Source organism: Georgenia sp. Marseille-Q6866 (assembly GCF_965111665.1).
Map to the genome: position 1 here is coordinate 54,715 of NZ_CBCOOR010000010.1, position 55,820 is coordinate 110,534.

Below are 55,820 nucleotides of genomic sequence, written 5' to 3' on the forward strand. Positions count from 1 at the left end.
ATGCTCTCGGAGGAGAAGCTCACCGTGCGGGCCGTGCCCTACAACGCGGGCAACGGCGCCTACGTCCACGACCGCCGGGGCGGGGACCGCGCCACGCTCGCGCACATGGTCCCCCCGCAGCTGACCCGTCATGAGCTCGACGACCTCTACGGCACGGTCCTCGTCGAGGCGCTCGAGTCCGACGTCCTCGTCCTCACCGGCGCGGAGCCGGACCGGGTGCTGCCGGCGGGCTTCTTCTCCCGCCTCGTGCGGGACGTGCGCAGCGTGGACAAGCCGATCGTGGCGGACCTCTCGGGCGACGCCGCGAAGGCCGCCGCCCGCGAGGGGCCCACGGTCCTCAAGATGAGCCACGAGGAGCTGCAGGGCGCCGGCCTCACCGGCGGCGACTCCGTCGAGGAGCTCCAGGCGGCGGGCCGGCGGCTCGTCGAGCAGGGCGTCGAGGCGATGCTCATCTCCCGTGCCGGGGAGCCGACGCTCCTCGTGACGGCCGAGTCGACCCGGCTGCTCGTCGGGCCCGTCGTCACGCCGCTGGACCACCGCGGCGCCGGTGACTCGATGACGGCCGGGGTGGCGGTCGCGCTGGGGCGCGGCGCGAGCGTCGGCGAGGCCGCCCGCCTGGGAGCCGCGGCCGGCGCCCTCAACGTCACGCGCCGCGGGCTGGGCACGGGCCGGCGCGAGCAGATCGAGCGCTTCGCGGACCGCATCGGCATCGAGGTCGTCCCCCGCGACGACGGCGGGAGGGCTGGGACGTGAGGGTCCTCGTCACCAACGACGACGGCATCCGGTCACCCGGGCTCGTCGTGCTCGCACGCGTCGCGCTCGAGGCGGGCTGCGACGTCGTCGTTGCCGCCCCGCACCGCCAGTACTCGGGAGCGAGCGCCTCCCTCACCGCACAGGAGGTCGACGGGCGTCTCGCGCTCGTCGACGCCCGCCCTCCCGGCCTGCCCGACGGCGTGCCCTCCTTCGGCGTCAAGGCGGCTCCCGCCCTCATCGCCTTCGTCGCCGCCTACGGCGCCTTCGGGCAGCGGCCCGACCTCGTGCTGTCCGGGGTGAACCTCGGGGCGAACACCGGCCGTGCCACCCTCCACTCGGGGACGGTGGGGGCCGCGCTGTCCGCGGCGACCCAGGGGATCCCCGCCCTGGCGGTCTCCATCGCCTCGGCCGACCCCCAGCACTGGGACACCGCCCGCCTGGTGACCGGCCACGCCTTCGCCTGGCTCCGCGACCAGCCGAGCGACGAGGAGCGCGTGCTCAACATCAACGTGCCCGACATCCCGGCCGAGCAGCTGCGCGGCCTGCGCGCGGCCCGCCTGGCCAGCTTCGGTGCCGTCCAGGCCCGGGTCAAGGAGAAGGGCAAGAACTACGTCATGCTCACCTACTCGGGCGTGGACGCCGAGGACGAGCCGGGCTCCGACCACCACCTTCTCAGCCGCGGGTGGGCCACCGCGACGCTCCTCACCGCCCCTTACGACGATCCCGGGGACACCGAGCTGCCGACCTTCACCGGGCGCGGCGAGGCGCCGGTGGCGGTGGACGTCGGCTCGGGGACGGTGATGAGCTCCAACGACGACCTGCCGAGCGGGGAGATCAGCGAGGAGCAGGTCGAGGGCTCAGCGACGCGCTGAGCCCCCGCCCGGGGTGACCCTCAGTCCTCCTCGGGCCCCTCGTCCTCGACCGGCTCGCCGGTCCGCGCACGGCGGTTCTTCACGCCCATGGCGACGGCGCCGACGAGCAGCCCGCCGCCGCCACCGACGACACCGCCCTTGACCATCGAGCCGACCACTCCCGACTCGAGGTCGACGGCGGGCAGGTCGAGGAGACCGTGGCCCGCGAAGACCGTGTAGGCGAGCGCCCCGAGGACGACGGCGAAGCCGCCGAACACGATGGCGCCGGTGGTGCGCTTCATCGCCGGCTCGGCACGGAAGGCGAGCTCGCTGACGTCCACCCCGCGCCGGCCGGCGTACCAGATCGTCGCCCAGCTCTGCAGGCCGGCGAGGAGCAGCAGCAGCACCGGGAGCAGCAGCTGCCCGAGCAGGGCCGTGACGACCGCGATGCCGATCGAGACGTAGATCGTCAGCGTGTAGCCGAAGGTGGCGGCCTCCGTGAAGACGGCGCGCTCACGCTCGTCGCCGTAGCTCGCGCTGTCCAGCCGCATGAGGCGGTCGGCCGCCCGGTCCCGGGCTCCGTAGGTGCTCGTCATCGTCGTGCCTCTCCTGTGGTGGTGTCCTCGTCCTGGCCGAACAGCTCCTCGACGGTGGAGCCGAGCGCGCGGGCCACCCGCAGCGCGAGGTGGACCGACGGCGCGTAGTCGCCCTGCTCGACGGCGATGACCGTCTGCCGGCTGACACCGACGGCCGTGGCGAGCTCGGCCTGCGTCAGGCGCTGCTCGCGCCGGCGCCGGCGGACCGGGTTGTCCGTGGCACTCGCGGCGACTGCTCGTGGGCTCATGGCTCGATGTTAAGAGCCCTTGACATCGAACGTCAAGGGCTCTTGACATCACGTGTCAAGGGCCGTTGACACGGTCAGTCGTGGAGCCGCACCTCGGTCGCCTTGTGGCCGCGCGGCTCCAGCTGGAGCGTGGAGTGCTCGACGTCGAAGTGGCCCTCGAGGCAGTGCTGCAGCGCGTCGAGGACGACGCAGAAGCGCTCCGGGTGGAGGACCTCGTCCTCGACGACGACGTGCGCGGAGACCACCGGCACGCCGGAGGTGATCGTCCAGGCGTGGAGGTCGTGGACCGTGACGACGCCGTCCACCTCGCACATGTGCTCGCGCAGCTCGGCGAGCGACATGTCCTCCGGCGCCCCCTCGAGCAGGACGCGGGCGACGTCACGCAGGAGGAGCAGCGCGCGCGGGACGATGAACGCGCCGAGCGCCACGGAGGCGACGGCGTCGGCCTGCGTCCAGCCGGTGACCGCGATGACGGCCGCGGCGAGGAGGACCGCCACCGAGCCGAGCAGGTCCCCGAGCACCTCGAGGTAGGCGCCCCGGACGTTGAGGCTCTCCCCGCGCCCACCGCTGAGCAGCCACAGCGACACGAGGTTGGCGACCAGTCCGACCGTGCCGACGAGCACCATGAGGCCGGTGCGGATCTCAGGCTCGGTCCCGAACCGCCCCACTCCCTCGACGATGACGACCACGCCGACGACGAGGAGGATGACGCCGTTGACGAGCGCCGCGAGGATCTCCGCCCGCTGCCAGCCGAAGGTCCACCTCCCCCGCGCGGGACGGGAGGCGATCCACGTGGCCGCGAGCGCCAGGCCGAGCGCGGCCGTGTCGGAGAGCATGTGCCCGGCGTCGGCCAGCAGGGCGAGCGAGCCGGACAGCCACCCGCCGACGGCCTCGACCACCATGACGGTGGCGGTGACGAGGAAGGCCGCGAGGAGCCGCGAGCGGTGCGCCGCGGCGGCCGTGTGGTGGTGGTCGTGAGGCACGTCAGCCCCAGCCGAGCTCGTGGAGGCGCTCGTCGTCGATGCCGAAGTGGTGGGCGATCTCGTGGACGACCGTCACGGCGACCTCCTCGACCACCTCCTCGACGCTCTCGCACATGCGCAGCGTGGGACCCCGGAAGATCGTGATGCGGTCGGGCAGGGAGCCGGCCGCCCACCAGGAGTCCCGCTCGGTGAGCGGCGTGCCCTCGTACAGCCCGAGCAGGTCGGGGTCACCCGCGTCGGCCGACGGCTCGTCCTCGACGAGCACGACGACGTTGTCCATCTGCGCCGTCAGCTCGGGGGGCACGAGGTCCAGGCCGTCACTGACGGCCTCCTCGAACTCCGCGCGGGACATCTCGACCATGGCCCCATCATCACCCAGGCCACCGACGCCCCGGCAGGCGTTCCGGCGACGTGCCGCAGACCACACCCAGGCGTTTTGCTCCTACGCCGTTCTTCCCCCTATGCTTATGGAGGTCTTGGGGCGCCTCGGCGTCACGGGCGTCCTGAACGGGCCCCCATCGTCTAGCGGCCTAGGACCCCGCCCTTTCACGGCGGTAGCACGGGTTCGAATCCCGTTGGGGGTACGAACCAGCACGACAAGTAGTACAGCAGGAAGCCTTACCACAAGGCCCCGTAGCGCAGTTGGTTAGCGCGCCGCCCTGTCACGGCGGAGGTCGCGGGTTCAAGTCCCGTCGGGGTCGCGGCGGAAGGCCCGGTCAGAGATCTGACCGGGCCTTCGCTCACCAGGCTCTGTAGCTCAGTTGGTAGAGCGTTCGACTGAAAATCGAAAGGTCACCGGATCGACGCCGGTCGGAGCCACACCGAAGAACCCCCGCCTCGTGCGGGGGTTCTTCCTTTTCCGCCCCCGGCGCAGTGGCCGGGACGGGCGAGGGCCCCGCACCTGGTCGGTGCGAGGCCCTCGCTCGTGCGCTACCCGGTCAGGAGGCCGGGGGACGACGCACGCCCAGCGTGTCCTTCCCGTCGCCGTTCCAGTCACCGACGTACACCTCGTCACCGGAGCGGCCGTAGACGATGGCGAAGTCGGCCGGACCGCCACGCAGGGAGTTCTTCACGTGGAACTCCCGGTCGCGCCGGATCGCGAAGGTGTCCGTGCCGTTGCCGTCCCAGTCACCGGCGAGGGTGACGTCGTCCGGGCGGCCGTAGGTGAACACGACGTCGGCGTCGCCGCCGGCGATGCGGTTCTTCACGTGGTACGTCGCACCGCGACGCACCGCGAAGGTGTCCGAGCCGTTGCCGTCCCAGTCGCCCACCATGACCTCGTCGTTCGCGCGGCCGTAGGTGATGACGTGGTCGGCGTCGCCGCCCCGCAGCGAGTTCTTCACGTGGTACTCCGCGCCGCGGCGGACCGCCAGCGTGTCGACACCGTCGCGGTCCCAGTCACCCACGAGCACGACGTCGTCCGCACGCCCGTAGGTGAACACGGTGCTCGCCGGCCCGCCCTGCGGCGCGTCGTTGACGAAGTACTGCTTCCCGCGGCGCACGGTGATGGTGTCCGTGCCGTTCCCGTCCCAGTCGCCGATGAGCACCTCGTCGGTGCGCCGGCCGTACTGGAAGGCGTAGTGCGCGGTGCCCGACCAGTCGTTGGACAGGAAGAAGCCGAACCGCTGCGCCGGGGGCTGCGGCTCGTCCGCACCCTCGACCGTCACCGGCACCCGGATGGTCGTGCCGCTGGGGGCGGCCTCCATCTCGAGGGTGTACTCGCCGTCCAGGTCGGCCGGCACGGTGAAGGTGACCGTGGCCGCGCCGTCGGTGACGGGGGCGGTGTGCACGGCCTCGCCGCGCTCGCCGTCCTCGCCGACGAGGTAGACGGCCAGCTCGGTGTTGTCCGGGCTGCCGAGCGAGGTGAGGTCGAGCCTGCTGACCTCGAAGGAGACCGCCTCACCGGCGACGAGCTCGCTCGGCAGCGGCGTGACCACCGTGGACCGACGCGCGAAGTCCGGCGACAGCGGGGAGCTCTCCCCGATGTACTCGATCCACGCGTCGCGGTCGACCAGGCCGGTGTCCTGGACGTCCGTGGCGCCGCGGAAGACCGAGAAGTTGTCACCGCCCTGGGCCAGGAAGGAGAAGGTCCCGATCCGGTACTCGGCGGCCGGGTCGATCGGGGCGCCGTCGACCGTCACCGAGGTGATCCGCTCCCCGCTCTCGGCCTCCGGGTCCAGCGTGTAGGACACGTTGTCCGACAGACCCAGGTGCAGGAAGGGGTTGGAGGCGGTCGAGGGCTGCCACTGCTGCTCGAGCATCGTGACGAACTGTTCGCCCGTGAGGGTCACCGTCCACAGGTTGTTGACGAAGGGCAGCACGGCGTTGGCCTCGGCGAAGGTGATCTCACCGTTCTCGCCCCGCAGCAGCTCGGCGCGCAGCCCACCGGGGTTGACCACGCCGATCTCCGCGGCGCCCAGGCGCTCCTCGCTCAGCTTGTCGCGCAGGACGTTGGCGACGAGGTTGCCCAGCGTGGACTCCCTCGTGCGGTCGTCCCGCACGAGGTCACCGGCGGCGTTGGTCGTGTGCGCCGTCGTGATGTCGGCGCTCACCTCGCCGACGACGACGCTGCCGATCTCGCGGGCCTCGGCGAGCGCGGCGTCGAGGATCGTCCTGACCTCCGCGACGCGCGGGTAGGTCTCGACGAGCTCCTCGAAGGGCGCCGTCGTCATGGGCACGTTCCGCTGCTCGTAGTCCACGACCTCGCTGCTCTCGCGGTCGACGGTGAGGACGACCTGCGAGACGTAGGTGCCGTAGCTCTCGCCCTGGATGACGGGCCGCAGGGCGGCGCCGCCGGTCCCGGGGACCGGGCCGTCCCAGGCGTAGACCTCGTGCGTGTGGCCGTTGAAGATCGCGTCCACGTCCGCGCTGGTGTCGTTGACGATCCCGGCGAAGACCTCGCTCGTGGCGATCTGCTCCTCGAGCGTCGAGCCCGAGCCGGCCGGTGCCCCCTCGTGGAAGGACGCGACGATGACGTCGGCCGCGCCGCTGTCGCTCAGCTCGTCGGCGACGCGGTTGACCGCCTCGACCGGGTTGCCGAACGTGAGGCCCTCGATGCCGCCGGGGGTGACGAGGGTCGGGGTCTCCTGGGTGACGACGCCGATGACCGCCACGGTCACGCCGTCGACCTCGAAGGTGTCGTACTCCGGCAGGGCCGGCTCACCGTCCGCGCCGTAGACGTTGGCCCCGAGGTGCTCGAAGTCGGCCCAGTCGGTGACCTGGCCGGTGAGGTTGTCGAAGCCGGCGTCGAACTCGTGGTTCCCGACGTTCGACACCGCGACGTCCAGGGCGTTGAGGACGTCGATGGTGGGCTTGTCCTCCTGCACGGAGGAGGTGAACAGCGAGGCGCCGATGTTGTCGCCGGAGGACAGGAGGAGCGTGTTGTCCTCCCCGCCCTCGGCGCGCAGCTCCTCGATCGTGCCCGCGAAGGAGAGGGTCGCGTTGGTGACGACGCCGGTCTGCCGGTTGGTGACGTAATCGTTCAGCCGGCCGTGGAAGTCGTTGAAGGCCAGCAGGTTGATGTCGACCGTGGGCTCGGGCTCGTCCGCGACGAGGTCGAGCCCGACGATGATCGGGTCGTGGTCGCTGGACCGGTACGGCGACGCGTCGTGGAAGTCGGTGACGTTGTAGTTGTACCGGCTGTACTCGAAGGCGATGGACTCGTAGGCGTTGATGTTCCAGATGTCGGCGCCGGTCACCGCTGCGGTGGCCGCCTCGCTCGCAAGGACGTGGTCGAGCGAGCCGACCATCGAGCCGAAGGAGTACGTCGACTTCTCGGTGAGCTCGTCGCCGAGGTCCGTGTAGCCGTTCTCGTAGAAGACCTGCATCGGGTCTTCCTGCGTGTAGGAGTTGAAGTCACCGGCGAGGAGCACCAGCTCCGTGCCGGCGTCGGCCGCGACCTCGTCGGCGAAGGCGACGAGCGCCTCGGCCTGGCGGACGCGGTCGGGGTTCGAGGCCCCCTGGCCGTCGCCCTGGTCGGCGTTCTCCCCTGAGCCGGAGCCCTTGGACTTGAAGTGGTTGTTGATGACGACGAAGGAGTCGGCGTCCGCGAGGATGTCGCCGTTCTCGTCGACCGGCGCGAACTCCTGGGCCATCGGCTCGCGGGCGTTGCCGAACGCGGCGCTGTCGAGCAGGATCTCGGTGCCGCCGACAGGGGTGACGGCGTCGACCTGGTAGATGAACGCGTTGCGGATGACGTCCTCGGCCGCGGGGAACTGCTCGGCGGACACGACGTACTCCCACCGCTCCTCGCCCGCGCCCGCGTTGAGGGCGTCGACGAGGTCGGACAGGGCGTGGTCACGGTCGGCGGCGGTGTTGCCCGGGACGAAGGGCAGCGAGTTCTCGATCTCCTGGAGGGCGACGACGTCGGCGTCCAGGGCGTTGATCGCGCTGACGATCTTCTCGGTCTGACGGGCGAGGTTCGCCGCGTCGTAGGCACCGCGGACGTCGCAGTTGCGGGCCGTCGTCGGGCCTCCCAGGCGGTCACCGAAGAAGCCGCAGCCGGCCTCCTCGTCGCCGAGGCTGGTGAAGTAGTTGAGGACGTTGAAGGTGGCGACCCTGACGTCGCCGCCGACCTCCTCGGGGGCCTCCGGACGGGTGTTCTCCCAGCTGATGGGCTGGACCTCGGCGGCGTTGGCGCCGGTGAGACGGCTCTGCGGCTGGAAGTTCCAGGTGGCGTCCTCGCCTGCGATGGTGCGCCGGAAGTCGAGGATGACGGGGCCCTCGAACTCGACCGGCGCGCCGACCCGGACCGGGTTGTCCGGCGTGAGGTAGGCGACCGGGGTCTCGTGGTCGTCGAAGGAGAAGTTGGTCCAGTCGTGGCTGGAGCCGTCGTCCATCCGGATCTCGCGGTCGGCGTTCGCGGCGACGAGGTCGGTGTAGGCCTCGGTGCCGGGGCGCACGACGTCGGTCGGCTGGCGCAGGGGCTCGTCGCCGGCGGCCAGGCCCACCCAGCCGAAGCGGTTGGTGTGGTACGTGTCGGTCACCGTGAAGTCGCCCTGCGGGGCGAGCAGCATGCCCTCGAGGGCCTCGCGCTCGTCGACCGCGGGCAGGGGGACCTGCGCCGCGACGATGTCGGCGGCGGGCTCGTCGAGGACGCTGTGGCTCGCTGCGGCGATCTGGGTGAGGCCGAAGTACTCGCCGGCGGTGCCAGTCACCTCGACGAGGTCGCCGACCTCGACGTCACTGGCGAGCTGCGTGCCACCGCCGAAGACGAAGATGCCGTGCGAGGCGTCGTGGCCCTCGAGGTCCGCGCCCGTGCCGGGCGTCTGGATGAAGGCGCCGTTGAAGCCGCCGTCGGCGTAGACGCCGGTGACGATGCCCCGGGTCGTGACGGTCTGGTCCAGCAGCGGGGTCGCGTCGCCGGTGCCCTGGATCTCGGCGATCGGCGTCACCTCACCCGGCTCGGGGTCCGGGTCCGGGTCGGGCTCCTCGGCGGCGCTGTTGAGGGCGCCGAAGCTGCTCGCGACCGGACCGGTCCACTCGCCGTCGACGCGCTGGAGGGACTGCCCCGCCGGCGTGTCGCCCGGCTGGGAGACGCCGATGTCGGTGCTCTCCACACCGTCGGCGGCGCCGCCCGATGCGGTCATCACGCCCTCGTAGGAGAGGAACTCGACGACGGTGCCCTCGGCGTCGACCAGGGCCACGCCGTCGGGGGCGCCGTTCTGGACGCCGTTGGCCGGGTAGTCGAGGACGACGACGCCGGCCTCGGGCACCGTCTCCTCGATCTCCGTCGTGCTGTACGCGGTGTTGGTGCTGCCGTTGTAGAGGACCACCTGCCACCCGGCGAGGTCGGTGCCGACCGGGGCCTGGATCTCGATCGCCTCACCGACGTCGGCGCCGTCGTTGTCGTAGTGGATCTCGCTGATGAACACGGGTCCCGTGCTCATGAGCGCGGCCGCGGGGGCGACGGCGACGAGCGGGGTGAGGATGAGGGAGGCGACTCCGACCGCGGCCACACCCCCTCTGCCACGAGTGGTGGACCTACGGGGAACTCGGCTCACGGGTGCTCCTTCTCCGGCCGCCCGGCCGGGTGCTTCGTGCGCGCGACGACGCGCGCAGTGGAGGGGTAGGCCCGCTCATCATGTGGCACGGGCCACGTCCTCGTCAACGTCTCACTCTGCGAGACACCGGCCGTTCACCGCCCCGTCACCGCCGAGTCACCGCCCCGTGGCGCGCCCGTCCGCGCCGCGCCGTGAGCGGCTCGCGGCGCAAGGACGTGCACGGCGCGCCGATCCCCGCGATCATGGGGCAGCAACGACGACTGCACGACGACGGCGCTTCGGCGCGGAGAAGAGGGAGACGCGTGAGTACTGCCGCACCGCAGCACCTCGGGACCGGCCAGCAGCCGCCCGGACGCCCGTCCATCGGCGAGCTGGTGGCGAGGATCTCCGACCAGTTCTCGCGCATCCTGCGCGGCGAGCTCGAGCTCATCCAGGTCAAGGCGGCGGCCAAGGCGAAGAAGGTGGGCGCGGGCGCCGCGATGTTCGCCGTCGCCGGCCTCCTCGGCTTCTTCGCCCTCGCCCTCCTCATCACCACCGCGGTGCTGGGCCTGGCCGAGGCGCTCCCGGCGTGGCTGTCCGCCCTCATCGTCGCCGTCGTCCTGCTCGTCATCGCTGGCATCATCGCCCTCGTCGGCAAGAAGATGCTGCAGTCGGGCGAGGCGCCCTCCGCGGAGGAGACCAAGGCCAACCTCAAGGCCGACCTCGACGCCGTCAAGAAGGGCCTCAGCTCATGAGCGACGACAAGCGCACCCCCGAGCAGATCCAGGCCGACCTCGCCCGCACGCGGCAGGAGCTGGCCGGCTCGGTCGACGAGCTGAGCACGATGCTCGACCCGCGCGAGCAGATCAAGGAGGCGAGGTCGAGCCTCAAGGCCGCCCTCGGCCGCACGGGCGAGTCCGCCCGGCACGCGGCGAAGGGCGCCGAGGCGAAGGCCCAGTCCCTCCTGGACGACGCCAAGGGCGGGGACCCCAAGGCCATCGGCATCGTCGGTGCGGGCGCGGCCGCGCTCGCCCTCGTCGTCACGGTGGTCGCACGCCGCTCCCGCTGAGCCACGCACACGACGCGCGCAGGGCCCTGGAGGCCCTGCGCGCGTTCTGCTCAGCCCGTGGGGCGCTGCGCGCCCATCCCGTTCGCGACGAGCAGCTCGTCGACCTCGCTACGGCGGTAGCGGCGGTGCCCGCCCAGGGTGCGGACCGCGGTGAGCTTGCCGGCGTTCGCCCACCGGGTCACCGTCTTGGGGTCCACCCGGAACCGGGCAGCCACCTCACCGGGGGTCAGCAGTGTCTCCTCGCGATGATTCTCGTCCATGGTGCACCTCAGTTCCGTCACGGCCCGGGCCGGCTCACCCGCCAGATGACTCACGCTAACTCGCCCGATTCGGGCGAAAAGCGGACGAAGGTCCCATGGCCCCCACGGCGCTCGGGTCCCCGCCGGGCCGGCAGAGTGAGCGGCCGCACGTGCGCTGGATGGTCGAACCCACGCTCGACCATGTACCGTGGGCACCACGAACCATGACCACATAAATGGGGCCGCACTGACACCGTCGGTGCCTGCCCCTCTTCTACGTTGGAGGGGGTCGACGCCATGGGGCGCGGCCGTCAGAAGGCCAAGCAGACGAAGGTCGCTCGCCGGCTGAAGTACTACAGCCCGGAGACCGACTACCAGGCTCTCGAGAGAGAGCTGGCGTCTCAGAGCCATGACCGGGACATGCACGACTTCGAGATCCCCTCCGCAGAGGATGACGACGACTGGCGTCTCCGCTCGGACTAGGTTCACCGTCGCCCACGGCGACGGCGTGACAGCGATCCTCAGGTCGCCGCTCCCCCACGGGGACGCGGCGACCTGAGCTGATCGCGGCTCTCAGCTGCGGTAGCTGCCGTGCATGCGCACGGCTCCCCCACGCATGCCCTTGGTGCCGGTGACGACGTCGCCGTCGCTGTCGGTGAGGCGCTCCACCGTGCCCAGCTGCCACGCGTCGATGCCGGCCGCGCACGCCGTCCGGACCGCCTGCTCCGCCGCGGACGGGGCGAGCACCGCCACCATGCCGACGCCGAGGTTGAGCGTCTGCTCGAGGTCGGCCCACTCGACCGGACCGAGGCGACGCACGACGTCGAAGACCGCCGGCACCTGCCAGGAGCCACGCTCGACGTGGCCGACGAGCCCGGCGGGCAGCACGCGGGCGAGGTTCGCCGCGAGCCCGCCACCGGTGACGTGCGAGAGGGCGTGCAGCCCGTCGTCCTCCGCGAGCTCCAGGCACAGCCGCGTGTACAGGCGGGTGGGCTCGAGGAGCTCTTCCCCGACGGTGCGCCCCAGCTCGGCGACGTCCCGCTCCAGCGACCAGCCGCTCACCTCGAGGACCCGGCGGACGAGGGAGTAGCCGTTGGCGTGCAGCCCGGAGGAGGCGAGCGCGACGAGGACGTCGCCCTCGGCCACCCGCTCGGGGCCGAGCACGCGGTCGGCCTCGACGACGCCCGTGGCGGCGCCCGCGACGTCGTACTCGTCGGGGCCCAGGAGGCCGGGGTGCTCGGCCGTCTCCCCGCCCACGAGGGCGGTGCCGGTGAGGGCGCAGGCCTCGGCGATGCCGCGGACGATGTCGGCGATCCGCTCGGGCACGACCCGCCCGCAGGCGATGTAGTCCGTCATGACGAGCGGCCGCGCCCCCACGACGACGATGTCGTCGACGACCATGCCGACGAGGTCGTGGCCGATGGTGTCGTGGACGTCCATCGCCTGGGCGATGGCGACCTTGGTGCCGACGCCGTCGGTGGAGGTGGCGAGGAGTGGACGGCGGTACTCGCGCAGCGCGGAGGCGTCGTAGAGACCGGCGAAACCGCCGGCGCCGCCGACGACCTCGGGCCCGTGGGTGGCGCGCAGCGCACCCTTCATGAGCTCGACGGCGCGGTCACCCGCCTCCGTGTCGACGCCGGCCGCGGCGTAGCTGATGGGGGTGCGGTTCTCGGTGCTCACTACGCTCCAGCGATCGTCAGGGACCCCGGGTGCCGGGGCGGGAGGACCTGGTAGTCACGCCGCTCGGCCGAGGCCTCGGCGTCCTCGACGGGCACGGGGTACTCGCCGGTGAAGCACGCGGTGCACAGCCGCGTGCGGGGCACGGCGGTGGCCTCGATCATCCCGTCGGTGGAGATGTACCCGAGGCTGTCGGCGCCGAGGGAGGCGCGGATCTCCTCGATGCTCATGCCGTTGGCGATGAGCTCGGCCCGGGTGGCGAAGTCGATGCCGTAGAAGCACGGCCACTTGACCGGCGGGGAGGAGATGCGGACGTGGATCTCCGCGGCACCGGCCTCACGCAGCATGCGGACGAGAGCGCGCTGGGTGTTGCCGCGGACGATGGAGTCGTCCACGACGACGAGCCGCTTGCCGGCGATGACCTCGCGCAGCGGGTTGAGCTTGAGCTTGATGCCGAGCTGGCGGATCGTGTCGGTCGGCTGGATGAAGGTACGCCCGACGTAGGCGTTCTTCACCAGCCCCTGCGCGAAGGGGATCCCGGACTCCTGGGCGTACCCGATCGCGGCGGGCGTCCCGGAGTCGGGCGTGGGGATGACGAGGTCGGCGTCGACGGGGTGCTCGCGCGCCAGCACGCGGCCCATCTCGCTGCGCGCCGCGTTGACCGAGCGGCCCGCGATCTGCGTGTCCGGCCGGGCGAGGTAGACGTACTCGAAGACGCAGCCGCGCGGGCTGGGCTCGGCGAAGTGCTGCGAGCGCAGCCCGTCCTCGTCGACGACGACGAGCTCGCCGGGCTCGATCTCCCGGACGAAGGTGGCGCCGACGATGTCGAGGGCCGCGGTCTCCGAGGCGATGGCCCAGCCGCGCTGCAGCCGGCCGAGGACGAGGGGCCGGAAGCCGTGGGGGTCGCGGGCGGCGTAGAGGGAGTGCTCGTCCATGAAGACGAGCGAGAAGGCGCCCTCCAGGAGCGGCAGCACGCTCATCGCCGTCGCCTCGAGGGACCCGGTGCCCTCACCGGCGGTCCCGGACAGCAGGGCGGTGATGACGGCGGTGTCGGTGGAGCTGCCCCGCCCGAGCTCGCCGGACAGGTCCGTGCCCGACTGCTCGCGCACGAGCTCCATGAGCCGGCGCGTGTTGGTGAGGTTGCCGTTGTGGCCGAGGGCGACCGTGCCGCTGCCCGCCGGGCCGAGGGTGGGCTGGGCGTTCTCCCACGCGCTGGCGCCCGTCGTCGCGTAGCGCACGTGCCCGACGGCGATGTGCCCCTGCAGCGCGGACAGCGTCCGGTCGTCGAAGACCTGGGAGACCAGGCCCATGTCCTTGTAGACGAGGAGCTGCTCGCCGTTGCTCGTGGCGATGCCGGCCGACTCCTGGCCGCGGTGCTGCAGCGCGTAGATGCCGAAGTAGGTGAGGCGGGAGACCTCCTCACCGGGCGCCCACACGCCGAAGACCCCGCACTCGTCCTGGGGAGGGGCTTCCCCCGGGAGCAGGTCGTGACTCAGCCGTCCGTCTCCGCGTCGCACGTGTGCATGGTCCCACACCCGCGCGCGGGGCGGCGGGTGCAGTCAGACAGGTGAGAAGCGCACCGTCCGCCCGGGGACGTCCACCTCGTCCAGCCGCACGGTCACCTGCTCGCCGAGCGGCAGCTCCGGCGCCCGGACGGACGCCTCCACGGCGGGCTCGGCGATGACGACGGTGCCGCGCACGCCGTCGTCGTCCTCGTCGACCTCGACGACGACGCCACGGAACTCCTCCCCGACCCTGCCCTCGAGGACGAGCGCCTCGACGGCGTCGACGGCGCCGCGCTCGTAGCGCCCGGCCCGCTGGGTGGTGCGGGCCATGACGCGGGGCAGCTCGGGCAGCGCGTCGTGCACCCACCCGGGGACGGGCTCCCCGGCGCAGACGGCCCGGCAGACCTCGAGGCCGGCGCGGTCGACGAGGCGGCGCAGCGGTGCGGTGACGTGCGCGTAGTGGGCGGCGATAGCGGCGTGGCGGGTGTCGCCGTCGTCGTCCTGGCCGAGCACGGCGTATCCGGCGCCGCGGAAGAGGGTGGTCGCCTCGGTGAGGAAGGCGGCGTGGGCGGGGACGGCGGAGTCGAGGGTGGGGAGGAGGTCCTGGTAGGAGACGTCCTCGGGCCACGGGATGCCGAGGCCGCGCGCGGTGCGGCGGAGGCGGGCGAGGTCGCGCGGGTCGGCGGGCGGCAGGGTGCGCAGGATGCCCACGCCGGCGCCGCGCATGAGCTCGGCGGCGCCGATGCCGGTGAGGAGGAGATCTGGGCGTTCCACTCCTCCACGGGCAGGGTGGCGCGGAAGGCGAGGGCGTAGCCGCCGTCGCGGGCCACCACCTCCTGCTCGGGGATCTCGAGGGAGACGCCGCCGCGGGCCCGCTCCTGGGCGAGGCGCAGCTCGCCGACCCGGCGCAGCAGCCCGGGCAGGGTGGGCGGGACGTCCGGGTCGCTGCCGCCGTCGACGGCGTCCTGGACCTGCCCGTAGGTGAGCTGCGCGCGGCTGCGGACCAGGGCCCGGCGGACGGAGGCCTCGCGCACCGCGCCGTCGGCGTCGAGCGCGATGCGCCACAGGTAGGCGGGGCGGTCCTGGCCGGGCAGGAGGCTGGCGGCGCCGGCGCTGAGGACCTCGGGGTGCAGCGGTGTGGAGCCGGTGGGGCCGTAGACGGTGACGCCCCGCTCGTGGACGGCGGTGTCGAGGGCGCCGCCGGGGGTGACGAAGGAGGCGAGGTCGGCGATGGCGTAGTGGACGAGGAAGCCCTCGCCGTCCTCCTCGAGGTGGACGGCCTGGTCGAGGTCGCGGGAGCCGGGCGGGTCGACGGTGACGAGGGGCAAGTCGCGCGCGTCCGGCAGGGCCGGCAGCGGGCGCCGGGCGGCCTCCTGCGCCTCGGCCAGCGCCGCGGGCGGGAGGTCGACGGGGATCTCGAGCTCGGCGCGGAGCTGGTCGAGGGACTGCGCGACGCGCGCGGGCGGGGCCGGCAGGTGGAGCTGGCGGGTGCGCACGCCGCGCTCAGTCCCGGCCACGGCGGCGCAGGGATCGGCGGTCGGCGACGAGCGCACAGGTGAGGCCGGCGAAGACGCCCGCGGTACCGAGGGCCAGGAGCAGGAGAAGGAAGAGGGTGCCCCGCGAGAGACCCGACCCGCCCACCGGGAGGAAGGTGAGGGCGAAGGAGAGGAGCGCACCGAGGACGAAGCCGAGGAAGCCGAACCGTCCGTAGCGGGGGGCGCGCCGCACCCGGCTCGGGTCGGCGACGTCGACCGCCCGGGCAACGGGAGCGTCCTCGGCCGGCGGTCCGGCGGGCGGGGCGGTGTCCGCGGCGTCGGCCGGAGGCGCGGCGTCCGCGGGAGGCGCGACGTCGTCGGGAGGCGCGGCGTCCGCGGGAGGCGCGGCGTCGTCGGGAGGCGCGGCGTCCGCGGGAGGTGCGGCGTCGGCGGGCGGTGCTGCGGGGTCGGGCGTGCTCACGCGGTCAAACGTACCCCGCAGCCCGCGCGCGCTCTCCCGCGCGCTACCGAGTGATGAGCGGGAGCACGCCGGAGAGGTCGGCGCGGATCCCGGAGGCCGTCACGGCGCCGGACCTGCGCGCCTCGTCCCAGGAGAGGCGGCCGGTCGCCATGCGCAACCACGTCTGCATGTCGGTCTCCACGACGTTGGGCGGGGTGCCGCGGGTGTGCCGCGGTCCGGCGATGGCCTGGACGGCCGCGGCGGGCGGCACCCGCACCTCGACGGAGTTGCCGGGCGAGCCCACCGCGAGCTCCTCGAGGGTGAAGCGGACGGCCGTGCGGACGACGGCGGCCGGCACCTGCTCCCCGGCGTCCTCGGCGGCGCGCCACTGCCGCAGTGCCGCCATCCCCTCGCCGGGGTCGATGCGTCGTCGTGCCACCGGGACACCGTAACCGGGGATCAGCGGCCGGCGAGCGCAACCCTGACGGCCTCGAGGGTGTCCCGGTCGGTGACGTCGTACCCGGGGTGCCCGCCTCCCGGGCCGGAGGGGCCGCCGTCGGGGACGTGCCGCCGTGCCGAGAGGTGGACCGCGTCGATCGCGGCGTCCGCGAGCGCGGGCACGTCCTCGGGTCGCAGGCCACCGCCCGCCATCACCTGCACGCGCCCGCCGGCCGCCTCGACCATCCGGCGCAGCGTGGGGACGCCGTCGGCCACGGTCGGCGCGCCACCGGAGGTGAGCACGCGCGTGAACCCGAGCCGGGCGAGGTCGTCGAGGGCGGCGACCGGGTCGGCGAGCACGTCGACGCAGCGGTGGGCGGTCACCTCGAGACCCTCGGCGGCGTACTGGAGCGCCTCGAGGGCGTGCCGGTCGAGCGTGTCCCTGGCTGTGAGGGCGCCGACGACGACGCCCGCGGCACCGGCGTCGACGAGGGCCTCGATGTCCCGCACCATGAGGGAGACCTCGGTCGCCGAGTACCGGAAGCCCCCGGGGCGGGGGCGGACGAGGACGTGCACGGGGACGCCGGTGGCGACCACCGCCTCGACCATGGCGATGCTGGGGGTGAGCCCACCGACGTCGAGCGCCGAGCACAGCTCGACGCGGTCCGCGCCCGTGTCCCGCGCCAGCGCGGCCCCGCTCGCGTCCTGGACCGCGACCTCCAGCTGCAGCTCACCCATGCGTCAACGATCCCGCATGCGGCGGGCGGGCGCCGCACGCGTCCGGCGTGACGGCGGCCTCAGCGCGGGCTCACGCGCCGGCCGGCTCGACGCGGAGCGTGGCGGCGCGGGCCTCCTCGCTGCGCGTGGGGTCGATCGAGGAGCGCGGCTCGTGGGCGTACTTGCGCTCGAGCTCCTCGTCGACGCGGTCCTGGACCGGGTCGTCCGCCGGGACGTGGGTGACGCGGACCGTCTCGCGCGGCAGGGCCAGCGCGGCGTCCCGGTCGCGCTCCGCGACGGCGCCGTCACCCAGGGCGATCGCCACGGGGCGGCCGGACACCGCGTGCCGGTACCACCACGAGCCGGCGCCGAAGGCCGACCGCAGGTACGGCACGCCGTCGACGACCATCGCCCAGATCGGCGTCGCGACCTGCTGACCACCGGCCCTCGTCGTCACCACGGCCACGACCTCGGTGCGGTCGAGGTGGTCCCTCACGTCGTCGAAGCTCATGACAGACCGAACCGCGGGAACCCCGAAGGTGTTCCCGCGGTCCGGTGACGGGCTGGGTCAGATGACGCCCTGGGCGAGCATGGCGTCGGCGACCTTGATGAAGCCGGCGATGTTCGCGCCGACGACGTAGTCACCGGGGCGGCCGTACTCGTCGGCGGTGGCGGCGCAGCGCGCGTGGACGTCACGCATGATGTCGGCGAGCCGCTCCTCGGTGTACTCGAAGGTCCACGAGTCCCGGCTGGCGTTCTGCTGCATCTCGAGCGCGGACGTCGCGACGCCGCCCGCGTTGGCCGCCTTGCCCGGCGCGAAGAGCGTGCCGGCTTCCTGGAAGAGCCGCAGCGCCTCGGGGGTGGTGGGCATGTTCGCGCCCTCGGCGACGGCGACGACGCCGTTCTTCAGCAGCGTGCGCGCGTCGTTCTCGTCGAGCTCGTTCTGGGTGGCGCAGGGCAGCGCGACATCGGCGGGGACGTCCCAGATGGAGCCGTCGGTGACGAGGCGGGCGCCGGGGCGGCGGTCGACGTAGTCCTTGGCGCGGCCGCGGTCGACGAGCTTGACCTCCTTGAGGAGCTCGAGGTCGATGCCCGCCTCGTCGACGACGTAGCCGGAGGAGTCGGAGAAGGCGATCGCCGTGGCGCCGAGCTGGGTGGCCTTCTCGATGGCGAAGATCGCGACGTTGCCGGAGCCGGAGACGGTGACCTTGCGGCCGTCGAGGCTCTGGCCCTTCGTCGCGAGCATCTCGTTGGCGAACAGGACGGTGCCGTAGCCGGTGGCCTCGGTCCGCACGAGGGACCCGCCCCAGCTGATGCCCTTGCCGGTGAGGACGCCGGACTCGTAGCGGTTGGTGATCCGCTTGTACTGGCCGAAGAGGTAGCCGATCTCGCGCTGGCCCACACCGATGTCACCCGCGGGGACGTCGGTGTACTCCCCCAGGTGGCGGTAGAGCTCGGTCATGAACGACTGGCAGAAGCGCATGATCTCGTGCTGGCTGCGGCCACGGGGGTCGAAGTCCGAACCACCCTTGCCGCCGCCGATCGGCATGCCGGACAGGGCGTTCTTGAAGATCTGCTCGAAACCGAGGAACTTGACGATGCCGAGGTACACCGAGGGGTGGAAGCGCAGGCCGCCCTTGTACGGGCCGAGGGCGGAGTTGTACTCCACGCGGAAGCCGCGGTTGATGCGCACGCGGCCGGCGTCGTCGACCCACGGGACGCGGAAGATGATCTGCCGCTCGGGCTCGCACAGACGCTCGAGCACGGCCGCGTCGACGTAGCGCGGGTTCTTGCGGAGGACCGGACCCAGGGAGTCGAAGACCTCGCGGACGGCCTGGTGGAACTCGGCCTCGCCGGGGTTGCGGCGAAGCACCTCCTCGTAGGCGTGCTCGAGCTGCTGTTCCATGGACCACTCCTTCATCTGGACGTACAGGGCCCGGCGGGGGCGCCGGGGGTGGTGCTCAGCCGAAGTAGGCGGGCAGGGTGGCCGTGGCGGCCTCCCGCAGCTCGTTGAGCGGCAGCGTGCCGACACCCTCGATGTCGAGCACGGGACGGCCCTCGTGGGACTCGGGGCCGGTGTCGTCGGTGGTGCCGATGCGCAGGAGCGCGACGCCGCGGGCGGTGCACAGGTCCTGGAGGTGGACCTCCTGGCTGCGCGGGACGGAGACGACGGCGCGTGCCCCGCTCTCGGAGAACAGGGCGGTGGCGAGGTCGACGCCGTCGCGCTCGCACAGCGCGGTGAGGTCGACACGGGCGCCGACGTCGAAGCGCAGGCACGAGTCGACGAGCGCCTGGAGCAGGCCACCGGCCGAAAGGTCGTGCGCGGACTCGACGATGCGGTCGCGGGAGGCGTTGACGAGCACCTCCGCGAGCCGGCGCTCGGCCGCGAGGTCGACGGCGGGGGGCCGCCCACCGAGGTGGCCGTGGACGACGTCGGCCCACGCGGAGCCGGACAGCTCCTCGGCCGTGGCTCCGAGCACGTAGACGGCGCGCCCGGGCGCCGTCCAGCCGGAGCGGGTGGCGCGGGTGACGTCGTCGATCACGCCGAGGACCCCGACGACGGGGGTCGGGTTGATCGAGGAGTCGACGAGTCCGGGCTCGCCCGTGCCGTTGTAGAGGGAGACGTTGCCGCCGGTGACGGGCACGCCGAGCTCCCGGCAGGCGTCGGCCAGGCCGGTGATGGCCTGGACGAGCTGCCACATGGCGTCCGGGTCCTCGGGGGAGCCGAAGTTGAGGCAGTCGGTGACGGCGGTGGGCTGGGCGCCCACGGTCGCGACGTTTCGGTAGGCCTCGGCGAGCGCCTGCTGGGCCCCGGTGTAGGGGTCGAGCTTGGTGAAGCGGCCGTTGGCGTCGGTGCTGATCGCCACGCCCAGGCCGGTGGCCTCGTCGACGCGGACCACGCCGGCGTCGTCGGGCTGGGCCAGGGCGGTGTTGCCCTGGACGTAGCGGTCGTACTGGTCGGTGACCCACGACTTGCTCGCGAGGTTCGGGGAGGCGACCAGGCGCAGGGCCTGCTCGCGCAGCTCCTCGGGCGTGCCGGGGCGGGGCAGCCGCTCGGCGTCGTCGGCGTTGAGCGCGTCCTGCCAGGAGGGGCGCGCGTACGGGCGGTCGTAGACGGGGCCCTCGTGAGCGACGGTGCGCGGGTCGACGTCGACGATCCGCTCGCCGTGGTGGTCGATGACGAGGCGGCCGGTGTCCGTCACCTCGCCGATGACCGAGGCCTCGACGTTCCAGCGGCCGGTGATCGCGAGGAACTCCTCGAGGCGGTCGGGCCGCACGACGGCCATCATCCGCTCCTGGGACTCCGACATGAGGATCTCCCCGGCCGTCAGCTCCTCGCGGAGCAGGACGTTCTCGAGGTGGACGTGCATGCCGCCCTCGCCGTTGGAGGCGAGCTCGGAGGTGGCGCAGGAGATGCCGGCCGCGCCGAGGTCCTGGATGCCCTCGACGACGCCGGCCGCGAAGAGCTCGAGGCAGCACTCGATGAGGACCTTCTCCATGAAGGGGTCCCCGACCTGGACGGCGGGCCGCTTCGTGGGGCCCTCGCCGGTGAAGGTCTCGCTCGCGAGGATCGAGGCGCCGCCGATGCCGTCGCCGCCGGTGCGGGCGCCGAAGAGGATCACCTGGTTGCCGACGCCGGAGGCGTTGGCGAGGTGGATGTCCTCGTGGCGCAGCACGCCCACGGCCAGGGCGTTGACGAGCGGGTTGGTCTGGTAGGAGGCGTCGAACTCGGTCTCGCCGCCGATGTTGGGCAGGCCCAGGCAGTTGCCGTAGAAGCTGATGCCGGAGACGACGCCGTGGACGACGCGCGCGGTGTCGGGGTGGTCGACCGCCCCGAAGCGCAGCTGGTCCATGACGGCCACGGGCCGCGCCCCCATCGAGATGATGTCGCGGACGATGCCGCCGACGCCGGTCGCGGCGCCCTGGTGCGGCTCGACGAAGCTCGGGTGGTTGTGCGACTCGACCTTGAAGGTCACCGCCCAGCCGTCGCCGATGTCGACGACGCCGGCGTTCTCGCCGATCCCGACGAGCAGGTGCTCGCGCATCGCCTCGGTGGTCTTCTCACCGAACTGGCGCAGGTGGGTCTTGGAGGACTTGTACGAGCAGTGCTCGGACCACATGACCGAGTACATCGCGAGCTCGGCTGCCGTGGGACGACGACCGAGGATCTCGACGATCCCCGCGTACTCGTCGTCCTTCAGGCCCAGGTCCCGGTAGGGAAGGGTGACGTCCGGCGTGGCCGCGGCGTGCGCGACGGTGTCGGACCGCTGCTCGTCAGACATCGGTGCCCCGTAATAGGACGGTAAAGGCATGCACGGCGGACAATCTACAGCCCCTCCGGGTGCGCGGCTCAGGTGGCCACCAGGCGGACCTGTCGGTGTGGACGGGGGACGGGTTGGTCCACAGGCTTGACTCGAGGTCGTCCCGTCCACAGTTTGAGGGGCACTTTTCGCTGCTATGTCGCGGGAATGTCGGTGGTCGCACCTAGCCTGGAACCATGTCCAGCACCGACCCGTCCGGCCCCGGCGCACCGCCCGCGGTGGCGCTGAGCGCGGCCGACGTCGGCGCGATGAGGCGCCTGCTCGAGCGGCTGGACCCTGGGCTGCGCGTGCCGGAGGAGGCCGACGGCGGGCGCCCGGGTCTCGGTGAGGCGCACGGCCGGCGCCCCGGCACCACCGAGGCCGACGGCCGGTGCTCCGGCACCGCTGCGGCGGACGGCCGGCGCCCCGGCACCGCCCAGGCCGGCGGCCGGCGGCCCGGCCTCACCGAGGCCGAGTGCATCGACCTCCTGCGCGAGCTGGAGGACCTCAAGGCCGCGGCAGCCGGGGCACAGGCGGCGGTCACGGCCCACCTGTCGCGGCTGCGGCTGGACGCTGAGCAGGCCGCCGGGGTCCCGGCCGAGCGGCGGGGCCGGGGCCTGGGCAGCGAGGTCGCCCTCGCCCGCCGCCTCTCCCCGCACCAGGGCGGCCGGCACCTCGGCATGGCGCGGGCGCTGCGGGAGGACATGCCCTGCACCCTCGCGGCGCTGCGCCGGGGCGAGCTCAGTGAGTGGCGGGCCACCCTCCTCGTGCGGGAGACCATCTGCCTCGGGGTCGAGGAGCGCCGCGCGCTGGACGCCGAGCTGTGGCGGGACCCGGACCGCGTCGCCGGCATGGGCGACCGCCAGCTCGTCGCCGCGGCCAAGCGCGTCGCCTACCGGCTCGACCCGCACAGCGTCGTCGACCGCGCGGCCCGGGCCGAGCGCGAACGCTTCGTCGGCATCCGTCCCGCCCCGGACACGATGGCCTACCTCACGGCGCTCCTGCCGGTCGCCCAGGCGGTCGCCGCCCACGCGTCCCTGCGCGCGGCGGCGGACTCGGCGCGGGCCGCCGGGGACGAGCGCAGTCGGGGGCAGGTCATGGCCGACACCCTCGTCGCGCGGCTCACCGGCAGCGACGCCGAGGTGCCCGCTCAGGTGCAGCTCCAGCTCGTCATGACGGACGAGTCGCTGGCGGGCGGCGACGTGCCCGCCTCCGTGCCCGAGCACGGCACCGTCCCCGCCGGCTGGGCCCGGGAGCTCCTGCGCCGGGCGCTGGCCGACGAGGGCGGCTGCGGGGTGTGGGTTCGTCGCCTCTTCACCGACCCGGCCGGCCACCTCGTCGCCATGGAGTCCCGCGGCCGGCACGCACCGCCCGGGCTGGCGCACTACATCGCCACCCGGGACGCCGGCCGGTGCCGCACCCCGCACTGCGACGCGCCGGTGCGCCACATCGACCACGTCGTCGACCACTCCAAGGGAGGGGCCACGGACGAGGAGAACCTCGGCGGCCGGTGCGAGCGGTGCAACCAGGACAAGGCGGCGCCGGGCTGGAGCTCGGTCCCCCTCGGCCGAGGCAGTCCGGGCGCTCCGCGGGCCGGGCCGGTCATCCGCACCCGCACGCCCACCGGTCACGTCTACGACTCACGCCCGCCGCAGCTCCCGCACGCGGGGTGAGGGCCGTGCCCCGCGCTGCCCGGCCGTCCGCGCCCTCCGTCACCGGCGGTCCGCTGCGCGCCCGGTCGGGGGCGCGCAGCGAACCACGGTGCGGGCGCGGGCGGCCAGCCTCAGCCGAGCCGCTCCGGGAGGGCCCGGCGGCGGCGCTGGAGCACCTCGGCCTCCTCCTGGCGGGCACGCTCGACGCCCGAGGCGATCGGGGCGCGCAGGTGCTCGGGGGTGTAGCCGAAGGCGTCGACGAGGTCGACGGCGTGGGGCCGCAGCCGGGTGAGCAGCCGGTTGATGTAGCCGGTCACCACCCGGGCGCGCTGGGCGGTGATCCGCCCGTTGACGAGGTACCAGGCGAGGTTCCGCTCGATGCGCTCCAGGCCGTAGAGGTCCCGCAGCCAGGTGAGCACCTGACGCGTGGTGCCGGCGGGCACCTGCTCGAGCGCCGCGGTGAAGGCCTCCCACTGGAGCAGCTCCGCGTGGGCGCGGGCCGCGCCGATGAGGGCGTCCTGGTGCTCGTTGAAGACGACGGCGGCCTTCTCCGGGGGCGCGTCCTTGACCTCGCGCAGCGCGCCGGCGATCTCGGCGATCATCGTCTCGACGCGGTCCTCGAGCAGCTCGCGCTGCGCCTCCGGGTCACGCAGCTGGCCGGCGGACCGGGCCTTGGAGCCCGAGTCGAGCACCGACTGCGCGGCCCGCCGCAGCGGGGTGCGGTGCAGGGCCATGTCACCCGCCCGGGCGGCGACGAAGCGGGCGGCCCCCGCGATGTCGATCTTCGCCATCGACCGGCCGTAGTCGGTGAGGAGCCGCTTGCCCACGAGCTGGAGCAGGACGTTGTTGTCCCCCTCGAAGGTCGCGTAGACGTCGAAGTCCTGCCGCCAGGTGACGAGCCGGTTCTCGGCCATGTACCCGGCGCCTCCGCAGGCCTCCCGGGACTCCTGGATCGCCTCGAGCGCCAGCCACGTCGACGTCGGCTTGAAGGCGGCGGCGAGCGTCTCGAGGTCCTGGCGCGACTCGTCGTCGTCGTGCTCGCCGTTGAAGACCTGGTGGAAGCGCTCGAGGAGGACGCCCTGGGAGAAGGCTGCGGCGTAGGTGCGCGCGAGGAGCGGGAGGAGACGGCGCTGGTGGCGCTGGTAGTCGAGGAGGGTGACCTCGCGGTGCTCGTCGGCGCCGGTGAACTGGCGCCGCTCGTCGCCGTAGCGGACCGCGATCGACAGCGCCGCCTTGCTCACGCCCACGGCGGCCCCGCCGAGGGAGACGCGCCCCTGGACGAGGGTCCCGAGCATCGTGAAGAAGCGGCGCCCCTTGCTCTCGATCGGCGAGGAGTAGGTGCCGTCCGCGGCGACGTCGCCGTAGCGGCGCAGGAGGTTGTCGCGGGGGACGCGGACGTGCTCGAACCACAGCTGGCCGTTGTCGACACCGTTGAGCCCGCCCTTGGGGCCGTCGTCCTTGCCACCGATCCCCGGCAGGAAGCGCAGCTCGCCGTCCTCGTCGCGCTCGCGGAGGGGCACGTAGAAGGCGTGGACGCCGTGGTTGCGGCCCTGCGTGTAGAGCTGGGCGAAGACGACGGCGGCGACGCCGTGCACCGCGGCGTTGCCGATGTACTCCTTGCGCGCCGAGGGGAACGGCGTGTGGAGGACGAACTCCTCGCTGGCGGGGTCGTAGGTGGCCGTCGTGGCGATCGAGGCGACGTCCGAGCCGTGCCCCACCTCGGTCATCGCGAAGCAGCCGGGCACCTCGAGCTGCATGATCGGCGGCAGCAGCCGCGCGTGCTGCTCGGGCACGCCGAGGTGCTGGACGGCCGAGCCGAACAGCCCCCACTGCACGCCGCCCTTGATCTGGAGGGAGGGGTCGGACAGGAAGAGCTCCTCGAAGCCGGCGAGGTTGCCGCCCGGGTCTCCCCCGCCCCCGAGCTCCTCCGGGAAGCCGCGCAGCACCTCGCTGCGGCCCACGAGCTCGCGCAGCTGCCACATCACCCGCTCGCGGTGCTCGGCGACCGTCTGGTCGGGCAGGCGCTGGAAGTCCGCATCGAGGGCGAGGTCGCGCGAGGCGCGGCGCTGCTCGCGCCAGCGGCCGTCGAGCGCGTCGGCGACCGCTCGCCGGTCGAAGGCCTCGCCGGGGGCGACGGCGGTGTCCGGGCTCATCGCCGACGTCGCGGTGGCGACGGACACCGGCTGGGCGGCGTCGGACTCGTCGGGCAGGTCGGGTGCCACCGGGCGGGCGGAGCGCTCGCGGTGGGCGGCGTCGTCCTCGCGGTGGGTGGTCGTGGTGGTCATGACGGGTCTCCGATCGCGTCGTCGGTCTCGGTGCGGGTGCTGGCGTTGCGGGAGCGCCGGGCGACGCCCATCGCCCCCGTCCACAGCCAGTCGGTGATGTGGGCCGCGAGCGCCGCGCGGTCCAGGGTGGCGATGCCGCCCTCGACGGCGGGGGCGCCGTCGTCGGCAACGGCCCGGGAGTCGGGGCTCTCGGGGGTGAGGCCGCGGGCGGCGATCCAGCGTTCGGCAACGCTGCGGACGTGGCCGACGACGCCCGCTCCCCACAGGGCGGCAAGCGCGTGGTCCTCCGGCGCCGCCCCGCCGCCGTGCCGGAGCACGGGCAGCAGCGCCTCGGCGACGATGTCCTCGATCTCCGCGACGAAGCCGCGCAGGGCGCCCGCGGTGGCTGTGGCCTCCGCCTGGGTGACGAAGGCGTAGACGCCGGCGGAGGACTCGACGATGCCGAGGTAGACGTCGACCATCGCGGCGATGCGGTCCCGCGGGCGGGTCACCCGCTCGCTCACCTCACCCAGCGCGCCGCGGAGGTCCTCGATGACGGCGGCACCCACGGCGCCCTGCAGGCCGGACTTGTCGCTGAAGTAGCGGTAGATGATCGACTTCGAGGTGCCGATCTCCGCGGCGAGGTCGTCCATCGACAGGTCCGGGCCGCGGTGGTGGACCGCCCGGCGGGCGGCGCGCACGAGCTCGGCGCGCCGCGAGGTGCGGTGCTCGGCCCAGCGGGCGTCACGACCGTCCACGCGGTCCTCGGCAGGTGTGCTCGGCATCACGAAACCGAGAGTATCAGGTACTCTGAGTTTCACGATGGCCAGGGACCTTCGTCCCCAATCGATCCGAAGGAACAACGCCGTGACCTCATCCATCCGCCCGGCAGTCGTCGTCGGGGCGAACCGCATCCCCTTCGCCCGCGCCGGTGGCCGCTACGCCGCGTCGTCCAACAAGGACATGCTCACCGCCGCCCTCGAGGGCCTCGTCGCGCGCTTCGGCCTCGCCGGTGAGCGCCTCGACGAGGTGAGCGCGGGCGCCGTCCTCAAGCACTCGCGCGACTTCAACCTCGCCCGCGAGGTCGTGCTCGGCTCCTCCCTCGACCCCCACACCCCCGCCTACGACGTCCAGCGCGCCTGCGCCACGGGCCTGGAGGCGATCGTCGGGGTGAGCAACAAGATCGCCCTCGGCCAGGTCGAGGTGGGTGTCGGCGGTGGCGTCGACTCCGCCTCCGACGCCCCGATCGTCGTCTCCGACCGCCTGCGCCGCACCATCCTGCGCGCCTCCCGCGCCAAGAGCCTGCCCGAGCGCCTCAAGGTCCTCGCCGGGATCCGGCCGGGTGACCTCGCGCCGGTGGCCCCCGACACCGCCGAGCCGCGCACCGGCCTGAGCATGGGCCAGCACCAGGCCATCACCACCGAGCGCTGGGGCATCACCCGCGAGCAGCAGGACGAGCTCGCGCTGCGCTCCCACCAGAACCTCGCCGCCGCCTACGACCGCGGCTTCTTCGACGACCTCCTCACCCCCTACCGCGGCGTCACCCGCGACGAGTTCCTCCGCGCCGACACCTCGATGGAGAAGCTCGGCAAGCTCCGCACCGCCTTCACCGCCCCGGGCAGCGACAACCCGACGATGACGGCGGGCAACTCCACGCCGCTGTCCGACGGCGCCTCCGCCGTGCTGCTCGCCACAGAGGAGTGGGCCGCCGAGCGCGGCCTGCCCGCCCTGGCCCGCGTCGTCGACGCCCAGACGGCGGCGGTCGACTTCACCAGCGGCGCCGAGGGCCTCCTCATGGGCGGCTGCTACGCCGTGCCGCGCCTGCTCGAGCGCCACGGCCTCACGCTCGAGGACTTCGACGTCGTCGAGATCCACGAGGCCTTCGCCAGTACCGTGCTCTCCACGCTCGCCGCGTGGAACGACGCCGAGTTCTGCCGCGAGCGCCTCGGCCGCGGGCCGCTCGGCACCGTCGCACCGGACCGCCTCAACGTCACCGGCTCCTCCCTCGCCGCCGGGCACCCCTTCGGCGCCACGGGCGGGCGGATCGTCGGCACGCTGGCCAAGCTCCTCGCGGAGAGGAAGGCCGCGACCGGCGCCCCCGTCCGCGGCCTCATCTCCGTCTGCGCCGCCGGCGGGCAGGCCACCGCGATGATCCTGGAGGCGTGATGAGCGACCGCTACCTCGACCTCGTCTCCGGCGGCCCTGGCAAGTCCGCGGCCAAGAAGCTCGGGCTGCCCCAGCCCGTCCGCCTGCGCCGCACCGACCCCGGCAGCGTCGACCAGCCGCTCGTGCCGGGCCCCGTGCTCGTCCTCGACGACGGCGCCTCGCTGCCCGCCGCCGACGAGCTCGCCGAGACCCTTCTCGGCTGGGACCTCGACGTCCGGCGCGACCCGCAGGAGCTGGCCAAGGGCCGGCGCTGGGGCGCCGTCGTCCTCGTCCTCACCGAGGCGGCCTCGCCGGCGGCGCTCGCCGGCCCCGTCCTCGCGCTCGGCGGCGTGCTGCGCCGCCTCGCCCCCGGGGGCCGGGCCGTCACCGTGTCCCGCCGCGCCGACGACGCGAGCGAGCCCGCCGTCGTCGCCGTCCGGCAGGGCGTGGACGGCTTCCTGCGCTCCCTCGCCAAGGAGCTGCGCGCCGGGGCGACCGCCAACGGTGTCGTCCTGGGCCAGGACGTGCCGGTGGGCGCGCCGTCGGCCGTCGGTGCCGTGCGCTTCCTCCTCTCCGCCCGCTCGGCCTTCGTCGACGGGCAGCTGCTCCACGTCTCCTCCGCCGACGGCGTCGCCCCGGCCGACTGGACCCGTCCCCTCGAGGGGATGGTCGCCGTCGTCACCGGCGCCGCCCGCGGCATCGGCGCGGCGATCGTCTCGGTCCTCGCCCGGGACGGCGCCCGCGTCGTCGGCGTGGACGTGCCGGCCGCCGGCGAGGCGCTGAGCCGGGTGATGAACGAGGTCCGCGGCAGTGCGCTGCAGCTCGACATCACCGCGGAGGACGCCGCCGAGCGGATCCTCGCGCACGTGCGGGAGCGCTACGGACGCCTCGACGTCGTCGTCCACAACGCCGGCATCCTGCGCGACAAGCTGCTCGCCAACATGACCGACGACCGCTGGAACGACCTCCTCACTGTCAACGTCCTCGCCCCGCTGCGGATGAACGAGACCTTTGCCGGGGAGCTCGGCGCGGGCGGGCGGATCATCTCCCTCGCCTCGACCTCCGGGATCGCCGGCAACCGCGGGCAGACGAACTACGCGGCGGCCAAGGCCGGGATCATCGGGATGACGCGGGCGCTCGCGCCGGTCGTCGCCGCGAGCGGCGCCACGGCCAACGCCGTCGCTCCCGGGTTCATCGAGACCGACATGACGGCGAAGATCCCGCCGGTCCCCCGACAGGTGGCCCGCCGGGCGAACTCGCTCCAGCAGGGCGGCCAGCCGGTGGACGTCGCCGAGGCCATCGCCTTCCTCGCCTCCCCGCAGGCCGGCGGGGTCAACGGGCAGACGCTGCGGGTGTGCGGCCAGAACCTGGTGGGGCAGTGATGCGCGAGCAGCGCCTCGAGCCGGTCCCCAGCCTCGGCTCGCTGTACTCGCGGGCGCTGGCGGCCACGGCGCGCACGACGATGCGCCGCGGCCCGGTGGCCGACCGCCTCCCCGACGTCGCCTACGTCGCCGGCGGCCTGCGCGCCGACCCCGCCACCCTCTCGGCCTACCAGGAGCTCCTCGGGGAGCCGGGCACCGACGAGCTGCCCGCGGGCTACGTCCACGTGCTCGCCTTCCCGCTCGCCATGGCGCTCATGGTCCGGCCCGACTTCCCGCTGCCCGTGCTCGGCATGGTCCACACGGCCAACCGGGTGGTCCAGCACCGGCCGGTGCTGCTCGGCGAGCAGCTGAGCGCACGGGCCGAGGCGCGCTCCCCGCGGGCGCACCGCAAGGGCACGCTCGTCGACCTCGCCGTCACGGTCGAGGCCGGCGGGGAGATGGTGTGGGAGGGCGTGTCGACCTACCTGGCCCGCGGCACCCGGCTGCCGGGAGCGGTGGAAGAGGCGCCGTCGTCGTCCTCGGCGGACGAGGAGCCGGGAGGTGACGTCGTCGCGGTGTGGTCGCTGGGGGCGGACACCCGCAGGCGCTACGCCGAGGTGTCCGGCGACCGCAACCCCATCCACGTGTCCCGGCTCGGGGCGAGGGCCTTCGGCTTCCCGCGGCCCATCGCGCACGGGATGTACACCGCCTCCCGGGCGCTGGCCCAGCTCGCCCGCTTCCGCGGGGACGCCTTCACCTGGGAGGTCGAGTTCGCGGGGCCGGTACTGCTGCCGGGGAAGGTCGCGCTGAGCGTCGACCCGGCGGGTGACGGCGTGCGCTACGCCGGTCACCACCCGAAATCAGGCCGCCTCCACCTCAGCGGGACGGTCACCCCGCGCACCTGACGGTGCGGCGCCGGTCCCTGCCGGCCGGCGCCGCCCGAGCGCGACGACCATCGCGACGAGGATGAAGCCCGCGCCGGCCCACGCGACCGGTGAGACCGCCTCGCCGTAGACCGCGGCCCCCAGGAGCATGGCGACGACGACCTCCCAGTAGGACAGCGCCGAGAGCTCCACCGAGCGCAGGTGCATGCCCGCGACGACGAGCAGCCCGAGCGCGAGGAAGCCGCACACGACGAAGAAGATGCCGGCCCAGACCCAGTTCTCCGCCGTCATCCCCGACATGTCCGGGCGCGTGACGGCGACCATCCCGGCGGCGCCGAGGGCGCCGAAGGTGAAGTTCCAGAAGTTGCGCACGTCCGCCGGCATGTCCGCCCGGTAGCGGTAGCACAGCAGCGCGGCGCCGTAGAGCACGCCGGAGACGGCGGCGAGGACGTCGCCGAGGAGCTGGTCGCCCGTGGGGGCGGCGGGGGCGTCGACCAGGCCGGTGGCGAGCATCATCCCGGCGAAGCTGAGGCCCAGGGAGGCGAGCTCGACGCCCCGCGCCCGCTCCTTGAGGATGACGCGCGCGAGGACGGTCGCGATGACCGGGCCCAGGTAGTGGAGGGCGACGGCGCGGGAGAGCACGGTGAGGACCGTCGCCGACAGGTAGGTGGCCAGGGACAGGCCGAGGAAGACGCCGCCGAGGACCACCGACCACGAGACGCGGGTGCGGCGCAGCACCGACAGGCGGCGGCCCGCGGCGAGGATGACGACCATCCCCAGGGCGCCCACGGCCATCCGCCCGAGCGTGAGCGTCTCGCCGATGACCGCCCCGGGCGGGGAGGAGAGCCGCCCGAAGACGCCGGCCAGACCCATGGCGGTGGCCGAGGCGATGATCGCGATGATGCCGAGCCGGCGGCGCATCCGCGGGACGGCGGGGCGGGGCGCGGGTGCGGGGGCGCGCCGGGGGTGTCGACAGCCAGGGCCAACGGGACTCCTCGGGATGACGGGCGCGCGTGGGCGCGCGTGAGCAGGGACCGTTCCCCGCTCTGTCATCGGACCTGAGAGTTTTCTGCGGGCGTGGTGCCCGCACTTCCCCGTCGGTGAGCCCCTGAGGGCTGCTTTCCAGAGGTGCCTCGCCGTGGCGGTATGGGGGCCTGAGAGTTTCCGGGGAGGTTGCTCCTTCGGCGCCCGCTTGCGCGGGTCTCTCCCGCCGCGAGTCGAAGGCTGTGAAGTTGTCGGGACAAGTCTCTCACACGGCGCGGCCCGCCCTCGAAGGAGCCTCCACAGCTCCGTCCACAGGCCGCGGGCGCTCCCTGTGTGTATGTGCACAACCCTGTGGACACAACCTGTGGACAGATGGCCGCCGGATGACCGCGGGGTGAACAGGCGCCCGTCCGCGGCGGACCTGCGAGGATGCCCGTATGAGGATCGCAGTGCCGCGAGAGGTCATGGACTCCGAGGGCCGCGTGGCCATCACCCCCTCGGGGGTGCACGAGCTGGTCCGTCACGGCCACGAGGTGGGCGTGGAGACAGGCGCCGGGACGTCCGCGTCCATCGCCGACGCCGACTTCACCGCGGCGGGCGCCACGGTGCTCCCCGACGCCGCCGCCACGTGGGACTTCGGCGAGCTCGTGCTCAAGGTCAAGGAGCCGGTCCCCGAGGAGTACCCGCTGCTCCGCGAGGGGCAGACGCTGTTCACCTACCTCCACCTCGCGGCCGACCGGCCGCTCACCGAGGAGCTCGTGCGCCGCCGAGTCACGTCCGTCGCCTACGAGACCGTCGAGCTGCCCGACCGCTCCCTGCCCCTCCTCGCGCCGATGAGCGAGATCGCCGGCCGGCTCGCGCCGCAGGTGGGCGCCCACAGCCTGATGAGCGCCCAGGGCGGCCGCGGGGTGCTGTTGGGCGGGGTGTCAGGGGTGTACTCGGCGCGGGTCGTCGTCATCGGCGCCGGCGTGGCCGGGATGAACGCCGCCGCGATGGCGGTGGGGATGCACGCGGACGTCGTCCTCATGGACCGCGACGTGAGCCGGCTGCGGCAGGCCGACGCCCTGTACCGGGGCCGCTGCCAGACCGTGATGTCCAACGCCTACGAGATCGAGCGGGCCATCACCGAGGCGGACCTCGTCATCGGCGCCGTGCTGCTCCCCGGGGCGCGCACGCCCCGCCTCGTGACGAACGAGCAGATCGCGCTGATGAAGCCGGGCTCCGTCGTCGTCGACATCTCCGTGGACCAGGGCGGCTGCTTCGCCGACTCCCGGCCCACCACCCACTCCGACCCGACCTACCGGGTGCACGACACGCTGTTCTACTGCGTGAGCAACATGCCCGGCGCCGTGTCCCACACCTCCACCTACGCGCTGACCAACGTCACCGTCCCCTACGCGCTCGCGCTGGCGAACAGCGGCTGGCGCGAGGCGATGCGGGCCGACCCGGCGCTGGCCCTGGGCCTGGCCACCCACGACGGCGCGCTCGTCTCCGCCCCGGTGGCCGAGGCGCACGGGATGGAGCACACCCCGCTGGAGGCGGTCCTCGCCTGACTCAGGCGCTGACGAGGACCCCGAGGACGGAGGCGAAGATCGCCAGGCCGTCGGTGCCACCGCCGGAGTCGGGGCCGAAGCCCGGCTCGACGGCGTGCTCCGGGTGCGGCATGAGGCCCACGACGTTGCCCGCCGCGTTGCTGATGCCGGCGATGTCGTGGAGCGAGCCGTTGGGGTTGTGGCCCTCGTAGCGGAAGACCACGCGCCCCTCCCCCTCGAGCTCGGCGAGGGTGCGCTCGTCCGCGACGAAGCCACCCTCCCCGTTCTTCAGCGGGATGGTGATCGTCTGCCCCACGGAGTAACCGGTGGTCCAGGCGGTGTCGTTGTTCTCCACGCGCAGCTGCTGGTCGCGGCACACGAAGCGCTGGGCCTCGTTGCGGATGAGCGCGCCGGGCAGCAGGTGCGCCTCGCAGAGGATCTGGAAGCCGTTGCAGATGCCGAGCACCGGCAGGCCGCGGCCGGCCGCCTCGACGACGGCCGTCATGACCGGCGCGAAGCTCGCGATCGCGCCGCAGCGCAGGTAGTCGCCGTAGGAGAAGCCACCGGGCAGGACGACGGCGTCGACCCCGCGGAGGTCCTCGTCGGCGTGCCACAGCGCCACCGGCTCACCACCGGCCAGGCGCACCGCCCGCTGGGCGTCGCGCTCGTCGAGGGAGCCGGGGAAGGTGACGACGCCGACGCGCGCACCCTCGGCCCGCGGCTGGGGCTCGGGGACGTCGAGGCGGTGCATCACACGCTCCGGGCGTCGTCGGCCGCGGCGACGCGGACGACGTCCTCGATGACCGGGTTGGACAGCAGCAGCTCGGCGGCACGGCGGGCCTGGTCGAGCGCGGCGTCGTCGACCTCGCCCTCGACCTCCAGCTCGAAGCGCTTGCCCTGCCGGACCGCGACGAAACCGTCCAGTCCGAGCCGGGGCAGCGCGCCGGCTACCGCCTTGCCCTGCGGGTCGAGAATCTCGGGCTTGGGCATGACCTCGACGACGATGCGTCCCATGGTGACTCCTGCTCGGGGTTTTCGGGCCGCCGTCGAGTCTACCCGGGTGCCGGGGTCAGACCCGGTACTGCGCAGCCAGTGGACAGGCCCACACGTCCAGGCCGCCGCGTCCCACCGTGTTGAGGTAGTTGTAGACGGCCCGGTAGGACTGCACGAGGGAAGTCTCGGTGTACCGGACGCCGAGGTCCTGGCAGTACTCCCTGACCATCGGCGCGACCTTGCGCAGGTTCGGCCGGGCCATCGACGGGAACAGGTGGTGCTCCACCTGGAAGTTGAGCCCGCCCATGAAGGTGTCCATGGCGCGCCCGCCGGAGATGTTGCGGCTCATGAGGACCTGGCGGCGCAGGAAGTCGATCTTGACGTCCGACGGCACGACCGGCATGCCGATGTGGTTGGGCGCGAAGGACAGGCCCATGTAGAGGCCGAAGACTGCGAGCTGGACGCCGATGAAGGCGAACGCCTTGCCCGGGGACAGGACGAGGAAGACGAGGGCGACGAAGCTGACGAGCCGGACGAGGATGAAGCCGAGCTCCACCCAGCGGCGCTTGAGGCGCTCGCGGCTCACCGCGCGCTTGATGCCGTGGACGTGGAGGTTGATGCCCTCGAGCAGGAGCAGCGGGTAGAAGAAGAAGCCCTGCTTGGTGGCGAGCCACTTCGTGAGGCGGGTCTTGCGCTGCTCGACCGCGTACTGGCTGAAGGCGAGCACGCCCGGGTCGATGTCCGGGTCCTTGTGGAGCGTGTTCGGGGCGGCGTGGTGCTTGGTGTGCTTGCGCTGCCACCAGGCCTGGCCCATGCCCACGAAGAGGTTGATGACGATGAGGGAGACCCACTCGTTCCACTTGCCCGACACGAAGATCTGCCGGTGCGCGGCGTCGTGGCCGAGGAAGGCGATCTGCGTCATGAGCAGGGCGAGGGCCACGGCCGTCACCATCTGCCACCAGGTGTCCCCGATGAGGACGAAGGCCACGGCCAGGCCGACGCCCAGCACCAGTGAGCCGATGAGCTTGGTCCAGTAGTAGCCGTAGGCGCGCCGCATGAGGCCCGCCTCCTGGACCCGCTTCGTCAGGGCGGTGAAATCACTGACCTGACGCTCTCGGGCGGTTCCCCGCGCCGTCGTGGGGACACTGGTGTCTGCTGCCATACGTTCGCGCCTTCGGTACTAATTCGCGAGCTGTCGTCGCGGAGGAGGTGTTACTGCTCTCACAGTCTTGCACGGATCATCCACGTCGGCAGGGTTCGCGTCGAACGTCACCCGACGAGGCGGTCGGCGGCCTCGAGGTAACGCTCGCGGGTGCGCTCGACGACGTCGTCGGGAAGCGGCGGCGGGGGCGAGACGCGGTCCCAGCCGGACTCCGGGGAGGTGAGCCAGTCCCGGACGAACTGCTTGTCGAAGCTCGGCTGCACCCGCCCGGGCGCGTAGCCGTCCGCCGGCCAGAAGCGCGAGGAGTCCGGCGTGAGGACCTCGTCCCCGAGGACGACCTCCCCGCCCGGGCCGAGCCCGAACTCGAGCTTGGTGTCAGCGACGATGATCCCACTGCGGGCGGCGACGTCCGCGGCGCGGGAGTAGATCCGCAGCGTGAGGTCGCGCAGCTCCTCCGCGCGCTCCCCTCCGAGGAGGGCGGCGACGGCCTCGAAGCTGATGTTCTCGTCGTGGTCACCGAGCTCGGCCTTGCGGGCGGGGGTGAAGATCGGCTCGGGCAGGCGGGAGGCCTCGCCCAGGCCCGCGGGCAGCGGCACCCCGCACACGGCCTGGCCCTCGCGGTACTCGACGAGGCCGGAGCCGGTGAGGTACCCGCGCACCACGCACTCGACGGGGAACATCTCCAGCCGCCGGCACACCATCGCCCGGCCGGCGACGGCCTCGGGGACGTCGAGCGAGACGACGTGGTTGGGGACGATGTCGGCGAGCTGCTCGAACCACCACAGGCTGAGGCGGGTGAGCACCTCCCCCTTCCCAGGGATGGGCGTCGGCAGGACGTGGTCGTAGGCGCTGATGCGGTCGGAGGCGACGACGAGCACGACGTCACCCGCCGGGTGCGGCTCGGCCGGCCGGTACAGGTCGCGGACCTTGCCGGAGTAGGTGTGCTCCCAGCCGGGCAGCACGGGCGCGGTCACGAGCGGGCCCGCGCGATGTCGGTGCGGTGCTGGGAGCCGTCGAGGGTGATGCGCTCGACGCCCGCGTAGGCGCGGGCGCGCGCCTCCTCCTGGTCGGCCCCGACCCCGACGACGGAAAGCACCCGGCCGCCGGCACTGACGAGGGCGCCGTCCTCGGACGTCGCACAGCCGGCCTGGAGGACGTGGACGCCGGGCAGCTCCTCGGCCGCGGCGACGCCCTCGACGACGTCGCCGGTGCGGGACACCCCGGGGTAGCCGTGGGAGGCGAGGACGACGGTGACGGCCGACGCGTCGCGCCACGTGGGGCTGGGCGCCTCGGCGAGGGTGCCGGTGGCGGCCGCGTGGAGCAGCTGGGCCAGGGAGGAGTTGAGACGCGCGAGGACGACCTGCGTCTCGGGGTCCCCGAAGCGGGCGTTGAACTCGATGACCCGCACGCCGCGGGAGGTGAGGGCCAGGCCGACGTAGAGGACGCCGGTGAAGGGGGTGCCGCGGCGGGCCATCTCGTGCACGACCGGCCGCGCGACGCGTTCCATCACCTCGTCGACGAGGCCCTCCGGCGCCCACGGCAGCGGGCTGTAGGCGCCCATCCCGCCGGTGTTGGGACCGGCGTCGCCGTCGCCGAGGCGCTTGAAGTCCTGGGCGGGGGCGAGCGGGACGGCGTCCGTGCCGTCGCAGACGCAGAAGAGGGAGACCTCGGGGCCGTCGAGGTACTCCTCGACGACGACGGCGGGACGCTCCCCGCCGGGGGTGACCGTGCGCGCGAGGCAGGCGCGGGCGTGGGCGAGGGCGGCGTCCCGGTCCTCGGTGACGACGACGCCCTTTCCGGCGGCGAGGCCGTCGTCCTTGACGACGTAGGGGGCGCCGAAGGCGTCGAGCGCCTCCTCGACCTCCTCGGGGGTCGTGCAGACGTAGGCCATCGCCGTGGGGACCTCTGCGGCGGCCATGACCTCCTTGGCGAAGGCTTTGGAGCCCTCGAGGCGGGCCGCGGCGGCGTCGGGGCCGAAGCACGGGACCCCGGCGGCACGGACGGCGTCCGCGACGCCGGCGACGAGCGGCGCCTCGGGGCCGACGACGACGAGGTCGACACCGCGCTCGACGGCGAGGGCCGCCACCGCCTGCGGGTCGAGCGGGTCGACCGGCACGTTGGTCGCGACCTGCGCCGTTCCCGGGTTCCCGGGGGCGACGAGGACCTCGTGGGGCGTGGACTCGGTGGTCAGGGCGCGGGTGATGGCGTGCTCGCGCGCACCGGACCCGACGACGAGGATCTTCACGTGCCAGGAGCCTACCGACCCCGGCGGCCCGAAGCGCCAGGCGTCCACCGACCAGACCCGGCCGGGGAGTTGTCCCCATCGGCGGTGCCCGGCTCGGACACCTCACCGTGACGCGTCACCGGTAGGGTTCGCGGCATGACATCACACCGCACCACGTCACGGGCCCGCCGCGGCCTGTCGGCGCTCCTCCTCCTCCCCCTCCTGCTCGTCCTGGCCGGCTGCTTCCGCCTGGACATGGGGCTGACGATCAACGAGGACGACACCCTCGACGTCGCCATGGAGGTCGGCGACCTCACCGGCATGGCCACCCGCGAGGACATGGACTGCTCCGAGCTGGAGTCCGAGATGGGCGACGCCCCCGAGGAGGCCGAGTTCGCCGTCGAGGACATCGAGGACGAGGACGGCAACATCGGCTGCCGCATCTCCGCCACCGGCGCCCCGATCGACTCGATGACCGGTGAGGGCATGACCATCGAGAAGGTCGACGACACCTACGTCTTCTCCTTCGACGGTGACGAGACCGGCATGGGTGACACGAGCAGCCTCGAGGACATGCCGGCCGGCATGGAGCCCCAGGTCGCCATCTCCGTCACCTTCCCCGGTGAGGTCATCGAGGCCGACGGCGAGATCGACGGCAACACCGTGACGTGGAGCGGCATCGAGGCCTTCGCCGCCGGCGGCAGCGCCACCGGCGAGGCCGCCGGCAACGGCGGTGGCAGCGCGGGTGGCGTGTCCACCGCGGTGTGGATCGTCCTCGCCGTCGTCGCGCTCCTCGCGATCGCCGCGCTCATCTTCCTCATCTCACGCAAGAAGGGCGGCAAGTCCGGCAACGCCGGGGACCCCGCCTTCGGTGGCCCCGCCGGCCCCGCGCCCTACGGCCAGGGCGGCCAGCCCGGCCAGGTCGCCAACGAGCCCGGCCCCGGCTTCCCCGCGCAGCCCGGTGCGGGCCAGCCGGTCGGCGGCTCGGCCCGACCGACCAGGTCCCGGCCGACCCCGGCCCCGGCTACCCCGGCCAGCAGCCCCGGCCGCGCCGGCCCCGTTCACGACGGCCGCCGCGGACACGCCGGTCGACCGCCCGGAGGGCTCGCCCTTCGCGCCGTCGCCCGAGCCGCCCAGCCAGTCCGACGAGGACCAGCAGCGCTAGCACCCCACTACCAGCGCGAGAACCCCACAACCCGCCGACAGCTGAGTTACTACCGGTAACAACTCAGCTGTCGGCGGGTTGTGGCATGTCAGGGCTGCTGGCGGGTGAGCCGCACCGTCCAGTCCTCGGGGCCCTCGACGAGGTAGGTGACCGCGAAGGCACCGGGCTGGCGCTCCTCGATCTGCGCGAGCAGCGGCACCGGGTTGTGCGGGGCGACGAGGTCCAGGGCGAAACCCGGGGCGATCGCGGTCAGCGCACCGAAGACCGTCGCGTGGCGGATGGCGTGCGGGACCTGGCGGACGTCGAGCACCGGGGTGGCGTCGTCGTGACCGCCGCAGGCGCAGCCCCCGCCCGTCCCCGGCCGGCTCGTGATCGTGATGTCGTCGACAGCCATGGCCGTCCCCTCTCGTTGGCGAGAGGCCAGGTTATGCACGGACATCTCCGTGCCTACGGGACCATCGGCCCACGCCCCCGCCCGTTCGTGGGCGGGGGCACCGGCGCGGTCAGTCGAGCAGGGAGTGGCGCACGATCGTCGCGGCCCGGTCGGGGCCGACGCCGATCGAGGAGATCCGCGCCCCGGACATCTCCTCCAGCGCGAGGACGTAGCGCTGGGCGGCGTCCGGCAGGTCGGAGAACTCACGGGCGTCGCTGATGTCCTCGCTCCAGCCGTCGAGCTCCTCGTACACCGGGCGGGCGTGGTGGAAGTCGGTCTGGTTGGGCGGCATGTCGTCCACCCGGCGGCCGTCGACCTCGTAGGCCACGCAGACCGGGATCTTCTCCAGGCCGGTGAGGACGTCGAGCTTGGTGAGGACGAGGTCGGTGAGCCCGTTGACCCGGCTGGCGAAGCGGGCGACGACGGCGTCGTACCAGCCGCAGCGGCGGGGGCGTCCCGTCGTCGTGCCGTACTCCCCGCCCACGCTGCGCAGGCGCTCGCCGGCGGCGTCGTGGAGCTCGGTGGGGAACGGTCCCTCACCGACGCGGGTCGTGTAGGCCTTGACGACGCCGACGACGCGGTCGATGCGCGTGGGGCCCACGCCGCTGCCGGTGCAGGCGCCACCGGCGGTGGCGGAGGAGGAGGTGACGAAGGGGTAGGTGCCGTGGTCGACGTCGAGCATCGCGGCCTGGCCGGCCTCGAAGACCACCGTGCGGCCCTCGTCGAGGGCCTGGTTGAGGACGAGGGAGGTGTCGGCGACCATCGGGCGTAGCCGCTCGGCGTAGGCGAGCAGCTCGTCGGTGACCTCGTCGACGTCCACGGCGCGGCGGTTGTAGACCTTGAGGAGCAGCTGGTTCTTCTGGACCAGCGCGCCCTCGACCTTCTGCCGCAGGATCTTCTCGTCGAAGATGTCCTGGACCCGGATGCCCACGCGCGCCATCTTGTCGGCGTAGGTGGGGCCGATGCCGCGGCCGGTGGTGCCGATCTGGCGCTTGCCGAGGAAGCGCTCGGTCACCTTGTCCAGCGTCCGGTTGTAGGACGGGATGAGGTGGGCGCTGGAGGAGACGAGGAGCCTGGAGACGTCCACGCCACGGGCGCTGAGCCCCTCGAGCTCGGCAAAGAGCACCTCGAGGTCGACGACCACGCCGTTGCCGATGACCGGCGTGCACCCCGGGCTGAGGATGCCGGAGGGCAGCAGGTGGAGGGCGTACTTCTCCTCGCCGACGACGACCGTGTGCCCCGCGTTGTTGCCCCCGTTGAACTTGACGACGTAGTCGACCTGGGAGCTGAGCTGGTCGGTGGCCTTCCCCTTGCCCTCGTCGCCCCACTGGGCTCCGACGACGACGACCGCTGGCATGGTGATCCCTTTCGCTGGAGGCGGGCGCCGATCGGCTCCCGGGACAGGTTACCCAACCCGCCCCTCCGGCGGTTCGGGGTGCACCCGGCGGCTCACCCGCCTAGGCTCGACGAGGAAACGGACCGGGCACCGCCGCACGCGCACGAGCGGCGGCCAGAGGGAGCAGCATGATCGAGATCGCGGCGTCATCGACCACGACGACGGTGACGATCAGCGGGGATCTCGACCTTGCCGAACGCGGCCAGTTCCCCGAGGCCACGGCCCGGGTGAGCGGGCTGCGCCGCCAGCTCCTCGTCATCGACATGTGCGACGTCACCTTCATGGACTCCACCGGCGCGGCGTTCCTCATCGCGCTCGCCGACGCCGCGGGCAAGCGCGGCGGCGCGGCCGTGCTGCGCGGCTGCGACGACCGCGAGCTCTTCGTCCTCGAGATCTGCGGCGCGCTGGGCAGCTTCCGGATCGACACCGAGCACCGCTGCGAGCGCCGGGCCTCCTAGCCCTCCTGCTCCTCGGCGCGCTGCGCCCAGGGCTCCTTGGCGCGCACGCGCGCCCACACGACCTTGCCGGCCGGGGTCGGGCGCCAGCCCCACTCGGCGAGCCGGGAGATGATGTGGAGCCCGAAGCCGCCCACCCGGCCCACGCGGCCCTCGCGGACCACCGGCGGGCTGGGGTTGGCGTCCTCGACCTCGATGCGCAGGCCGTCGCCGGTGTCGCGCAGGCGCAGGTCCACCCGGCCCCACCCGTGCATGACGGCGTTGGCGACGAGCTCGGAGGCGACGAGCTCCGCGGCGGCGGTGTCCTCGATGTCCCAGGCCTCGCAGGCGCGGAGCACGGCGTGCCGGGCCCGCGCGATCGTCTTGGGGTCCATCGGCATCTGCCAGCGCCGCTCCCGGGGCCCGGACCACGTGTGGGTGGGGTCGGAGGCGGGGTCGGGCACGCGGAGGACGACGACGGCGATGTCGTCCTCGGGCGCGTCGGCGAGCTCCTGGAGCAGCTCCTCCCCGATCCCGGCGGCGTCGGGCGCGTCGATCTTCCCGGCGGCCGCGACGAGCGCGGCGACACCGTCGCGCATGGAGCGGTCACGGCGCTCGACGAGGCCGTCGGCGTAGAAGACGAGGACGTCCCCGGGGCGGGCGACCGCGTGCCCGGTGTGCCGCGGACGGCGGCCGAAGCCGACGAGGGGGCCGTGGGCGCCCTCGAGCGGGGTGGCCCGCCCGCCGCTCACCTGGACGATCGGCAGGTGCCCGGCGCGGGAGTAGGCCACGTCCCAGGTCTCCCCGCCGGGCCGGGGGTGGAGGGTGGCGTAGACGAAGGAGGCGGGACGGGCGATCCGCATGCTCGCCACCAGCCGGTCGACGCGGCCCAGGACCTTGCCCGGCTCGACGAACTCGGCGGCGTAGGCGCGCACGACGGACCGGAGCTGGCCCATCGCCGCCGCCGCCTCGACGTCGTGCCCGACGACGTCGCCCACGACGACACCGACACGCCCCTCGCCCATGTCGAGGACGTCGTACCAGTCCCCGCCCACCTGGGCGTGCTCGGAGCTCGGCGCGTAGTAGCTCCACACGTCCACGCCCTCGACGTGGCTCTGCTCGGGGAGCATGGCGCGCTGGAGCGTCTCGGCGAGGCGGTGCTCGCGGTCGTAGAGCTGGAGGTTGTCCATCGCCATGCCCACGCGGCGGGCGACGAGCTCGAGGACGGTCGTCAGCTCCCCGGTCGGCAGCGCCTGCTCGTCGGTCTCCCGGTCCGGCGGGCGGACGGCGAGGACGGCGAGGACGGCCTTGCGGCCGAGGACGGGCAGCAGCCACAGCGGCCCGTCGTCGGGCGCGGTGTCGTCCTGGGCGACGAGCGCGAGGAGCTCCCCGGTGAGGGTGCCCTCCTCGGCCGGCTCGCGCGGGTCGACGACGACCGTCTGCATGCGGGTGTCGAGGAAGAGCCCGACGACGGGGTCTGGGATGTCCCCGCGCAGCCGGGCCTGGCGGCGCAGGTCGCGGCGGTGGTAGGAGATGCCGGCGAGGTCGGTGACCTTCTGCAGCTGCGTGCCGTCGGCGTAGAAGGCGGCCCACGGGACGATGCGCCGCACGAGCAGGGCACCGATCTCGGTGAGCGCGGTCGTGGAGTCGACGTCGGCGAGGATGTCGGAGACCCGTGCGACGAGGCTCAGGCCACGCTGAGCGCGCTCCTCGGCGGCGGCGCGCTCCTCGGCGAGGACGGCGGAGGCGAGCTCCTCGGTGGCGTCGCGCACCGTGACCAGCCAGCGGTGCCAGCCGCCGGCGCCTGCCCCGAGCGGGCTGAAGGACACGGTGGCGCGGTAGGAGGTGCCGTCACTGCGCGGCACGGACCGCACGACGGAGACGGGCAGCCCCGCCGCGAGCGCCTCCAGCAGCGCGCTCGTGTCCCGCCCGTGGGTGGCGACGAGCCGGGGGGCGGACTCGCGCAGCTCGGCGACCGAGTAGCCGGTCATCTCCGCGAGCGAGGAGCTCACCCACACGACGCGGGAGCCGGCAGGGCGCGTGGACAGGTCGATGTCGACGACGTAGGTCGGGTCGGGCAGCGCCTCGAGCAGGTGCTCGGAGCGGACGGCGAGCGCCTCGGGCAGCTCGCGCGGGGGCTCGGCGGACCGGGCCGGGCGCATGCGGACGGTGCCGTGAGGAGGGGTCGGGGAGCCCACCGGTGCGGGCACGCCGCTGTCCGGTCCGGTCATGTTGGCTCTCCGATCGTCCTGAGTCTCCTAGGATGCCGTGGAGGACGTTCCGGCGCGAACCGCCGGACCAGCAGAAGGAGAGCCTGTGCGCGACGACAGTTCGACAAGCGGCCGCGGCCCCGAGACCGGCACGGCGTCGCTCATGGTGGCACAGGGGCGCACCCGGCTCGTCCTGTCCGGTGAGATCGACGTTGCTCTCAGCAGCGAGCTCACCGAGGCGGTCTCCGAGGCCGAGTCCTCCCGCAACCCCGTGGAGATCGACGCCCGCCACGTCACCTTCATGGACTCCTCGGGCGTCGCGCTCCTCGCGCGGCTCGCCCACCGCACGCCCGGCCCGCTCACGATGATCAAGCCTCCGGACGTCGTCCGGTTCCTGCTCGACATCACGCGCCTGGGCGACGTCGTGACGATCGTCGAGGAGGACCCCGGCTTCCCCGAGCCGGCCGACCCTCCTCCGGGCGACGACGCCGCGTAGCGGCCCACCCTCACATACGCCGAGAGCCGGACCCCTCCGTGGAGGAGTCCGGCTCTCGGCGTACTACGGGGGGTGGTGCGTCAGGCCATCTTCGTCCCGGCCGAGCGCAGCTGCTGGCAGGCCTCGACGATGCGGGCGGCCATGCCGGCCTCGGCGGCCTTGCCCCAGGCGCGGGGGTCGTAGGCCTTCTTGTTGCCGACGTCGCCGTCGATCTTGAGCACGCCGTCGTAGTTCTTGAACATGTGCTCGACGACGGGGCGGGTGAACGCGTACTGGGTGTCGGTGTCGACGTTCATCTTGATGACACCGTTGTCGACGGCGAGGGCGATCTCCTCGGCCGTGGAGCCGGACCCGCCGTGGAAGACGAGGTCGAAGGGCGACTCCTTGCCGATCTCCTGGCCGACGACACGCTGGATCTCACCGAGGATCTCCGGGCGCAGCTTGACCGCACCCGGCTTGTACACGCCGTGGACGTTGCCGAAGGTCAGCGCCGTGAGGTACCGGCCCTTCTCGCCCGCGCCGAGCGCCCGCACGGTGGCCAGGCCGTCCTCGGGGGTGGTGTAGAGCTTCTCGTTGATCTCGGCCTCGTGGCCGTCCTCCTCGCCACCGACGACGCCGACCTCGATCTCGAGGATCGTGCGCGCCTTCTGGGAGAGCTCGAGGAGCTCCTCGGCGATGACGAGGTTCTCGTCCAGCGGGACGGTGGAGCCGTCGAACATGTGCGACTGGAACATCGGGTTCTTGCCGGCGGCGACCTCCTCGGCCTCCATGGCGAGCAGCGGCCGGACCCAGGAGTCGAGGTTCTCCTTGACGCAGTGGTCGGTGTGCAGCGCGATGGTGACGCCGTAGTTCTTGGCGACCTCGTGCGCGTAGGCGGCCAGGGCGCGGGTGCCGGTGACGCGGTCCTTGATCGTCGAGCCGGAGGCGTACTCGCCACCGCCGACGGAGACCTGGATGATGCCGTCGCTCTCGGCCTCGGCGAAGCCGCGGATCGCCGCGGTCACGGTCTGGGACGAGGTGATGTTGATGGCCGGGTAGGCGAACTTGCCCGCCTTCGCCCTGTCGAGCATCTCGTTGTAGGACTCGGGGGTTGCGATGGGCACTGAATGCCTCCTGTGGATAGACGCAGCGATACGCCTAGATTGTGTCACGCCCGGGCTCGGCCGGGTCGGGACGTCCGGCCTGCGGCCCGTGCTGCAGGATCCACGCGTACATCGCCACCGCGGCCGCGGCCCCGACGTTGAGGGACCGGGTGGAGCCGTACTGGGTGATGTGGAGGATCTCGGTGCAGGCGGCCCGCGCCTCGGCGGACAGCCCGCCGGACTCCTGGCCGAAGAGCAGCACGGCGCGCTCGGGCAGCGGCCGGTGCTCGAGCGGCAGTGAGCCCGGGACGTTGTCGACGCCGATGACCGCCAGCCCCTGGTCCTGCGCCCACGCGAGGAGGCCGGCGACGTCGTCGTGGTGGTGCAGGTGCTGGTAGCGGTCGGTGACCATCGCCCCGCGCCGGTTCCACCGCCGTCGCCCGACGATGTGGACGGCGGCGACGGCGAAGGCGTTGGCCGTGCGGACGACCGAGCCGATGTTGAAGTCGTGCCCGAGGTTCTCGATCGCGACGTGGAGGGGGTGGCGGCGGGCGTCGATGTCCTCGACGATCGCCTCCAGCCGCCAGTAGCGGTACTCGTCGACGACGTTGCGCCGGTCCCCCTCGGCGAGCAGCTCGGGGTCGAGCCGGGGGTCGCGGGGCCAGGCCTCCGGCCCACCGGGCCAGGGCCCGACGCCGACCTCTTCCTCGCGCACCTCAGGCGTCGCGGCGAGGGTCGTAGCCCCCGCGCTGACCACCGAAGGAGGGGCCGCCGTCGACGGGCGCGGCGGAGCCGGGCGCCTCCCCGGCCGTGAAGTGGACCGAGGGGACGGCGCGGACGGCGGGGTCGTTGGCCTCGAAGTACTCCGCCCGCCGGAAGGAGAACATGTTCGCAATGATGTTCGGCGGGAAGGTCTCGATCTTCGTGTTGAGCTGGCGCACGTTGGCGTTGTAGAAGCGGCGGCCCGCGGCGATGCGGTCCTCGGTGTTGGTGAGCTCGGCCTGGAGGTCGGCGAAGTTCTCCGAGGAGCGCAGCTCCGGGTAGGCCTCGGCGACGGCGAAGAGCCGGCTCAGCGCGCCACTGAGGGCGTTCTCGCTGACCGCCTGCTTGGCAGGCCCGAGCCCGCCGCCGGCCGCGGCCGCGCGGGCGCGGGTGACCTCGTCGAAGACCTCGCGCTCCTGGGCGGCGTAGCCCTTGACCGTCTCGACGAGGTTGGGCACGAGGGAGTGGCGGCGGTGGAGCTCGACGTCGATCTGCCGCCAGGCCTCCTGGACGAGGTTCCGCAGGCGGACCAGGCCGTTGTAGGTCGCGATCGCCCAGACGGCGACGACGACGAGCACGGCCAGGACGACGAGCACGACGAGCATCTCCACGTGCTCAGCCTGTCACAGCGCGCCCGGGTTGCCTCGCCGACCGCCGGATCTCTTGGACGACGGCTCGCGGCTCCGACCGGCGAGAACGATCGCGACGCCGTAGGGCACCACGCAGACGAGCGCGAGCTGCCACCAGGGCCAGGCCACGACGAAGCTCAGCGCGCCGATGATCGCGAAGCCGATGATGGTGACGAGCGTCTGCCGCTGTCGCGTCCTCACGATGTGCCCTTCCGTCGCTGGCCCACCCTGTCGTGGGTGCACGGAACGTAGCGCGGGGCGAGCGCCGGACGGGATAGACCAAGGGCTACGGTTCGCGGGACGGAGCGCCTGCCAAGGAGGGCTCAGCCGGCGGAGGGGAGCCCGAGGTCCTCACGGCCGAGGGCGGCCAGGTACCGGACCCCCGCCGCCTCGACGCGCTCGCGTGCCCCGGTGTCCCGGTCGACGACGACGGCGGCCCCGACGACCTCGGCGCCCGCCTCGCGCAGCGCCTCGATGGCGGTGAGCAGGCTGCCCCCGGTGGTCGAGGTGTCCTCGACGGCGACGACGCGGCGGCCGGCGACGTCCGGTCCCTCGACGCGGCGCTGCAGGCCGTGGGCCTTGGCCTCCTTGCGGACGACGAAGGCGTCGAGGGCGAGGCCGCGGGAGGCGGCGGCGTGGAGGACCGCGGTGGCGACCGGGTCGGCGCCCATGGTGAGCCCGCCGACGGCGTCGACCTCGTCGGGGCCCAGGCCGGCCTCCTCGAGGAGGTCGAGCACGACGTGCCCCACGAGCGGCGCGGCCGCGTGGTGGAGGGTGACGCGCCGCATGTCGACGTAGTGGTCGGAGGTGCGGCCGCTGGCGAGCGTCACCTCGCCGCGGATGACGGCGAGGTCGCGGACGTACTGGGCGAGCCGGCTGCGCAGGGAGTCGTTGGGGGAGGTCACGGCTGCAGGGTACCGGCCGGCCGGTAGCCTCGAGCGCATGCGTCTGGCCACGTGGAACGTCAACTCCGTCCGCACCCGGGTCGACCGGGTCCTCGCCTTCCTCGAGCGGTCGGGGACGGACGTGCTGGCCCTCCAGGAGACCAAGTGCCGCGACGAGCAGTTCCCGCTCCTGCCCTTCGAGGCCGCCGGCTACCACGTCGCCCACCACGGCCTGAGCCAGTGGAACGGCGTCGCCGTCGTCTCACGGCTGCCCGTGGAGGACGTCGAGCCCGGCTTCCCGGGCATGCCGACCTGGGGTGAGCCCGCCGCCGCGGAGGCCCGCGCGCTGGGCGCCACCGTTGACGGCGTGCGGGTGTGGAGCCTGTACGTGCCCAACGGCCGCACCCTGGACGACCCGCACTACCAGTACAAGCTCGACTGGCTCGCGGCCCTGCGCGACGCCGCCCACGGCTGGCTCACGGCAGACCCCGCCGCCCAGGTCGCGCTCGTCGGGGACTGGAACGTCGCCCCGCGCGACGAGGACGTGTGGGACCCGGCGGCCTTCGTCGGTGCCACCCACGTCTCCCCGCCCGAGCGCGCGGCGCTCGCCGCCCTGGGCGAGGCGGGTTTCGCCGAGGTGACGCGCGAGCACACCCCCGGCGCCTACACCTACTGGGACTACCAGCGCCTGCGCTTCCCCCGCAACGAGGGCATGCGCATCGACCTCGTCCACGCCTCCCCGGCGCTCGCGGCCCGGGTGACGGGCGCCCACGTCGACCGCAACGAGCGCAAGGGCAAGGGCGCCAGCGACCACGTGCCCGTCGTCGTCGACCTCGACTGAGCGCGGTCAGGCGGGCGGCGGCACCCAGCTGGGCGCGACGGTGATCTCGGTCCGGTGGTGCTCCCAGGTGCGCCACCACTCCTCGGCGCCCTCGGGCAGGCGCTCGGCGGGCACGCGGCGCAGCAGGTCGCGCAGCGTGTACTTGAGGCCGGCGATCTCGGCGACCCTCTCCAGGCGGGCCGACTCCTCCGTGTCCTCGCCGAAGGCGTCCTCCTCGGCGTGCCAGATGCGCCGGCGGAGGAGGACGAGCTCGCGGGTGACGGCCTGCTCCTCGTCGCTAGCGCCGAGGACCGCCTCCGCGGCGCGGAGGTAGCCGTAGTCCATGGCGATCGCGACGAGCCCGGGCTCGATGGTGAGGGTGTCGTGGACGTCGAACTCCGGCTCGATGACGACGGCGCCCGCCGCCCGGGCCTGGACCACCTCGTCGCGCTGCACCTCGTCGGTCATGATCGCCGTCGTCGTGCGCATGAGGATGCCGAGCATGTCCCGGTCGTCGTAGGACTCCTCGCGGCGCAGCCCGGACGGGCCGGCGACGACGGCGTAGCAGGTGCCGACGCCCAGGTGCCGGATCGCGATGTCCGCGGGCAGGGACTCCCGCACCCCGCCGTCGACGTAGTTCTCCTCCCCGAGCCGCACCGGCGCGAAGACCATGGGGATGGCGCAGGACGCGCGGATCGCCTCGACGAGGTCGACGGGACCGTCGCCGAGGGGACGGTTGTCGCGGTCGACGAGGGTGCCGTCCTCGGTGACGTAGCGCAGCTCGCCGCTCTCCAGGCCGACGACGGCGACGCGCAGGGTGACGCCGGACGCCGCGACGGCGTCGGGCCGGAAGACCTCCGGGTCGACGAGGTGGTCGACGATGGGGCCCGGGCGGTACATCGAGCGCTCGCGGCGGGCGCCCTCGACGATCGTCTCGAGGTCACCGCTCGCACGCCCCATGGTCCGGAGCATGTCGATCGACTCGAGGAAGCGGCCCGGCCCGGGGACGGGCGCGTCCGTCGGGTGCCGGTCGGTGCTCGCGGCCTGCTCCTCGGCGGGCTCGCCGCCCGGGGTGAGGCGGCTCGGCGGGGTCGGGACGGGCGGGTGCTCCACCGGCGGGTGGTCCGCGTGCTCCGGCTCCTGGGCTGCTCCGCCTGCCGCCCCTCGCCGTTGGCCGTGCGGACGACCCGCTCGGCCGCGGTGGAGATCTCGTCGCGCAGGACGGCCACCCGCTTGAAGGAGCGGCCGAGCGCGCCCTGGCGCCGCTTGCGCCGCTCGAGGGCCTCGGCCCACACCGGGCCGCGCTCGCGCAGCCGGCTGAACCACGGCAGCTCCTCGAACATGTCCGAGGAGTCGCTCATCCCCCGCCACAGCTCCTCGAGGCGGGCGAGGGCGGCGCGCTGGCCGTCCTGCTCGGCCGACTGCGCGAGCACGGCCGCGAGGATCGAGCCCGCCGAGGTGCCGGTGATGACCGAGGGGCAGATCCCCGCCCGGTCGTAGAGGTAGCGGAGCGCGCCGAGCTGGAAGCTGGCCCGTGCCCCGCCACCGCTCAGGACGAGGCCGACGACGTCAGGAGCGTCTGGCATGGCAGCAGGTTAACGTCAGCGCAGGTCGGTGAGAACGGCGTCGGACAGGCCGGGCCACAGCCCCGCCGCCCACTCCCCGAAGCGCTCGGCGCCGAGGAAGGCCGTGGCCAGGCCGGCCCGCGGGTCGACCCACAGGAAGCTGCCGGACTGGCCGAAGTGCCCGAAGGTCTCCGGTGCGTTGCCGCTGCCGGTCCAGTGCGGTGACTTGGTCCCGCGGATCTCGAAGCCCAGGCCCCAGTCGTTCGGGTCCTGGCGCCCGAACCCGGGCAGCACGCCGGGCAGGCCCGGCAGCTGGACGGTGGTGGCCTCGGCGAGGAGCTCGGGGTCCAGGACCTGGGGGGCGAGGAGCTCACGGCCGAAGGCGGCGAGGTCCTCGGCGCTGCCGCGAGCGCCGTGGGCCGGGGAGCCCTCGAGCACGACGGTGCTCAGGCCCAGCGGGACGAGCACCGTGTCCTCCAGCCAGTCGGCGAAGTCGGTGCCCGTCGCCTCGGCGACGTGGTCCGCGACGATCTCCATGCCGCGGTTGCTGTAGATCCGCCGGCGGCCGGGGGCGCTGAGGGTGTCGTCGGAGTCCATCGCCACGCCCGAGGCGTGGGCGAGCAGGTGACGCACGGTCGCCCCCTCCGGGCCGGCGGGCTCCTCGAGGTCGACGAGGTGGCGGGAGACGGCGACGAGCGTGGCCGCCGTCGTCAGCAGCTTGGTCACCGACGCCCAGGGGAAGGACTGTCCGGCCTCCCCGTGGGTCAGTCGCGTCCCGCTCGCGTCGGTGACGACGACGGCGTGCGGGAAGTCCGGCAGCTGCACCTGGTCGAGAGCGCTCATGCCTTCCAGGGTGCCACCTGTGGACGGACCGGGTGTCCCCAGCCCCTGGAAGAACTCAGCTCTCGCCGCGAGGGGGGGGTTCCTCGGCGAGAGCTGAGCTGTTCCGTCAGACGGGGGCGACGGCGGTGGTGTCGGCCTCCACGGTGAGGGTGAGGCCGCCCTCGGGGCCGCGGTCGACGGACACGGTCGCGCCGTCGGCCACCTGCCCGCCGAGCATGAGGCGGGCGAGCTGGTCGCCGATCTCACGCTGGACGAGCCGGCGCAGCGGACGCGCGCCGTAGGCCGGGTCGTACCCCTCGAAGGCGAGCCACTCGGCGGCCGCCGCAGACACCTCCAGGGTGACGCGGCGCTCGGCGAGCCGGTCACGCAGCCGCGCGACCTGGAGCTCGACGATGGAGCCGAGCTCCTCGAGGGTGAGCGCGTCGAAGAGCACGACGTCGTCGAGCCGGTTGAGGAACTCGGGCTTGAAGGCCGCCCGCACTGCGCTCATCACCGCCTCGCGCTTGGCCTCCTCGGGCATCGTCTGGTCGACGAGGAACTGCGAGCCGAGGTTGGAGGTGAGGACGAGGATGACGTTGCGGAAGTCCACCGTGCGGCCCTGGCCGTCGGTGAGCCGACCGTCGTCGAGCACCTGGAGGAGGATGTCGAAGACCTCCGGGTGGGCCTTCTCGACCTCGTCGAGGAGGACGACGGAGTAGGGCCGGCGGCGCACCGCCTCGGTGAGCTGGCCGCCCTCCTCGTAGCCGACGTACCCCGGAGGGGCGCCGACGAGCCGCGAGACGGAGTGCTTCTCGGAGTACTCGCTCATGTCGATGCGGACGATGGCGCGCTCGTCGTCGAAGAGGAAGTCCGCGAGGGACTTGGCCAGCTCGGTCTTGCCGACGCCGGTGGGACCGAGGAAGAGGAAGGAGCCGGTGGGCCGGTCGGGGTCCGACAAGCCCGCCCGGGAGCGCCGCACGGCGTCGGACACCGCCTGGACGGCGGTGCGCTGACCGATGAGCCGCTGCCCGAGGACGTCCTCCATGCGCAGCAGCTTCTCGGTCTCCCCCTCGAGGAGCCGGCCGACGGGGATGCCGGTCCAGGCGGCGACGACCTCGGCGACCTCGTCCGCGGAGACCCGGTCGGCGATCATCGGGGTCTCGGCGGTCTGGGTCGCCTCGGCGGCCTCCGCCTCGCGGATCTCCCGCTCCACGGCCGGGATGTCGCCGTAGCGCAGGCGTCCGGCGTCCTCGTAGCGGCCCTCGCGCTCGGCGCGGTCGGCCTCCGTACGCAGGGAGTCCAGGCGCTGCTTGAGGTCACCGACGCGGTTGTGGCCGGCCTTCTCCGCCTCCCACCGGGCGGTGAGGGCGGCGAGCTCCTCGGAGCGGTCGGCGAGCTCGGCGCGCAGCCGCTCGAGGCGGTCCCGGGAGGCCGGGTCGTCGGCGTCGGCGGACTCGACGAGGTAGGCCTCCTCCATCCGCAGCCGCTCGACGGCGCGGCGCAGCGCGTCGACCTCCTCGGGGGAGGAGTCGAGCTCCATACGCAGGCGGGAGGCGGCCTCGTCGACGAGGTCGATGGCCTTGTCGGGCAGCTGGCGGCCGCTGATGTAGCGGTCGGAGAGGGTCGCGGCGGCGACGAGCGCGCCGTCGGAGATCGTCACCTGGTGGTGCGCCTCATACTTCGGCGCGATGCCGCGCAGGATCGCGACGGTGTCCTCGACGGACGGCTCGCCGACGAAGACCTGCTGGAAGCGGCGCTCGAGGGCGGGGTCCTTCTCGATGTGCTCGCGGAACTCGTCGAGGGTCGTGGCGCCGACCATCCGCAGCTCGCCGCGGGCCAGCATGGGCTTGAGCATGTTCCCGGCGTCCATCGCGCCCTCGGCGGCACCGGCGCCGACGACCGTGTGGAGCTCGTCGATGAAGGTGACGACCTCGCCGTCGGAGTCCTTGATCTCCTGGAGGACCGCCTTGAGGCGCTCCTCGAACTCGCCGCGGTACTTCGCGCCGGCGACCATCGAGCCGAGGTCCAGGGCGATGAGGCGCTTGTCGCGCAGCGACTCCGGGACGTCCCCGTTGACCATGCGCTGGGCCAGCCCCTCGACGACGGCGGTCTTGCCGACGCCGGGCTCGCCGATGAGGACGGGGTTGTTCTTCGTGCGGCGGGAGAGGACCTGGACGACGCGGCGGATCTCGGCGTCGCGGCCGATGACCGGGTCGAGGCGACCGTCGCGGGCGGCGGCGGTGAGGTCCTGGCCGTACTTCTCCAGGGCCTTGTAGGTGCCCTCGGGGTCGGCGCTCGTGACGCGGCCGGAGCCGCGGACCGTGGGCAGCGCGTCGAGGAGCGCGTCCCGGTCGGCGCCGAGGTCGCGCAGGACCTGCCCGGCGGGGCTCTCGCTGCGGGCGAGCGCGAGGAGGAGGTGCTCGGTGGAGACGAACTCGTCCCCGAGGGCGGTCGCCTCCTCACCGGCCTGGGTGATGACGGTCATCATCGGGCGCGACGGGGAGGGCTGGGCCACGGAGGACCCGGAGGCACCGGGCAGGGCGGCGGCCGCGGCCGTGGCGCGCTCGACGATGGCGGCGCGGTTGGCGCCGACGGCGTCGACGAGAGCGGGCGCGACCCCGCCGGGCTGCTCGAGGAGCGCGACGAGCACGTGGACGGGCTCGAGCTGGGGGTTGCCGGCCGTCGCGGCCGAGCGCATGGCGGAGGCGATCGCCTCCTGCGACTTGGTGGTCAGCTTGTCCATCGAATCCTCCGGGTGAGTTCAGGTTCCACTGAGGTCAACGCCGCAGGGTTGAGTCTATTCCGCTCAAGTCTGTTCCGCACCGCGTCACGGTCGTGACGAGATGCGGTGGGCCGCTGCCGGGCGCACGCTCGGACGCACGAGCACCGACCGAAGGAGCCACGATCATGTCGACACTCCCTCCCCGGGCCCCGGTCCCGGCGGGCCTGCCGTCCCGCCCGGTGAGCCCCTGCCCCAGGAGCCGGCAGCGCCGCTCGCGGACCCGCCACCTCCCGGGCAGCCGCCCACCGCGCCGCCGAGCTCACCGTCCGTCGAGCCGCCCAGCGAGTCCCCCGGCCCGCCCCCGGTGGAGCCGCCGGACTGACGCGTCAGGCCGGCTCGACCGGGATCGTGGGCCACGGGTCGGCCTCCTCGAGCGCCGCGGCCAGGCCGAGGAGCAGCTCCTCGTCGCCGAGCCGGGTGGCCCCGAGCTGGACGCCGACCGGCAGCGTGACGCCGTCGACCTCGGCGCGGTGCAGCGGGATGGTGATCGCCGGGGCACCGAGCATGTTCCACGGGCTCGTCCACGGCGTGAAGGCCTTCTGCGCCTCGAAGTCCGCCGCCGGGTCGGCGTCGTCGCGCATGCCCCCGATGAACGGGGCAGGGGTCGCGAGCGCCGGGGTGAGGACGACGTCGAGGTCGCGCCACACCTCGGCCGCCGAGCGGGCCAGGCGCTGGACCGCGGCGACGGCGGCCGCGTAGTCGACCCCGGAGTACTGCCGGCCCTGCTCGCGCATCCACCGGGTGAGGGGCACGAGGAGCTCCTCGGCCTCGGGCGGGACGGGGGCGGACAGCGCCCCGACGGCCCAGAGCGGGTTGAAGTGCTCCCACTCCTCGGGGCTGAAGGGCACCTGGGTGGTGGTCACCGCGTGCCCCATCTCCTCGAGCAGCCGCACGGCACGGTCGACGGCGGCGAGGGACGTCTCGTGCACCGGTGCCTCGTGGACGTTGATCGGCCGGGTGAGGACGCCGATGCGCAGCTCGCGCGGCCGGTGGCCGCAGGCCGCGAGGAAGGACGAGCGCGGCCCGGGGAGGAGGTAGTGGTCCCCCGGCCACGGCTCGGAGAGGACGTCGAGGAAGGCGGCGGTGTCCCGCACCGTGCGGGTGACGACGCCGTCGACGGTGAGGCCGGCGCCGTCGACCCCGAACGGCCCCTTCGACACCCGCCCGCGGCTCGCCTTGAGCCCGACGAGCCCGCACGCCGCGGCCGGGATGCGGATCGAGCCGCCGCCGTCGCTCGCGTGCGCGGCGGGGACGATGCCGGCGGCGACGGCGGCGGCAGCCCCGCCGGAGGAGCCGCCCGCGCTGCGGCGCGGGTCCCACGGGCTGCGGGCGGGGGCTGCGACGTCGGGCTCGGTGTAGGACGGCAGCCCGAGCTCCGGCGTCGTCGTCTTGCCGACCATGAGGGTGCCGGCCTCGCGCAGGCGCACCGCCACGCCGTCGTCGGCGGGGGCGACGTAGCCGCGCAGGGCCGCGCTGCCGGCCTCGAAGGGCTGGCCGGCGACCATGGCGAGGTCCTTGACCGGGACAGGGACGCCGAGGAAGGGCGGCAGCTCTCCCCCGTCGCTCAGCCGGCGGGTGGCCGCGGCGGCCTGCTCGCGGGCGAGCTCGGGGGTGAGGTGGGCGAAGGCACCGACGGCCGGGCCCAGCCGTTCGGCCCGCTCGAGGGTGTGCTCGACGACGTCGCGCGGGTCGAGCTCGCCGCAGCGGACGGCGGCGGCGAGGTCGAGGGCGCTGAGCTCGTGGATGTCACTCATCACCCGAGGCTATCGACACGGCCGAACTCCAGCCGCTCTCCCGTTGCGGGCAGCGGCGGGCGGGCGCACTGTGGAGCACCAGCCGCACCCGGCGGCGCAGACGAGAGGGGACTGAGCATGGGTATCGGTGACAAGGCCAAGGACGCCCTGGGCGACGAGCAGAAGAGCGACGCCGCGCTCGACAAGGCCGGCGACGCCGCCGACGCCAAGACGGGCGGCAAGCACGGCGACAAGATCGACAGCGCGCAGGACGCCGCGGACAAGAAGATCGGCAACGAGTGACCCGTGGACGGCCGGGCTCCCTCGCGGAGCCCGGCCGTCGGCGCGCGTGATGGGATGTGCCCATGACTGCAGACTCCCCCACCGACCCCCATGCCTGGCTCGAGGACGTCGAGGGCGACGCCGCGCTCGACTGGGTCCGCGCCCACAACGAGCGGGCCGTCAGCGCCCTGGAGACCGAGCGCTTCGCGCAGCTGCGTGAGGAGATCCTCGAGGTCCTCGACTCGACGGACAAGATCCCCGCCGTCGTCCAGCGCGGCGAGCACCTGTACAACTTCTGGACCGACGCCGAGCACGAGCGCGGGCTGTGGCGGCGCACCACCTGGGAGTCCTACCGCACCGCGGAGCCGGAGTGGGAGGTGCTCCTCGACGTCGACGCGCTCGCCGCCGAGGAGGGCGTCAGCTGGGTGTGGCACGGCGCGCAGGTGCTGCGCCCGGCCTACGAGCGGGCGCTCGTCGCGCTGTCCCGCGGTGGCGCCGACGCCGACGTCACTCGCGAGTTCGACCTCGTGACCAAGAGCTTCGTCGAGGACGGCTTCGTCCGCGAGGAGTCGAAGGGCGCGCTGAGCTGGGCCGACAGCTCCGGGGACGTCGTCTACGCGTACACGGACTTCGGGGAGGGCTCGATGACGCCCTCGGGCTATCCGCGCACCGTGCGCCGGTGGGAGCGGGGCACCGCGCTGGCGGACGCCCCGGAGATCTTCGCCGGCGAGCACACCGACATGTCGATCGGCGCCGGCCACGACTTCACGCCGGGCTTCGAGCGGGACATCGTGTGGCGGGCGCGCGCCTTCTACGACTCCGACATGTACCTCCTCGACGGCGCCGAGCTCACCCGCATCGACGTCCCGCGCTCCGCGGAGCCCGACCTCCACCGCGAGTGGCTCACCGTCGAGCTGCGCGACGACTGGGAGGTCGAGGGCCGCGTCCTGCCCGGGGGCGGGCTCCTCGCCATCCGCCTGGACGACTTCCTCGCCGGCGGCCGCGACTTCGCGGTGCTCTACGAGCCCACCGAGTCGACGGCGCTCGTCGGGGCGAGCTGGACCCGCCACCACCTCGTCCTCAACGTCCTCGACGACGTGACGAACCGCCTCGAGGTGCTCACCCCCACCGACGGCACCTGGCAGCGGCGCCCGCTCGACCTCGCCTCCGCGGGGACCGGCTGGGAGGCGCCGCGGCTGGCGACGATCGGCGTCGGCGCAGTGGACGCGGACGAGTCGGACGCCCTGTGGCTCACCGTCACCGGCTTCCTCACCCCGACGACGCTCGCCCGGCTGGACCTCGACGCGGACGGCGGCGTCGTCGGCCTCGAGCCGCTCAAGGCGCTGCCGGCCTTCTTCGGCACCGAGGGCCTGCACGTCGAGCAGCACTTCGCCGTGTCCGACGACGGCACCCGGGTGCCGTACTTCCAGGTGTCCCCCACCCCCGTGGCCGACAACGAGGTGGTGCGCCCGCTGCCGACGCTCCTGTCCGGGTACGGCGGCTTCGAGATCCCCCGGCTGCCCGCGTACTCGGCCACCGTGGGCCGTGCCTGGCTCGCGCGGGGCGGGGCCTACGTCGTCGCCAACATCCGCGGCGGCGGGGAGTACGGGCCGCGCTGGCACCAGGCCGCGCTCAAGGAGAAGCGCCACCGCGCCTACGAGGACTTCGCCGCCGTCGCGCGCGACCTCGTGGCCCGCGGCGTCACCGACCCCGCGCACCTCGGCGCGCAGGGCGGCTCCAACGGCGGGCTGCTCATGGGCAACATGATCACCGGCTACCCCGAGCTCTTCGGGGCGATCGTCTGCCAGGTGCCGCTGCTCGACATGAAGCG

The 55,820-nt window shown here is 73.5% G+C and carries 50 protein-coding genes, 3 tRNA genes, 2 pseudogenes and 1 riboswitch (2 of these 56 only partly in view); of the genes and pseudogenes, 19 read left to right on the forward strand and 36 right to left on the reverse strand.

All coding sequences use genetic code 11. The annotated features are described in order from the left end of the window. Nucleotides 1-753, forward strand: partial view of a 1-phosphofructokinase family hexose kinase gene (locus ACWPXV_RS10060; protein WP_454085109.1) — the 3' portion only. The gene continues 228 nt to the left of window position 1, outside the view; the window shows 753 of its 981 coding nt (coding positions 229-981); its start codon lies off the left edge, out of view; it ends in the stop codon at nt 751-753. After that, entirely contained in the window at nt 750-1,625 is an 876-nt protein-coding gene (surE, locus tag ACWPXV_RS10065; RefSeq protein ID WP_454085110.1) for a 5'/3'-nucleotidase SurE, read from the forward strand. The genes ACWPXV_RS10060 and surE overlap by 4 nt, the downstream gene beginning before the upstream one ends. A 20-nt stretch (nt 1,626-1,645) precedes the next feature. Here the strand turns inward: surE and ACWPXV_RS10070 are convergent, their stop codons facing one another. From ACWPXV_RS10070 to ACWPXV_RS10085, 4 genes are all read right to left on the reverse strand, one after another. Further along, complete coding sequence (locus ACWPXV_RS10070; protein WP_454085111.1) at nt 1,646-2,200, reverse strand: hypothetical protein; 555 nt, start codon at nt 2,198-2,200, stop codon at nt 1,646-1,648. Then, entirely contained in the window at nt 2,197-2,448 is a 252-nt protein-coding gene (locus ACWPXV_RS10075; RefSeq protein WP_454085112.1) for a helix-turn-helix transcriptional regulator, read from the reverse strand. The genes ACWPXV_RS10070 and ACWPXV_RS10075 overlap by 4 nt, the downstream gene beginning before the upstream one ends. Before the next feature lie 74 nt (nt 2,449-2,522). Beyond that, a complete protein-coding gene (locus ACWPXV_RS10080) occupies nt 2,523-3,431 on the reverse strand; it encodes a cation diffusion facilitator family transporter (RefSeq protein WP_454085113.1) in 909 nt (302 codons plus the stop codon). A gap of 1 nt (nt 3,432) precedes the next feature. Then, a complete protein-coding gene (locus ACWPXV_RS10085) occupies nt 3,433-3,792 on the reverse strand; it encodes a metallopeptidase family protein (protein ID WP_454085114.1) in 360 nt (119 codons plus the stop codon). Between the two features lie 150 nt (nt 3,793-3,942). Between ACWPXV_RS10085 and ACWPXV_RS10090 the strand changes: the two genes are divergently transcribed. The 3 genes from ACWPXV_RS10090 (at nt 3,943) to ACWPXV_RS10100 (ending at nt 4,250) form a co-directional block, all read left to right on the forward strand. Then, nucleotides 3,943-4,015 (forward strand) — tRNA-Glu (locus tag ACWPXV_RS10090). A gap of 43 nt (nt 4,016-4,058) precedes the next feature. Continuing rightward, nucleotides 4,059-4,132, forward strand: a tRNA-Asp gene (locus ACWPXV_RS10095). A 45-nt stretch (nt 4,133-4,177) separates the two neighbouring features. After that, a tRNA-Phe gene (locus ACWPXV_RS10100) sits at nt 4,178-4,250 on the forward strand. A gap of 119 nt (nt 4,251-4,369) precedes the next feature. On the opposite strand, the gene ACWPXV_RS10105 is transcribed toward ACWPXV_RS10100, so the two are convergent. Continuing rightward, entirely contained in the window at nt 4,370-9,388 is a 5,019-nt protein-coding gene (locus tag ACWPXV_RS10105) for an ExeM/NucH family extracellular endonuclease (protein WP_454085115.1), read from the reverse strand. Nucleotides 9,389-9,735: 347 nt separating this feature from the next. Here ACWPXV_RS10105 and ACWPXV_RS10110 point away from each other — a divergent pair, with 347 nt between their 5' ends. After that, nucleotides 9,736-10,167, forward strand: a complete 432-nt coding sequence (locus tag ACWPXV_RS10110; protein ID WP_454085116.1) for a phage holin family protein — start codon at nt 9,736-9,738, stop codon at nt 10,165-10,167. Beyond that, nucleotides 10,164-10,481, forward strand: coding sequence for a DUF3618 domain-containing protein (locus ACWPXV_RS10115; protein WP_454085117.1), 318 nt, complete (start codon nt 10,164-10,166; stop codon nt 10,479-10,481). Before ACWPXV_RS10110 ends, ACWPXV_RS10115 begins: the two co-directional genes overlap by 4 nt. Before the next feature lie 50 nt (nt 10,482-10,531). Here the strand turns inward: ACWPXV_RS10115 and ACWPXV_RS10120 are convergent, their stop codons facing one another. Further along, the gene (locus ACWPXV_RS10120) at nt 10,532-10,741 is read right to left on the reverse strand and encodes a BldC family transcriptional regulator (protein ID WP_251303561.1); all 210 of its coding nucleotides are present in this window, start codon (nt 10,739-10,741) and stop codon (nt 10,532-10,534) included. 276 nt (nt 10,742-11,017) lie between these two features. Between ACWPXV_RS10120 and ACWPXV_RS10125 the strand changes: the two genes are divergently transcribed. Then, the gene (locus tag ACWPXV_RS10125; RefSeq protein WP_110853207.1) at nt 11,018-11,203 is read left to right on the forward strand and encodes a DUF3073 domain-containing protein; all 186 of its coding nucleotides are present in this window, start codon (nt 11,018-11,020) and stop codon (nt 11,201-11,203) included. A gap of 90 nt (nt 11,204-11,293) precedes the next feature. Here the strand turns inward: ACWPXV_RS10125 and purM are convergent, their stop codons facing one another. The 9 genes and pseudogenes from purM to purL form a co-directional block, all read right to left on the reverse strand. Next, nucleotides 11,294-12,400, reverse strand: coding sequence for a phosphoribosylformylglycinamidine cyclo-ligase (gene purM / locus ACWPXV_RS10130; protein ID WP_454085118.1), 1,107 nt, complete (start codon nt 12,398-12,400; stop codon nt 11,294-11,296). Then, a complete protein-coding gene (gene purF, locus ACWPXV_RS10135) occupies nt 12,400-13,914 on the reverse strand; it encodes an amidophosphoribosyltransferase (protein ID WP_454085119.1) in 1,515 nt (504 codons plus the stop codon). The genes purM and purF overlap by 1 nt, the downstream gene beginning before the upstream one ends. A 42-nt stretch (nt 13,915-13,956) precedes the next feature. Continuing rightward, nucleotides 13,957-15,398, reverse strand: a pseudogene (locus tag ACWPXV_RS10140) (RNB domain-containing ribonuclease). A gap of 7 nt (nt 15,399-15,405) precedes the next feature. After that, nucleotides 15,406-15,858: a hypothetical protein gene (locus tag ACWPXV_RS10145; protein WP_454085120.1), complete on the reverse strand. Its 453-nt coding sequence runs from the start codon at nt 15,856-15,858 to the stop codon at nt 15,406-15,408. A 43-nt stretch (nt 15,859-15,901) separates the two neighbouring features. Continuing rightward, nucleotides 15,902-16,276: a sterol carrier family protein gene (locus ACWPXV_RS10150; RefSeq protein WP_454085121.1), complete on the reverse strand. Its 375-nt coding sequence runs from the start codon at nt 16,274-16,276 to the stop codon at nt 15,902-15,904. Nucleotides 16,277-16,296: 20 nt separating this feature from the next. Further along, the gene (locus ACWPXV_RS10155; RefSeq protein WP_454085122.1) at nt 16,297-17,013 is read right to left on the reverse strand and encodes a copper homeostasis protein CutC; all 717 of its coding nucleotides are present in this window, start codon (nt 17,011-17,013) and stop codon (nt 16,297-16,299) included. Nucleotides 17,014-17,083: 70 nt separating this feature from the next. Beyond that, nucleotides 17,084-17,503 carry a DUF2255 family protein gene (locus tag ACWPXV_RS10160; protein WP_454085123.1) on the reverse strand — a complete coding sequence of 140 codons (420 nt, stop codon included), beginning with the start codon at nt 17,501-17,503 and terminating at the stop codon, nt 17,084-17,086. 57 nt (nt 17,504-17,560) lie between these two features. After that, nucleotides 17,561-18,898: an NADP-specific glutamate dehydrogenase gene (gdhA, locus tag ACWPXV_RS10165; RefSeq protein WP_454085124.1), complete on the reverse strand. Its 1,338-nt coding sequence runs from the start codon at nt 18,896-18,898 to the stop codon at nt 17,561-17,563. A gap of 55 nt (nt 18,899-18,953) precedes the next feature. After that, nucleotides 18,954-21,275, reverse strand: a complete 2,322-nt coding sequence (purL, locus tag ACWPXV_RS10170; RefSeq protein ID WP_454085125.1) for a phosphoribosylformylglycinamidine synthase subunit PurL — start codon at nt 21,273-21,275, stop codon at nt 18,954-18,956. Between the two features lie 215 nt (nt 21,276-21,490). Here purL and ACWPXV_RS10175 point away from each other — a divergent pair, with 215 nt between their 5' ends. Then, on the forward strand, nt 21,491-22,966 hold the full coding sequence (locus ACWPXV_RS10175) for a DUF222 domain-containing protein (protein ID WP_454085126.1): 1,476 nt from the start codon (nt 21,491-21,493) through the stop codon (nt 22,964-22,966). 110 nt (nt 22,967-23,076) lie between these two features. Here ACWPXV_RS10175 and ACWPXV_RS10180 read toward each other — a convergent pair whose 3' ends face one another. Next, nucleotides 23,077-25,230, reverse strand: a complete 2,154-nt coding sequence (locus ACWPXV_RS10180; protein WP_454085127.1) for an acyl-CoA dehydrogenase family protein — start codon at nt 25,228-25,230, stop codon at nt 23,077-23,079. Further along, on the reverse strand, nt 25,227-25,994 hold the full coding sequence (locus ACWPXV_RS10185) for a TetR/AcrR family transcriptional regulator (protein ID WP_454085128.1): 768 nt from the start codon (nt 25,992-25,994) through the stop codon (nt 25,227-25,229). The genes ACWPXV_RS10180 and ACWPXV_RS10185 overlap by 4 nt, the downstream gene beginning before the upstream one ends. Before the next feature lie 37 nt (nt 25,995-26,031). On the opposite strand from ACWPXV_RS10185, the gene ACWPXV_RS10190 reads away from it, so the two are divergent. The 3 genes from ACWPXV_RS10190 to ACWPXV_RS10200 are packed head-to-tail and all read left to right on the forward strand — an operon-like array spanning nt 26,032 to nt 29,620. Continuing rightward, entirely contained in the window at nt 26,032-27,375 is a 1,344-nt protein-coding gene (locus ACWPXV_RS10190) for an acetyl-CoA C-acetyltransferase (RefSeq protein ID WP_454085129.1), read from the forward strand. Next, nucleotides 27,375-28,736, forward strand: coding sequence for a 3-oxoacyl-ACP reductase (locus ACWPXV_RS10195; protein WP_454085130.1), 1,362 nt, complete (start codon nt 27,375-27,377; stop codon nt 28,734-28,736). Before ACWPXV_RS10190 ends, ACWPXV_RS10195 begins: the two co-directional genes overlap by 1 nt. After that, nucleotides 28,736-29,620 (forward strand): MaoC/PaaZ C-terminal domain-containing protein, encoded by an 885-nt coding sequence (locus ACWPXV_RS10200; RefSeq protein WP_454085131.1) that lies wholly within the window; start codon nt 28,736-28,738, stop codon nt 29,618-29,620. The genes ACWPXV_RS10195 and ACWPXV_RS10200 overlap by 1 nt, the downstream gene beginning before the upstream one ends. Here ACWPXV_RS10200 and ACWPXV_RS10205 read toward each other — a convergent pair. Continuing rightward, entirely contained in the window at nt 29,576-30,520 is a 945-nt protein-coding gene (locus ACWPXV_RS10205) for a DMT family transporter (protein ID WP_454085132.1), read from the reverse strand. The two genes, ACWPXV_RS10200 and ACWPXV_RS10205, sit on opposite strands and share 45 nt — an antisense overlap. 211 nt (nt 30,521-30,731) lie before the next feature. Further along, nucleotides 30,732-30,819, reverse strand: a riboswitch (glycine riboswitch). A 201-nt stretch (nt 30,820-31,020) separates the two neighbouring features. Between ACWPXV_RS10205 and ald the strand changes: the two genes are divergently transcribed. Further along, nucleotides 31,021-32,136 carry an alanine dehydrogenase gene (gene ald / locus ACWPXV_RS10210; RefSeq protein WP_454085133.1) on the forward strand — a complete coding sequence of 372 codons (1,116 nt, stop codon included), beginning with the start codon at nt 31,021-31,023 and terminating at the stop codon, nt 32,134-32,136. A 1-nt stretch (nt 32,137) separates the two neighbouring features. Here the strand turns inward: ald and purQ are convergent, their stop codons facing one another. From purQ to purD, 5 genes are all read right to left on the reverse strand, one after another. Continuing rightward, nucleotides 32,138-32,866: a phosphoribosylformylglycinamidine synthase subunit PurQ gene (gene purQ / locus ACWPXV_RS10215; RefSeq protein WP_251303578.1), complete on the reverse strand. Its 729-nt coding sequence runs from the start codon at nt 32,864-32,866 to the stop codon at nt 32,138-32,140. Beyond that, nucleotides 32,866-33,129 carry a phosphoribosylformylglycinamidine synthase subunit PurS gene (purS, locus tag ACWPXV_RS10220; protein WP_251303579.1) on the reverse strand — a complete coding sequence of 88 codons (264 nt, stop codon included), beginning with the start codon at nt 33,127-33,129 and terminating at the stop codon, nt 32,866-32,868. The genes purQ and purS overlap by 1 nt, the downstream gene beginning before the upstream one ends. A gap of 55 nt (nt 33,130-33,184) precedes the next feature. Further along, nucleotides 33,185-34,270 (reverse strand): fatty acid desaturase family protein, encoded by a 1,086-nt coding sequence (locus tag ACWPXV_RS10225; RefSeq protein ID WP_454085134.1) that lies wholly within the window; start codon nt 34,268-34,270, stop codon nt 33,185-33,187. A gap of 107 nt (nt 34,271-34,377) precedes the next feature. Further along, nucleotides 34,378-35,244: a phosphoribosylaminoimidazolesuccinocarboxamide synthase gene (locus ACWPXV_RS10230; protein ID WP_454085135.1), complete on the reverse strand. Its 867-nt coding sequence runs from the start codon at nt 35,242-35,244 to the stop codon at nt 34,378-34,380. Then, nucleotides 35,241-36,515 carry a phosphoribosylamine--glycine ligase gene (gene purD, locus ACWPXV_RS10235; protein ID WP_454085136.1) on the reverse strand — a complete coding sequence of 425 codons (1,275 nt, stop codon included), beginning with the start codon at nt 36,513-36,515 and terminating at the stop codon, nt 35,241-35,243. The genes ACWPXV_RS10230 and purD overlap by 4 nt, the downstream gene beginning before the upstream one ends. 135 nt (nt 36,516-36,650) lie before the next feature. On the opposite strand from purD, the gene ACWPXV_RS10240 reads away from it, so the two are divergent. Beyond that, a complete protein-coding gene (locus tag ACWPXV_RS10240) occupies nt 36,651-37,718 on the forward strand; it encodes an LppM family (lipo)protein (RefSeq protein ID WP_454085137.1) in 1,068 nt (355 codons plus the stop codon). Between the two features lie 29 nt (nt 37,719-37,747). Here ACWPXV_RS10240 and ACWPXV_RS10245 read toward each other — a convergent pair whose 3' ends face one another. Then, nucleotides 37,748-38,053, reverse strand: coding sequence for a DUF2249 domain-containing protein (locus tag ACWPXV_RS10245; RefSeq protein ID WP_454085138.1), 306 nt, complete (start codon nt 38,051-38,053; stop codon nt 37,748-37,750). 109 nt (nt 38,054-38,162) lie between these two features. Beyond that, nucleotides 38,163-39,449, reverse strand: a complete 1,287-nt coding sequence (locus ACWPXV_RS10250; RefSeq protein WP_454085139.1) for an adenylosuccinate synthase — start codon at nt 39,447-39,449, stop codon at nt 38,163-38,165. 167 nt (nt 39,450-39,616) lie between these two features. Here ACWPXV_RS10250 and ACWPXV_RS10255 point away from each other — a divergent pair, with 167 nt between their 5' ends. After that, nucleotides 39,617-39,946 carry an STAS domain-containing protein gene (locus tag ACWPXV_RS10255; RefSeq protein ID WP_251303586.1) on the forward strand — a complete coding sequence of 110 codons (330 nt, stop codon included), beginning with the start codon at nt 39,617-39,619 and terminating at the stop codon, nt 39,944-39,946. Here ACWPXV_RS10255 and ACWPXV_RS10260 read toward each other — a convergent pair. Next, a complete protein-coding gene (locus tag ACWPXV_RS10260; RefSeq protein WP_454085140.1) occupies nt 39,943-42,153 on the reverse strand; it encodes a SpoIIE family protein phosphatase in 2,211 nt (736 codons plus the stop codon). The genes ACWPXV_RS10255 and ACWPXV_RS10260 overlap by 4 nt on opposite strands. A gap of 85 nt (nt 42,154-42,238) precedes the next feature. Here ACWPXV_RS10260 and ACWPXV_RS10265 point away from each other — a divergent pair, with 85 nt between their 5' ends. Beyond that, complete coding sequence (locus ACWPXV_RS10265) at nt 42,239-42,628, forward strand: STAS domain-containing protein (protein ID WP_454085141.1); 390 nt, start codon at nt 42,239-42,241, stop codon at nt 42,626-42,628. A gap of 80 nt (nt 42,629-42,708) precedes the next feature. Here the strand turns inward: ACWPXV_RS10265 and fbaA are convergent, their stop codons facing one another. The 5 genes from fbaA to pyrE form a co-directional block, all read right to left on the reverse strand. Beyond that, nucleotides 42,709-43,731, reverse strand: coding sequence for a class II fructose-bisphosphate aldolase (gene fbaA, locus ACWPXV_RS10270; protein ID WP_454085142.1), 1,023 nt, complete (start codon nt 43,729-43,731; stop codon nt 42,709-42,711). Between the two features lie 34 nt (nt 43,732-43,765). Next, nucleotides 43,766-44,467 (reverse strand): TrmH family RNA methyltransferase, encoded by a 702-nt coding sequence (locus ACWPXV_RS10275; protein ID WP_454085143.1) that lies wholly within the window; start codon nt 44,465-44,467, stop codon nt 43,766-43,768. Next, nucleotides 44,427-45,077, reverse strand: coding sequence for a LemA family protein (locus tag ACWPXV_RS10280; RefSeq protein ID WP_454085189.1), 651 nt, complete (start codon nt 45,075-45,077; stop codon nt 44,427-44,429). Before ACWPXV_RS10280 ends, ACWPXV_RS10275 begins: the two co-directional genes overlap by 41 nt. Nucleotides 45,078-45,095: 18 nt before the next feature. Further along, on the reverse strand, nt 45,096-45,302 hold the full coding sequence (locus ACWPXV_RS10285; protein WP_454085144.1) for a hypothetical protein: 207 nt from the start codon (nt 45,300-45,302) through the stop codon (nt 45,096-45,098). 122 nt (nt 45,303-45,424) lie between these two features. After that, on the reverse strand, nt 45,425-46,006 hold the full coding sequence (gene pyrE / locus ACWPXV_RS10290) for an orotate phosphoribosyltransferase (RefSeq protein ID WP_454085145.1): 582 nt from the start codon (nt 46,004-46,006) through the stop codon (nt 45,425-45,427). A gap of 37 nt (nt 46,007-46,043) precedes the next feature. On the opposite strand from pyrE, the gene ACWPXV_RS10295 reads away from it, so the two are divergent. After that, complete coding sequence (locus tag ACWPXV_RS10295) at nt 46,044-46,826, forward strand: exodeoxyribonuclease III (protein ID WP_454085146.1); 783 nt, start codon at nt 46,044-46,046, stop codon at nt 46,824-46,826. 6 nt (nt 46,827-46,832) lie between these two features. On the opposite strand, the gene ACWPXV_RS10300 is transcribed toward ACWPXV_RS10295, so the two are convergent. From ACWPXV_RS10300 to ACWPXV_RS10320, 5 genes and pseudogenes are all read right to left on the reverse strand, one after another. After that, nucleotides 46,833-47,918, reverse strand: coding sequence for a patatin-like phospholipase family protein (locus tag ACWPXV_RS10300; protein WP_454085147.1), 1,086 nt, complete (start codon nt 47,916-47,918; stop codon nt 46,833-46,835). Nucleotides 47,919-47,977: 59 nt separating this feature from the next. Beyond that, a pseudogene (locus ACWPXV_RS10305) lies at nt 47,978-48,391 on the reverse strand (patatin-like phospholipase family protein); the annotation flags it as partial. A 15-nt stretch (nt 48,392-48,406) separates the two neighbouring features. Beyond that, nucleotides 48,407-49,213 (reverse strand): serine hydrolase domain-containing protein, encoded by an 807-nt coding sequence (locus tag ACWPXV_RS10310; protein ID WP_454085148.1) that lies wholly within the window; start codon nt 49,211-49,213, stop codon nt 48,407-48,409. 106 nt (nt 49,214-49,319) lie between these two features. Continuing rightward, the gene (gene clpB / locus ACWPXV_RS10315; RefSeq protein WP_454085149.1) at nt 49,320-51,935 is read right to left on the reverse strand and encodes an ATP-dependent chaperone ClpB; all 2,616 of its coding nucleotides are present in this window, start codon (nt 51,933-51,935) and stop codon (nt 49,320-49,322) included. A 365-nt stretch (nt 51,936-52,300) separates the two neighbouring features. Beyond that, entirely contained in the window at nt 52,301-53,728 is a 1,428-nt protein-coding gene (locus ACWPXV_RS10320) for an amidase (protein ID WP_454085150.1), read from the reverse strand. Between the two features lie 117 nt (nt 53,729-53,845). On the opposite strand from ACWPXV_RS10320, the gene ACWPXV_RS10325 reads away from it, so the two are divergent. Both ACWPXV_RS10325 and ACWPXV_RS10330 read left to right on the forward strand, forming a co-directional pair. Further along, complete coding sequence (locus tag ACWPXV_RS10325; RefSeq protein WP_454085151.1) at nt 53,846-54,010, forward strand: antitoxin; 165 nt, start codon at nt 53,846-53,848, stop codon at nt 54,008-54,010. A 62-nt stretch (nt 54,011-54,072) separates the two neighbouring features. Then, nucleotides 54,073-55,820 carry the 5' portion of a prolyl oligopeptidase family serine peptidase gene (locus tag ACWPXV_RS10330; protein ID WP_454085152.1) on the forward strand. 334 nt of this gene lie beyond the right edge of the window, so the window shows 1,748 of its 2,082 coding nt (coding positions 1-1,748); its start codon is at nt 54,073-54,075; its stop codon lies beyond the right edge, outside the window.

Coding starts and splice junctions, on each gene's coding strand:
- ACWPXV_RS10070 (WP_454085111.1), bottom strand. CDS start 2,200: ATGACGAGCACCTACGGAGCCCGGGACCGGGCGGCCGACCGCCTCATG.
- ACWPXV_RS10075 (WP_454085112.1), bottom strand. CDS start 2,448: ATGAGCCCACGAGCAGTCGCCGCGAGTGCCACGGACAACCCGGTCCGC.
- ACWPXV_RS10085 (WP_454085114.1), bottom strand. CDS start 3,792: ATGGTCGAGATGTCCCGCGCGGAGTTCGAGGAGGCCGTCAGTGACGGC.
- ACWPXV_RS10115 (WP_454085117.1), top strand. CDS start 10,164: ATGAGCGACGACAAGCGCACCCCCGAGCAGATCCAGGCCGACCTCGCC.
- ACWPXV_RS10120 (WP_251303561.1), bottom strand. CDS start 10,741: ATGGACGAGAATCATCGCGAGGAGACACTGCTGACCCCCGGTGAGGTG.
- ACWPXV_RS10125 (WP_110853207.1), top strand. CDS start 11,018: ATGGGGCGCGGCCGTCAGAAGGCCAAGCAGACGAAGGTCGCTCGCCGG.
- ACWPXV_RS10155 (WP_454085122.1), bottom strand. CDS start 17,013: ATGGGTGAGCTGCAGCTGGAGGTCGCGGTCCAGGACGCGAGCGGGGCC.
- ACWPXV_RS10160 (WP_454085123.1), bottom strand. CDS start 17,503: ATGAGCTTCGACGACGTGAGGGACCACCTCGACCGCACCGAGGTCGTG.
- gdhA (WP_454085124.1), bottom strand. CDS start 18,898: ATGGAACAGCAGCTCGAGCACGCCTACGAGGAGGTGCTTCGCCGCAAC.
- purL (WP_454085125.1), bottom strand. CDS start 21,275: ATGTCTGACGAGCAGCGGTCCGACACCGTCGCGCACGCCGCGGCCACG.
- ACWPXV_RS10175 (WP_454085126.1), top strand. CDS start 21,491: ATGTCCAGCACCGACCCGTCCGGCCCCGGCGCACCGCCCGCGGTGGCG.
- ACWPXV_RS10180 (WP_454085127.1), bottom strand. CDS start 25,230: ATGACCACCACGACCACCCACCGCGAGGACGACGCCGCCCACCGCGAG.
- ACWPXV_RS10185 (WP_454085128.1), bottom strand. CDS start 25,994: ATGCCGAGCACACCTGCCGAGGACCGCGTGGACGGTCGTGACGCCCGC.
- ACWPXV_RS10190 (WP_454085129.1), top strand. CDS start 26,032: ATGGCCAGGGACCTTCGTCCCCAATCGATCCGAAGGAACAACGCCGTG.
- ACWPXV_RS10195 (WP_454085130.1), top strand. CDS start 27,375: ATGAGCGACCGCTACCTCGACCTCGTCTCCGGCGGCCCTGGCAAGTCC.
- ACWPXV_RS10200 (WP_454085131.1), top strand. CDS start 28,736: ATGCGCGAGCAGCGCCTCGAGCCGGTCCCCAGCCTCGGCTCGCTGTAC.
- ACWPXV_RS10205 (WP_454085132.1), bottom strand. CDS start 30,520: ATGCGCCGCCGGCTCGGCATCATCGCGATCATCGCCTCGGCCACCGCC.
- ald (WP_454085133.1), top strand. CDS start 31,021: ATGAGGATCGCAGTGCCGCGAGAGGTCATGGACTCCGAGGGCCGCGTG.
- purQ (WP_251303578.1), bottom strand. CDS start 32,866: ATGCACCGCCTCGACGTCCCCGAGCCCCAGCCGCGGGCCGAGGGTGCG.
- purS (WP_251303579.1), bottom strand. CDS start 33,129: ATGGGACGCATCGTCGTCGAGGTCATGCCCAAGCCCGAGATTCTCGAC.
- ACWPXV_RS10225 (WP_454085134.1), bottom strand. CDS start 34,270: ATGGCAGCAGACACCAGTGTCCCCACGACGGCGCGGGGAACCGCCCGA.
- ACWPXV_RS10240 (WP_454085137.1), top strand. CDS start 36,651: ATGACATCACACCGCACCACGTCACGGGCCCGCCGCGGCCTGTCGGCG.
- ACWPXV_RS10245 (WP_454085138.1), bottom strand. CDS start 38,053: ATGGCTGTCGACGACATCACGATCACGAGCCGGCCGGGGACGGGCGGG.
- ACWPXV_RS10250 (WP_454085139.1), bottom strand. CDS start 39,449: ATGCCAGCGGTCGTCGTCGTCGGAGCCCAGTGGGGCGACGAGGGCAAG.
- ACWPXV_RS10255 (WP_251303586.1), top strand. CDS start 39,617: ATGATCGAGATCGCGGCGTCATCGACCACGACGACGGTGACGATCAGC.
- ACWPXV_RS10260 (WP_454085140.1), bottom strand. CDS start 42,153: ATGACCGGACCGGACAGCGGCGTGCCCGCACCGGTGGGCTCCCCGACC.
- ACWPXV_RS10280 (WP_454085189.1), bottom strand. CDS start 45,077: ATGCTCGTCGTGCTCGTCGTCCTGGCCGTGCTCGTCGTCGTCGCCGTC.
- ACWPXV_RS10295 (WP_454085146.1), top strand. CDS start 46,044: ATGCGTCTGGCCACGTGGAACGTCAACTCCGTCCGCACCCGGGTCGAC.
- ACWPXV_RS10310 (WP_454085148.1), bottom strand. CDS start 49,213: ATGAGCGCTCTCGACCAGGTGCAGCTGCCGGACTTCCCGCACGCCGTC.
- clpB (WP_454085149.1), bottom strand. CDS start 51,935: ATGGACAAGCTGACCACCAAGTCGCAGGAGGCGATCGCCTCCGCCATG.
- ACWPXV_RS10320 (WP_454085150.1), bottom strand. CDS start 53,728: ATGAGTGACATCCACGAGCTCAGCGCCCTCGACCTCGCCGCCGCCGTC.
- ACWPXV_RS10325 (WP_454085151.1), top strand. CDS start 53,846: ATGGGTATCGGTGACAAGGCCAAGGACGCCCTGGGCGACGAGCAGAAG.